Here is a 57,671-nt window from a genome sequence, read left to right on the forward strand (position 1 = left end):
GCGATTAGCTCCAGTGGCGGATCCAGCGCTTGAAACGGCTCGACCGGCGGGAGTTGACGGGACTACCGTTGAGGTGGAGGCACGGATGGACGAGTTCGAGGAGTTACTGTCCACGGCGCGGACGGCGTACGCCCGCGGGGACTGGTACGCCGCTCACCGGAATTTCACGCAGGCCAGGACATTCTCGGAACTGCAGACCGAGGATTTGAGCCTGCTGGGCAGCTCTGCCTGGTGGGTAGGACAGGTAAGGGAATCGTTGGAGATTTCCGAAGAGGTCTACCACCGGTTTAACGACGACGGCGATGACTTGGGTGCCGCCAAGAAGGCCTTGAACCTCGCGCTACTGTGGTTCATCCGGGGCGATCTGGTCATAGCCTCCGGGTGGGTCAACCGGGCCAGGAGAATCCTGTCGCAACTGCCCGAGGGCGTGGAGCACGGCTACCTTGTCTACTTGGATGCGACGGTGGCGTTGGACTTCGGGAACCTCCAGCCGGCGCGGGATGCGGCGGCGACGCTCCAGGACATGGGGCGCCGCCTACGGGCGCCAGCCCTGACATCGTTCGGCCTGGTACTCGCAGGACTGGCCGACGTGCGCAGTGGCAGTACAGCCGCAGGCTTCGCCCAGCTGGACGAAGCAATGTTGCCGGTGCTGGCAGGTCAGCTGCCGCCGGAATGGGCCGGAGATATTTACTGCACCGTGATCCACGCCTGCCATGCGCTGGCTGACTTGTCCCGGATGCGTGCCTGGACCCAGGCGACTGAGCAGTGGTGCGAGCAATTCCACGGCGAGGCGATTTACTCCGGCATCTGCCGGATCCATCGGCTTCAGCTGCAGAGCGCGGAAGGCGGGTGGGGCGCTGCTGAAGAGGCTATCGAACGGACCGGGTCGGAACTTGTGGGCCGGAACAACTGGGTAGCGGGGGAGGCCTACTACCAGCTGGGCGAGATCCGTCGCCTGCGCGGTGACCTAAGCGGTGCCCGTGAAGCCTACGCGCGGGCACAAGAGCTGGGCTGTGAGCCGCAGCCCGGCGAGTCCCTGCTGCAGCACGCTGCCGGAAAACAGGACGCCGCGTGGGCCGGCCTCTGTGCTGCATTGGCGGGTCGTGACCGGCTGGCCTGCGCCAGGCTGCTGGAATCCGCCGTCGAAATCGCCCTCACTCTCGGCCTCCAGGAGGAAGCAGAGCGGTTATGCGGGCAACTGGAAGAAACTGCGGCCGTGTTCGCTACGGCCGGTTTCCGCGCATGGGCCGGCCAGGCCAGAGCTGCTGTCCTGATCGCGCAGTCGCGGCACGAAGAGGCTCTGCCGGTGCTGCAGAGTGCCGCTCGTGAGTACCGCGGACTGCACGCGCGGTACGAAACGGCCAGAGTCTACGAACTGCTGGGGCGGGCCCACCGCGGGCTGGGAGAAACCGGCACTGCTGCCGCGGACACCGCTACAGCGTTGGCCATCTACCGGGAACTTGGCGCGCTGCCGGATGTCCAGCGGCTTGATGGCCGGCGCTTGCCCGGCGGGTTAACGGAACGGGAGGCCGATGTGCTTTCTTTTATCGCCGCCGGGGCCAGCAACAAGGATGCCGCGGATGCTTTGTTCATCAGCCAGAAGACGGTCAGCCGCCATCTAGCCAATATCTTCGCCAAGATCGGCGTGTCCACGCGGACGGCTGCTGCGGCATGGGCACATGAACATGGGTTGCCTTCGCGCCGGTAAGCACACCGGTAAGCAACGGCGCGAACCAACAACGCTGTCTGCATGACCTGCACCAGTGCACCCGGGAACAAGATGGGTAATTCGCCCGACGCGCAGATCACGTCCGCTTCGTAGCGTTGATAGTGAACTATTCGAACGGACGTCAAAGGAGAATCGGTCATGGAAATCGACCTGATGGTTCTGGCCGGCGGCGTTTCCACCATCATCTTTGCCGGCAGCGTCATGCCCATGATTGTGAAAGCCGTGCAGACCAGGGATCTGGCCTCGTACAGTTTGGGGAACCTCTTGCTGAGCAACATGGGCAATCTGGTTCATTCCGTTTACATCTACAGTCTGCCGGCGGGCCCCATCTGGGCATTGCACGCCTTCTACCTGGTCACGACCGGATTCATGCTGGCGATGTACCTACGGCACGAAGCGCTGGGCAGGAAGCGCTCGCAGGGTTCGACGCCCGCACCGGCGGGCACTCTGCAGGATTCGCCCGAGTCCGGGCCCTCATCCGAATTCCAACAGTCACCTCAAGTGGGCAGCAACAGTCCGTAGTAGCAGGAGAAAGAACAATGACAATTGATCAAAGTCAAGGCACATCACTGCAGGCTTCAGCTAAGCAGGAACTTGATACCGAAGCCGTTCAGGCGTTTGTCGGACGTTTCGTGGGCATCCTCAACGATGCTGCGATCGCGGTGCTGACCAGCGTTGGTCACCAGACGGGGCTGTTCGAGACCATGGCAGGGATGCCGGCCGCCACGAGCGAGCAGATCGCCGATGCGGCAGGCCTCAACGAACGCTACGTACGCGAATGGCTGGGCGGCATGACGACGGCGCGCGTTGTCGCCTACGACCCGGCGGCCAAAACATACCGGCTGCCGCGGGAACATGCTGCCGTGCTGACCAGCGCGGCGGGTCCGGACAATATGGCCATCCTGATGCAGCACATCTCGATGATGGGCGAGGTGGAACAGAAGATTATCGAGCGGTTCCGGGCCGGCGGAGGGCTATCGTACGAGGACTACCCGCAGTTTCATCAAAACATGGCAGAGACCAGTGCCGCGGTGAACGATGCGGCTCTGTTGGATGTGATCCTGCCGCTGGTTCCTGGACTGCCGGAAAGGTTGCGGGCCGGTCTTGACCTTGCCGATGTCGGCTGCGGCGCCGGACATGCGGTCAACCTGATGGCACAGGCTTTCCCCGCCAGCCGCTTCACCGGTTACGACTTTTCAGAGGAAGCCATCCAGAGCGCGCGGAGCGAGGCCGCACAGCTTGGGCTGGCCAACGCGGCCTTTGAGGTGCTCGATGTCGCCAAGCTCGACGTCGAGGCGGGCTTCGACGTCGTGACAGCATTCGATGCCATCCACGACCAGGCCCATCCCGGCACGGTGCTCCGCAATATCCGCCGCGCCCTGCGCCCGGACGGGGTCTTCCTCATGGTGGACATCAAGGCATCCAGCAAGGTGGAGGAGAACATGGACATGCCGTGGGCCAGCTACCTCTATGCCATCTCGACGTTCCACTGCATGAGCGTATCCTTGGGGCTCGACGGCGACGGGCTGGGTACCGCCTGGGGACAGCAGCTTGCGCTGTCCATGCTCGACGAGGCGGGCTTTGGCAGCGTTGAAGCCAAGGACGTCGAATCGGATCCGTTCAACACCTACTTCCTTGCCCGGACTTAGAGCCCGGCCAGCAGCCGCTTCACCTGCCGCTTGGGCACGGGCCGGAAGCCGGCGTCAAGATAGCGTTGCCGGACGCGCCGTTCGGCCCGGAAGAGCGCCCAGCCGCGCTTGAGCAGGAAAGGAACGGGTTTGCGGTGCTCCCGCAGGTCGCGCACGAGGCGGCGCACCGCCGTCGTAATCGGGGAAACCTGGATGAAGATGGGCTGCACAGAGACACCGAGGCCCAGCAACGGGGCCAGCACGGCGTCGGCGAAGATCCCTTCGGCAATGACCGGGCCCTCGGCCAGCCGGAGGGAGCGGTGGCCGGTGTAGCTGGAGGTGGCAATGGAGTACTTGGGCACCTGCGTACAGCCGGTCTGCAGCAGTTCCAGCATCGCGCGGGCGGCGGCACCGCTGTTCCAGGTGCCCGGATGGTCCCAGTCGATCTCCTCGTACGCCGTCTGGGGCAGCGGAGACTGCGGGGTGTGTTCGCTGATCTCCCGGTAGAAACTGTCCAGCTCCACGTGCGGGCGGCCGAAGCGAGCCGCGAGGTAGGACTTGCCGGAACCGGAGGCGCCGCCGAGCAGTACGAGCGGGATGTGGGGAGAAGGCACAGGCCCATTATTGCGTGCGTGAGCCGTACACGCCCGATACCTGCCAAATCCACGGCACGAGGGGAGTTCTTGTAGCGGCGGAATGATCCGGGGCACCGCTACTGTTGGATAGTGTGTCTGGCGCGTCGGCGCCGTAGAGCGCCGCACGCAGCCCGAAGGAAAGCAGGAGTGGACATGGTCAAGGCGACCTGGAATGGGGCCGTCATCGCCGAATCCGGCGAGACGGTCATGGTAGAGGGCAACCATTACTTTCCCCGCGGAAGCGTGAACGAGCAGTTCCTGCTTCCCAGCGACCGGACTACCGAATGCGCCTGGAAAGGAACCGCGCACTACTACAGCCTTGAGGTCGCGGGGGAGCGCAATGCCGACGCCGCCTGGTACTACCCGAATCCAACTCACGACGCCGGAAACATCCGTGGCCACGTGGCCTTCTGGAACGGAGTCACTGTTGGCGACTGAGCTGGCCGGAGAACCTCAGCTGGATCCGGCGCTGGCGCCTGCGCCTGATGCTGCCCGGCGGCTGGACTGGACGCGGCAGGAATCTTCCTTCGGTGCCAGGGAGGACCTGCTGTACGGGCTGGCCATGCTGGATGCCGTCAAGCAGGGCCGGCTGGGCCCTGCCCTGCGGCTGTACCGCCCCGTACCGACCGTTGCCTTCGGCCAGCGGGATGCGCACCTGCCCGGGTTCGACGAAGCCGCCGCGCGCTGCCGTGCCTTGGGTTTTGAGCCGCTCGTCCGTAAAGCCGGCGGACGCGCTGCCGCCTATCATCAGGGTTGCCTGGTACTGGATCATGTGGAGCCCGAACGCGATGCGATCGTCGGGGCGAAAAGCAGGTTCTCCCAGTTCGGTGAACTCCTGGCCAAGGGACTGCGGGATGCGGGCCTGATCGCGCGTGTCGGAGAGATCCCGGGGGAGTACTGCCCCGGGGAGTTCAGCATCCACGGGGAACATCCGGAGGACGCCACGGTCCAGATCAAGCTTGTGGGAACTGCGCAGCGGGTTGTTTCCGGAGCCTGGCTGTTTTCCTCCGTCGTCGTTGTTGAAAATTCCGCCCCGCTGCGCGAAGTTCTCCTCCAAAGCTACGATGCGCTCGGCCTGGACTGGGATCCGCGCACTGCCGGCGCGGCCGAGGACCTGGTGCCGGGACTGGATGTGGACAGGGTCGAGCAGGCGCTGCTCGGCGCGTTCGGCACCTATGCGAAGACGCGGGAAATACCGTTCGCCGACCTTGCGTCCGTGGCCGAGGTTCCCGGGTCCGCCCCGTAATCCACAAACGGCAAATAGCGGGTATTGCCGCAGGGCGGCAGCAGCCAGACTGGTCGCACATGACACTTTCAACAGGAGGCAAAATGTGCGACATATGCAACGGGATGACGCAGGACGAGGCTTTGGACAAGACTGTCCGCACGGTGGCCCGGTACGGCTGGCAGCTTGTCATGGTCTCAGGTACAGCGACGGAGCCGGCGTTCGGCTACACCGTCGGCCTGACCGAGCTGCAGCACCCCGAGATTCTGGTCACTGGCCGGTGCCAGGATGACACGGTAGCTATGATCAACGAACTCGTGGACATGGTCCGTGGCCATGGGCACACCCTGATGGCGGGCATGGTCCTTCCGCTGGAGTCACGCGATGTCTATCTGGCGCCGGTGGAGCGGCCGGAAGGTGTTGTCCTGACTGCCGTCTCGTTATACGGCCCGCGGGCAACTGCATTACAGGCCGTATGGGCGGACGACGACGGCTGCTTGCCTTGGGAGCAGGAGGTTCCGGACACGCTCACCCAGCCGCTGTACGGTACACCGCCCGGGCTATAACGGGCTGGGAACAGCAAACCCGGGGCACCCGCGAGTTTTCCTCGCAGGCACCCCGGGCAGCTTCCCGCAGTTGTCAGTGGCCGCGGGCGATCCACTCGTCCAGCTGCGGCGCCTCGGCTCCGATGCTGGTTGAGTCACCGTGTCCGGTGTTCACCTTCGTTTCCGCCGGCAGCGTCAGCAGTCGCGACTTGATGGATTCGATGATGGTCTCGAAGCTGGAGTAGCTCCGTCCGGTTGCGCCCGGGCCGCCGTTGAACATCGTGTCGCCGCTGAACAGTACGTTCTCCGACTCCAGATAGAAACAGACGGATCCGGGGGAGTGGCCCGGAGTGTGCAGCGCTCGCAGTTCCGCCCCGGCTACCTGGAAGGTGTCACCGTCATTGATCTCATGGTCCGGTGCGGAGTCGGGGAAGATGGCGTCCCAGAGCATGCGGTCCGCTGCATGCAGGTATACCGGTGCCTTCACCAGGTCCCGTACTTCGCCGACGGCACGGATGTGGTCGTCATGCCCGTGGGTCAGCAGGATGGCCTTGACCGTCCGGCCCTCCACGGCCTGGGCCACAGCCTCCGGGTTGTGTGCCGGATCAATGATGATGGCTTCTTCGGCATTGCCGACAATCCACACATTGTTGTCGACGTCCCAGGTGCCGCCGTCCAGCGAAAAGGTTCCGGAGGTGACGAGGTTTTCGATCTTCACGCTCATGCGATCTCGACCACCGAACGCAGTACTTTGCCCTCGTGCATCTTCTCGAAGGCTTCCTCCACCTGGTCCAGGCCGATGCGCTCCGTGACGAAGGCATCCAGATCCAGGTTGCCCTGCTTGTAGTGGCTGACCAGCATCGGGAAGTCGCGGCTGGGCAGGCAGTCGCCGTACCAGGAGGACTTCAGCGAACCGCCGCGGCCGAAGACGTCGAGCAACGGTAGCTCGATCTTCATGTCGGGAGTGGGAACGCCGACCAGCACCACGCGGCCAGCCAGATCGCGGGCGTAGAACGCCTGCTTGTAGGTCTCCGGGCGGCCAACAGCTTCAATAACGACGTCGGCGCCGTTGCCTCCGGTGAGGGCCTGGATCGCCTCGACCGGATCCTGCTCCTTCGAGTTGACGCCATGCGTGGCGCCCAGGGACTTGGCCAGTTCCACCTTGTTGTCGTCGATGTCGACGGCGATGATGGTCGTCGCGCCGGCCAGCTTGGCGCCGGCGATGGCTGCAATGCCCACGCCGCCGCAACCGATCACGGCCACGGACTCGCCGCGCTTGACCTCGCCGGTGTTGATCGCCGCGCCGATGCCGGCCATGACGCCGCAGCCCAACAGGCCTACAGCGGCGGGATCGACGTCGTCGTCCACCTTGGTGCACTGGCCCGCGGCGACCAGTGTCTTCTCGGCGAAGGCGCCGATACCCAGGGCGGGCGACAGCTCAGTGCCGTCTTCCAAGGTCATCTTCTGGGTGGCGTTGTGGGTGTTGAAGCAGTACTGCGGCTCCCCGCGCTTGCACGCCCGGCATTCGCCGCACACGGCGCGCCAGTTGAGGATGACACGGTCACCCGGCGCAATATCGGTGACATCGGGGCCGACAGCGCTGATTACACCCGTGGCCTCGTGTCCCAGCAGGAACGGGAAATCATCGTTGATGCCGCCCTGCTTGTAATGCAGGTCCGTGTGGCAGACGCCGCAGGTGAGGATGTCCACCAGCGCTTCCCCCGGACCCGGATCCGGTACCAGAATGGTCTCGATGGATACCGGGGCATTCTTTTCTTTGGCAATTACTGCCCGAACTTTATGAACCATGCCTGGGTCGTTCCTTTCCGCGGAGTCATCAGGTCGGCCGGTCGGCCGTATCACCATCATCTTAGGCAGCCATGTAGGGCCGATCACAATTACCAAAACGATTGTTATGGAAACTAGGGCCGCTGTCTACCTTCCACGCCCATGGCGGTCGGAATGCGGTCTTCGCCGCAGGCAGCCGTTAAGTAACAAACCGCGCCGGAGCGTCATCTGCGCTCCAGCGCGGTGTGCGGAAAGTTTTGCCGGATCAGGCCGCGAGGCGTTCCTGTACTTCGGCGAGCGAAGGATTGGTCGCGCTGCTGCCATCGGGAAAGAGCACGGTCGGCACAGTCTGGTTGCCTTCGTTGATCTGTTCCACCAGCTCCGCGGTGCCGGGCACGTTTTCGATGTTGATCTCCGTGTAGCCGATGCCCTTCGCATCCAGCTGTGTCTTTAACCGGCGGCAGTAGCCGCACCAGGACGTGGAGAACATGGTGATGGTGCCGGCTTCCGGGGTGTATTCCAAGGTGACTCCTTCGAAGAACTGTATTTAAAGGTGCAAACGGCAGCGGGGCCGCAAACATTCCCGCCTCCAGTGCGCACGATGGCAGACTGGGAACATGTGCGGACGATACGTCATGGCAAGGGCCGTCGGTGACCTCATGTCGGAATGCGGCGCCGAAGTTCCGGGGGACTTCGGCCTTAAGGAGTCCTACAACGTGGCGCCCACGGACGACGTGCCGATCGTCCTGGAGCGGCTGATCGACGGCGTCTTCCGCCGCCAGCTGCATATCGCCCGCTGGGGCCTGGTGCCGCGCTGGGCCAAGGAGATCTCCGTCGGCTCACGTTCCTTCAACGCCCGGATTGAATCCGCCGCGGAAAAACCGACCTTCCAGGATTCCGTCCATACCCGCCGCTGCGCGGTCCCGGTGGACGGCTACTACGAGTGGAAGAAGCTCGGCGCCAAGACCAAGCAGCCCTATTTCGTGCACCGCCGGGATAACGCGCCGATCTTCTTCGCAGGACTGTATGGCTGGTGGAAGGATCCGTCCAAGGCCCCGGACGCAGGGGACGCATGGCTGCTTTCCACGACGGTACTGACCGCACCGGCACCGCCGGCAGACAGCGGCTCGCCGGTCCTGCGGGAACTGTCCGGGCTGCATGACAGGTACCCGGTGCCGATGGACAAGGACACCATGGCGGCATGGCTGGATCCCGCCGTCAGGGATGGGATGCACCTGCTGGATATGCTCCGGAACAGGGCGTACGACGCCGCCACTGACTGGACGCTGGAACCGGTAGGTTCCGCTGTGGGCAACGTCCGCAACAACTCGCCGGAACTGATCCTCCCGCAACCTTCGCTGCTGGATGGTTAGCCTGCGGCACCCAGGTGGACGGCGCCGTCGTCGTCGACCCTGAATCCCGGGTTGTGGACGATGTCCCAGCGGTAGCCGTCAGGATCGGCGAAGCAGCCGCCGTAACCGCCCCACGGCTGGTTACGTGCCGCCGAAACAAGGGTGGCGCCGGCGGCGAGCGCCTGCGCGATGAGGTCATCCACTTCGCCGGGGCTGGTGACGTTCTGGCCCAGCGAGACCGGGATGGCCGGTCCGCCGTCGTGATGGCCGACGTCCCCGTATTCGCTGCGCATGCTCACCACGTTCCAGAGCCCCAGCATCTGGCCGTGGGCAATCTGGACGAAGAAGATTTCGCCTTCTTGTTCGAACAGCGGCTCCCAACCCAGGCCGTCGATGTAAAAGCGGCGGGAAACGGCAACGTCCCGCACTCCGAGGGTCAGGGCGGTGACGTGTGGTTCCATGCCTCAATAGTCTCCGGGCGAGAGGCGGACGGCAAGGAGCCCGGCCGGATCCGGCAACCGCTGCTGCGGTGCTCGGGACCCGGCCGGGCTCCTGTCCTTAGTTGCTCCTGTCCCTGGGTTACTGGGCGATCATGGTGAAGATGTTGAATCCATGCCCGATCTGGATACGTGAGCCCAGGCCGGTGCCGTTGCCCGGGTAGAGCCAGAGCCTGCCATCGTTGTGACGGGCGATCACGTCATGGTCGGCGCCGGTGTTGAACGCGCCGGGCCCAACCAGCGATGTCATGGAGTTCCAGCCGCTTGAGCCGATCATGCTGCGTGCGCTGAAGCCACCGGTGCCGGTGCCCTTGTACAGCCAGAGCCGGCCGTTGCTGTCCCGTGCGATCATGTCCGTCGTGGAGCCTGCGTCGAAGGTTCCGACGCCGGCGAGATCGGTCATGGCGTTCCAGCCGCTGGAACCGGCTACAGTCCTGGCCTTGAAGCGGCCGTTGCCATCGCTCGGGTAGAGCCACAGCTTGCCCGCCCTGTCGCGGGCCAGCAGGTCCGGATTAGTGTCACCGTTGAAGTCGCCCGGAGCGACGAGCTCCGACATGGAGTTCCAACCACTTGAACCGATCAGCGTGCGGCCCGAAAGCCGGCCGTTGCCCGCACCGGCGTAGAGCCAAAGCCTGCCGGAGTTGTCGCTGGCAATCAGGTCTGCCCTGGTGTCGCCATTGAAGTCACCGGGCATCAGCAGCGAAGTCATGACGTTCCAGCCGCTGTTTCCAATGTTGAGCCGCGGAGACAACGTGCCGTTACTTCTGCCGGCGTAGTACCAGAGTTTGCCGTCGCTGGTGCGGCCGATGTAGTCCGGGGTCCCGTTGCCGTCCATATCCTTCTGGACACCGGTTCCCGCTGGTCCCGCAACAGTACCGATTCCCCAGCCGTAAGCGGCTGGCGTACCGACGTTGCCGGCCGGGTCAACGGCGCGGACGTTGAAGGTGTATATGGCGTCGGCCTGGTCATCGTAGGTCTTGCCGGAAGCGCAGTTAGTCTCCCAGGCCGGACTGGACGGCAGCAGCTGGCAATCGTAGCTGCTGTTGGCCTCGTTGCTGCCGAAATTGAACGACGGCGTCCTGTCCAACGAAGGGTTGGATGGCATCGGTGCGGCAAGGGTGGCCGTTGGAGCAATGGTGTCTACCGTGATGCCGACCGGGGTCGACGTCAGGAACTCCGACGCTGCCGGATCCGTAGCGAAGTCGGGATTGGCGATCCTGGCCCGTATCTCGTGACGCCCGTCGGCGAGCGCCGCCGGCAAGGCGAGGCTGTAGCCGTTGCCGGTACTCGTTCCCGTCGCGGCAGGAGTGGCGGAAGTGCCGACAAGCAGACTGACTTCCGTACCGTCCGGGACGTCCACCGTGAAGGTAGGCGTCGCAACGTTGGTGATGTTGTCCGTGGCCGACCGCCCGCTGTCACTGGCGGCGGCCAGATCCGGAGTGCCCGGCGCCCCGTCCACGGCATCCGAGATGACGCCTTGGATGGTGAACTGGTTGACGGTCAGGGTGTTCACACCGGGCCCTCCGGCGTTAGGGCCGTCTACCCGCACGAAGTTGTTGCCGGAGGGTGCCCCGGTCACCGAGGCAGCGACTGCGGGATTACCCAGCGTACCGGCAGGTGCGTTCAGCTGGCGGAGGAAGGTCGCGGTGTTTACCTGGTAGTCGCCGAGGAAAGCAGCGCCTACACCCTCCCAGTCACATGCTCTCGTGTCGGTGGGGGCACACATGCCTTCATCGAAGGTTTGATCGATCTCGCCTGCGGCATCGGCAACTAGCCCTTCAGTGACGCCATAGGGATGCGTAACCGTGTAGCTGGCGTTAGGGACGAGGCCTTCCAACCGGAACCGCAGCCGGGCAAATCCGATCTGCTCGCCATCTACCACTGCGTCGTTCAGATGAGCACCTTCCAGGGCAGCCTCGTAAAGTCCGAGATTTCCGCCGCTGGCTTCGGCCGCGAACCAGAATGCCTCTTCGGGGAAGTTATCCGGGTAGGACGCCGGCGCCCCTGCGTTGGGCGGTGTGGACAGGCAACCGAGTTCCGCTGTGTAGCAGAACTGGAGCTTGACGGTGCCATCCGAGAACCACGTCGGGTAGCCGTTGTTGGGGTCCACCGGGCCAACTCCTGAGAGTCCCGCGTTGGCAGGTGAGATAGACAGTGGCGAAAACACAGCAGCGAGCATAGCGGCTGCGGTGATGGTTGTTGTTAGCCGTTTGACAGGAATATTTTTGGGGCGACTAGGTAACTCTGCCCTGGGTGCGAGTGACATGCTGGGCTCCTTGTGAGGTGTCCCCCTCGGACACCGCTACTTCTAGGTGTTACTGATAGCGCGGGATGCGCTGAGATAACTGTGGACTTCGGTTATTGGATAAATCTTGGGGTGCCGGACATTTTGTCGGTGGTGGTTTGTAAGCTCATCTTTGAATCGAATACGTATTCGAATACAATGATGAGGTCAACCATTTCAGCCGGTGTGTCGGCAGGAGCATGCTTTGAAATGTTTGGCCCGTATTTCAGAAGAAAGGTGACTGAAACATGGGTGTTTTCAGCGAAACAGTAGAAGTTGTTTGTTCTCCTGCCGGCCAGCCGATCAGATTGCGGTGGCAGAACCGGACCTGGCACATCGCCGCGGAACCAGTGCGTTGGTACGAACGCCGAAAATGGTGGGCCGAAGAGCTCCGTGCCGAACGCGGCAGGGGAGCGGGACTGGTGGACCATGAAATCTGGCGGGTGCAGGCAAGGTTGAACAGCCGTTCGGAGCTGCGCACACTCGATCTTTCCCATCAGGCAGATACCGGACGCTGGCGGCTGATCAGGGTCCATGAGGCCCTGCAGCGCCTGAGCGCTTAATACGTTCTTGTCTCGCTGTCCGCGGATGCGTCTGTCCCGGCTCTTTCCCGTTCATTGGATGATCATGAGCTTTACCCACTTGCATGTTTCATCGGCCTTCAGCGCCCACTATGGTGTGTCCTGGCCGGATGAACTGGTGGCAGCGGCGGCCGCCGACGGCGCGGATGCCTTGGCCTGCACCGACAGGGATGGGCTGTATGGAACGGTCAAGCATGTCAAAGCCTGTCTGGCTGCTGGGATCGATCCGATTGTGGGGGTGGACCTCGTGATCCGTGGTTCCCAAGGGCGAAGCACCGGCCGGGTGGTTGTCCTGGCCCACGGCCATAACAACGGGAGGGGCTATCACGCCTTATGCCGGTTGATCTCGGATGCGCATGAAGGTACAGCTTCCGGCCGCGGCGTCAAGGGCCGGGAGCCGGGTGTGGACATAGCGCAGATAGCACATCGCGCCGCTGGCTCACCGGAATCAGCAGAAGCAGGTTTCCCAGCGGTGCTCACAGTACTGCTGGGCCCGTATTCTGATGTTGGACAGGCATTGCGGCACCGCCGTTATTCGGAGGCCCGTCGGCTGGCGGGTCGTTGGCGCAGCATCATGCCAGCCGGTTCCCTGGTGTTGGAAGTGGTCAACCACCTCGGTCCGCCCGGAGGAAATCTCAGCACGGCCCATGCCGTAAGAATGTTAAAACTGGCCGCTGACCTGAAATTGCCGGCGGTGCTGACAAACGCGGCGAGGTACCGCCAAGTGGATGACGCAGCTACCGCAGACGTGCTGGACTCCGTCCGTGCTTTAACCGCGCTCGCAAAGCTGCCGGATCTGCAGCCCAATGGCCAAGGCTGGCTCAAAAGCTCCGCCCAGATGCAGGTCCTGGCTCATGAAATCGCGCAGGAGGCAGGTGCCGGCCGTGCCGGCGCCGGGGAACTGCTGGCGATGACGGAAACCGTTGCCGACCGCTGCCGGATGGATCCTTACCAGGACATGGGCTACAAGAACCCGGTGGTACCGGAAGCTTCGGTAATCGGGATTGGTCAGGATCCGGTGACAGAACTAATCCAACGTTGCGAAGCAGGGATCGGCGCCAGGTTCCGCGGTATTAGCGGCAAAGCCGAACATGAGCTGCGGGACCGCCTGGCCCATGAACTGGGGATTATCACCAGATTAGGTTTCGCCTCTTATTTCCTGACCGTGGCCGAGGTGTCAAAGATAATCACCGATATGGGTGTCAGGGCATCGGCCCGGGGATCAGGAGCTTCGAGCCTGGTGAACTATCTGCTCTTTATTAGCCATGTAAACCCGCTGGCCCACGGGCTGATTTTTGAACGGTTCCTCTCCCGCGACCGTTCAACCCTGCCGGATATCGACATTGACGTGGAAAGCGCCGAACGCCATAACGTCTACCGGCGGATCTTCGCACGGTTTGGGGACCGTCGGGTGACTTTGATGAGCATGCAGAACGGCTACCGTGCTCGCGGAGCCGTCCGTGATGCCGGGCTGGCTCTGGGGATGGAAGAGGAAGACATTTCCGGCATAGCCAAACAGCTTTGGCGTTTCTCGGCCCGGAAATTCCGGGAAGCGATGGAAGAGAAGCCCGAGCTTCGTGATTTCTCCGCGCAGGTGGAGCAGAACAAACAGTTGGATTTGCTGGTGGATGTGACGGAGCGGTTGGATAGGCTGCCACGGCATATTTCCATGCATCCCTGCGGCGTGATTCTGGGAGATGAAACCCTGCTGGACCGGACGCCGGTCCAGCCCAGTGGCCTCGGCCTGCCCATGAGCCAGTTCGACAAGCACGACATGGATCCGATGGGCATGCTCAAACTCGATGTGCTCGGAGTCCGGATGCAAAGTTCCATGGCCTATGCCGTGAACGAGGTTATCCGCATCCATTCGGGAAAGGCAGCAGTTACCGCTGCCGGGAACCATCCGGTTGACGCAGGCGGAAATGGTCCCGGCTATATCGCCGAGGACGGCCGGATCGATTTGGAAGCAGTTCCGCTCGATGATGAAGAAACCTTTGAACTGATCCGCAGCACCCATACCTTGGGATGTTTCCAGATCGAGTCCCCGGGCCAACGGGAACTGGTGGGCAAAATGGCCCCCCGCAATTTCAACGACCTAATCATAGATATCTCCCTCTTCCGGCCCGGCCCGATGAAATCGGACATGGTCCGCCCTTTCCTGGAACAACGCCATGGATGGGCGCCCGAAAACTACCCGCATCCGGATCTGGAAACCGTGCTGAAGGAAACGCACGGTGTCACGGTTTTTCACGAGCAGGTATTGCGGACCTTTGACGTTTTTACCGGCTGCGGTCTGGCCAGAGCAGACGAGTTCCGGCGTTTGCTGGGGGACGAGGCAGCAGAGCCAACTGTAGAGGAATATTTCCGCCGTCAAGCCATGGATCGCGGATACTCAGTGGACACCATCGACAAGATCTGGGACACGCTGAAAGCCTTCGGCAGCTTTGGGTTCTGCAAGGCCCACGGGGCTGCCTTTGCCGTGCCCACCTACCAGTCGGCCTGGTTGAAGGCGCACCATCCCGAAGCCTTCTTGGCCGGCCTCTGGGAGCATGACCCGGGAATGTACCCACGTAGATTGCTGGTGGCAGAAGCCCGCAGAATGGGAATCCCCATCCTGCCGCTGGATATCAACCGCAGTGCGGACATGTATCGGGTTGAGCGCATACCTGCTGACAAAGGTGAACCGGAAAAACTCGGAATCCGTTTGAGTCTTGCCGGTATCTACGGATTATCAGCCGCAGAGCTGAAGCGCATTGTGGCCGGCCAGCCCTATGATTCCCTGGCTGATTTGCGTGCCCGGGCCAAGGTCAGCAGGCCTACGTTGCAACGGCTGGCCAAACTGGGAGCCTTCGACGAACTTAACCAGCTGGTCGGACGCAAGGGGACAGCCACCCGCGCGGATCTTGTCCATCATCTGGATAAGCCTCCCGTCCGCCCGGTTCCGCGCCGCTACGAACCCATCGACGGCCAGCTCTCCTTCCCGCTGGGAGACTTGGAATTGAGCAACCTCAAAACCTGCCTGCCTGAACCGACGATGTTGGAAAAGGTCCGCACCGAACTGGATCTGCTGGCCGTGGATGTCAGCGCCCATCTGATGGACAGCTACGCGCCGCTGCTGAAAGAACTGAATGTCACCGCGGCCAAGGACTTGCTTTCTTTGCGCAACGGAACCGAAGTCCTGGTGGCAGGAATCCGGGTCGCCACCCAAACTCCGCCCATGCGGGGAGGCCGCCGTGTGGTGTTTATCAGCGTGGATGACGGCACCGGCTGCGTAGACTGCACTTTCTTCCATGAGGCGCAGGACAAGGCCGGGCCCCTGCTGTTCGGCACCAGGCTGCTGTTAATCCAAGGACTGACGAGGAGGACCGGACCGCGCGGGATGAGTTTGCAAGCCACCAACGCCTGGGATCTTTCCCACCCGGAGACGCTGCCCCTTGCCCATCCGGCAGAAACACCGGTGCCTGCCCGTGAGCAGCCACACCTCCAGCTCCCGGACCGTGCCATGTTGGTCGGGCTCAATATCAGCGGATAACATCAAAGAGGCTCGTGGCACCCAAAGTATGGTGGCGCGGTTCAGGCCTAAATCGAAACATAAGGAGACCTTCGTGTCAGCGCCCCAAAACATGACTCTCATCGTCGACGGCGAAGAGAAACAAGTGAACACGGGCACTACCGGGGCGGAGTTATTCTTCGAGCGCCGCGATGTCGTCGTTATGCGCGTCGACGGGGTGCTCAAGGACCTGGACCAGCCGCTGCCCGAAGACGCCAAGATCGAGTCTGTCACCATCGATTCGCCCGACGGGCTGAACGTCCTGCGGCATTCCACTGCCCATGTGATGGCACAGGCCGTGCAGCAACTCCGCCCGGACGCCAAACTCGGCATCGGTCCGTACATCACCGACGGCTTTTACTTCGATTTCGACGTCGAGGAACCTTTCACTCCTGACGATCTGAAGACCCTTGAGAAGATGATGCTCAAGATCGTCAACCAGAATCAGAAGTTCGCCCGCCGGGTGGTCACCGAGGATGAAGCCCGGGCCGCCATGGCGGATGAGCCCTACAAACTGATCCTGCTGGACAAGTCCGCAGAGGCAGATGAAGCCGGCGAGGGCGTAAACGTCGAGGTTGGCGCCGGCGAGATCACCATCTACGACAATGTGGACCGCAAGAGCGGCGACACCATCTGGTGCGATCTCTGCCGTGGCCCGCATCTCCCCAACACCAAGCTCATCTCGAACGCCTTCGCGCTGACCCGCTCGGCAGCTGCCTACTGGCTGGGCAACGAGAAGAACAAGCAACTGCAGCGCATCTACGGCACAGCCTGGCCCACCAAGGAAGCGCTGAAGGCCTACCAGGAGCGCCTCGCGGAGGCCGAGCGCCGGGACCACCGCAAGCTCGGCTCAGAGCTCGACCTGTTCTCCTTCCCCGATGAACTGGGCTCAGGGCTGCCAGTGTTCCATCCCAAGGGCGGCATTGTCCGCAAGGCGATGGAGGACTATTCACGCCAGCGGCACACCGAAGCAGGCTACGACTTCGTTTACACCCCGCACATCACCAAGGGACACCTCTACGAAGTGTCCGGCCACCTGGACTGGTACCGCGACGGGATGTTCCCGCCCATCCATGTGGACGAGACCCGCGATGCTGAAACCAATGAAGTGGTCAAGCCCGGCCAGGACTATTACCTGAAGCCGATGAACTGCCCGATGCACAACCTGATCTTCCGCTCACGCGGACGTTCCTACCGCGAGCTGCCCCTGCGTATGTTCGAATTCGGTTCCGTCTACCGGTACGAGAAATCAGGCGTGGTGCACGGACTGACCCGGGTCCGCGGCATGACCCAGGATGACGCCCACATCTACTGCACCCGCGAGCAGATGAAGGACGAACTGACCAGCACCCTGAACTTCGTGCTGGCGCTGCTCAAGGACTACGGGCTGGACGATTTCTACCTGGAACTCTCCACCAAGGACCCCGAGAAGTACGTCGGGGCAGACGAAGCCTGGGACGAAGCTACCCGTACGCTGGCCGAGGTCGCCGAAGCCTCCGGTCTGGAGCTGGTTCCGGATCCGGGCGGAGCCGCGTTCTACGGCCCGAAGATTTCCGTGCAGGCCCGCGACGCGATCGGCCGCACGTGGCAGATGTCCACCATCCAGCTGGACTTCAACCTGCCCGAACGCTTCGAGCTCGAGTATCAGGCCGCGGACGGTTCGCGCCAGCGTCCTGTCATGATCCACCGTGCGCTGTTCGGCTCGGTCGAACGTTTCATGGGCGTGCTTATCGAGCACTATGCCGGCGCCTTCCCGGCCTGGCTGGCACCGGTGCAGGTGGTCGGCATCCCCGTGGCGGAGGCATTTAACGACTACATGGGCGAGGTCATCGCCAAGCTCAAGGCAGCAGGCATCCGGGCCGAAGCAGATTTCGGTTCGGACCGGTTCCCGAAGAAGATCCGGACCGCCAGCAAGGACAAGATCCCGTTTGTCCTCATTGCCGGCGGTGAAGACGCCGAAGCCGGCGCGGTATCGTTCCGCTTCCGCGACGGCAGCCAGGACAACGGCGTACCTGTCGACGACGCCGTGGCCAGGATCGTTGAAGCCGTCCGTAACCGGGACCACCAGCTATGACGGATTCGCCGGGGGCACCTCACCAGCAGCCTGAAGGCCAGATGACCGACGAGTTCGAGCTAACCGGAGTCCCGGACGCCTTTCAGCGCCTCTGGACTCCGCACCGTATGGCCTATGTCAAGGGCGGACAGGACCAGTTCAAAGGCAAGGATGAATGCCCCTTCTGTGTGGCGCCGGGGCGTAGCGATGAAGACTCCTTGATCGTGTACCGGGGCAAGTTCAACTACGTTGTCCTGAATCTTTTCCCGTACAACCCGGGCCACCTGCTGATCTGCCCGTACCGCCACGTCCCGGACTACACCGACATCACCGTAGAAGAAACGGCCGAGTTCGCCGAGCTGACCCAGACAGCCATGCGCGTGCTGCGCAAGGTGGCGAATCCAACCGGCTTCAACCTGGGCATGAACCAGGGCGTCACCGGGGGAGCCGGCGTGGCGGCACACCTGCATCAGCACGTCGTGCCGCGCTGGGGCGGGGACGGGAACTTCCTGCCGATCATCGCCCAGACGAAGGCCATTACGCAGACCTTGGACGAGGTCCGTCAACAGGTGGCACAAGCCTGGCCGGCCGGGTAGCGGCTCGGATGCTCAATAAGTACGCACGTGGTTTCTTCGGGAAGCTGTTTTCCCCTTTGGCGCGGCTGCTGATCAAACTCGGTGTTTCACCAGACACGGTGACCATCATCGGCACTCTCGGCGTGTCCATCGGTGCCTTGGTCTTCTACCCCATGGGCGAACTGTTCTGGGGCACGGTCTTCATCACCGTGTTCGTTTTCTCGGACATGGTGGACGGGCTGATGGCCCGGATGCTTAACCGCAGCAGCAGCTGGGGGAGCTTCCTGGATTCAACCTTGGACCGTCTGGCTGACGCCGCGGTGTTCGCAGGGGTGACCATTTGGTTCTTCACGGGCGGAGCCAGTGTTCCCATCGCCGTCACGGCACTGATCTGCCTGGTTCTGGGCATGCTGGTTTCCTACGCTCGGGCGAAAGCCGAGTCCCTCGGCTGCAGCGCCGACGTCGGTATAGCGGAGCGTTCCGAGCGGCTTGTCGCGGTGCTGGTCTTCACCGGCTTCACCGGGCTCGGGCTGCCGCCGGTGGTGCTGCTCGTGGTGTTGATCCTGCTTGCGGCCGCTAGCCTGGTCACCGTCATCCAGCGCATCCTGGCCGTCTACCGGCAGACGCAAGTCGAAGCATGAAGCGGTTCTGACTTGGCTGTGCCGCATGCCGTCACGAGTGAGCTGAAACACGACGGCACGGCGTATCATGAAATGTACTCCTTCCCACCAACTCCTAGGGGCTTTTAGTGTCCAGCAGTAACGAAACTTCAACTCACGCACCGGTAACGGGCAGCAGCCGGGTTAAGCGCGGTATGGCTGAAATGTTGAAGGGCGGCGTCATCATGGACGTCGTAACCCCCGAGCAGGCCCGCATCGCCGAAGACGCCGGCGCGGTTGCCGTGATGGCTCTCGAGCGCGTACCCGCAGATATCCGGGCCCAGGGCGGCGTATCCCGCATGAGCGATCCGGACATGATCGACGGCATCATCGAGGCCGTCTCCATTCCCGTTATGGCCAAGGCGCGTATCGGCCATTTCGTCGAGGCCCAGGTCCTGCAGTCCCTCGGCGTGGACTACATTGACGAGTCCGAGGTCCTGACCCCGGCCGACTACACCAACCACATCGACAAGTGGAACTTCACGGTTCCGTTTGTCTGCGGTGCCACCAACCTTGGCGAGGCCCTCCGCCGCATCAACGAAGGTGCGGCCATGATCCGCTCCAAGGGCGAAGCGGGTACCGGCGATGTCTCCAACGCCACCGGGCACATGCGCCAGATCCGCGCGCAGATCGCCAAGCTTGCCGCTCTGCCGGAGGACGAGCTGTACGTCGCGGCCAAGGAACTGCAGGCCCCGTACGAACTGGTCAAGGAAATCGCCTCGACCGGCAAGCTTCCGGTGGTGCTCTTCACCGCAGGCGGTATCGCCACCCCGTCGGATGCGGCCATGATGATGCAGCTCGGGGCGGACGGCGTGTTCGTCGGGTCCGGTATCTTCAAGTCCGGCAACCCGGCCGAGCGTGCCGCTGCCATCGTCAAGGCCACCACGTTCTATGACGACCCGGACATGATCGCCAAGGTCTCCCGCGGACTGGGCGAAGCCATGGTCGGCATCAACGTGGACGAAATTCCGGAGCCGCACCGCCTCGCCGAGCGCGGCTGGTAGGAAACCCGGAACAAATAACGACGCCGGAAGTCCGGAATCGCTGTATCAGTGGTTCCGGGCTTCTTGCGTTAACACCCTCGGTGGGCCGGGTTGCGGCCGAAGCAGCGTTCCGTCCGGAAGACGCCGTTCCGTTCGACGTCAGTGGGCGTGCCCTTTGCCCCGCAGGTGGCTTGGGAGCAGATTGCCGGGGATCTGGCTCCGGATGCGGATGATCTCCCGGACGTGCTGTTCCAGCTCGCGGTCCTCATCGGAAACCGGATTCCACGGCGGGATCGGTACCGCAGTGCCCGTCTCGTCGCGCGCCACCATGACTGTCAAGCAATATGTGGTCAACTCAAGTTCGCCGGTTTTCGGGTCGCCCGAGCGCACATGTACCGAGACGTGCATTCCCTTGTTGCCGGTGTAGACCAGCCGGGCCTCGACTTCGACCACATTGCCGATCAGCAAGGGACGGTAGAACCGCACGCCGCCGGAGAAGACGGCGACAACGTCCTTGCCGCAGTACCGCGAGGCGCAAACGTAGGCGGCCTCGTCGATCCACTTCATCACGGTTCCGCCATGAACCTTCCCGCCCCAGTTCACGTCGCCAGGGGCGGCCAGGAAGCGCAGGACGGTACGGGGAGCTGTTCCTGCTTCGCTGTACACCTGCCGGGACATCGCCTTCTCTATGTCGGCGCGGATGTCCAGGCGCTTGATGGCCAGCTGCTCCTGTTCCTTTTCTTCCTCCGTCCGGGGAATCCAGGACTCTACCGGAACGGATTTGCCGTCTGTGCCCACAGCCACGAAGATCACCAGGCATTGGCTGCGCATCGTGGCGCCGCCGCCCTTGGGATCGCCGGAGCTGACGACGGTCTGGATGTGCATGCTGCTGCGCCCGGTGTAAATGATCGTGGATTCAACCTCGACCATGTCTCCGACGCGAACAGGATCGGCAAAGTGGATATTGCCCACATAGGCAGTCACACAATAGGACTTACTCCAGCCCACGGCACAGGCATAAGCAGCCTTGTCGATCCATTCAAGGACAGTTCCGGCGTCGACCGTCCCGCTGTAACCGACATCCGTGGGAGCGGCGAGGAACCGAAGGGTGATGGAATTCTTCGCGGTGGCCGGTTCAGGCATTGGTCTTATCTCCTTATTGGTCGTGAAATCAGCATCGCACTGTTCGTCGACGGTTCCGCTAGACACCGGGAACCGGATCACCTTGCCAAATGCAACCAGTAGGTCTGCCCGCGGCCGATGAGCTGGAATCCGCGGCGGGAATAGAGCCGCTCGCCCAAGGGAGTGGCATTCAGCGCCAGATGTTCGGCACCGGCGGCTCCTGCCGACCGCGCAACCCTGCTCAGGATGCCGGAACCGTAGCCACGACGGCGGTAATCCGTGCCCACGGCCATGTTGAAGATTCCAGCCAACGCAGGAATCCGGAGGTTGCCACCGCCATCGGGCAGGAATGAATATCCGTGCCCCACAAGCCGTCCCTCGGCGCGCGCCACGGCGTGCCAGGCCCGGCTTCCCTTTGCCTCCGGTACCGCCGGTGCGGGCACTGATCGTCGGACAACCCGAAGTTCTACACCGTCGGGCCCCGTGATCTCCGGACTGTCCGGTTCCAGACCGATTCCCACTGGTTCATCCAGCAGCACGCAGTCCAAATGTGCGGTCATCCACCACGGCTGCCAGCCCTGCTCGAACCCGAAACCAGGAAGCATTGACGTCTTGACGGTGCTGTTCATCCACACGCCGACGGTAGCCGCCCCGAGCCGGGCGCCCTCGGCGAGGCCGGGCCGGATGCCCGCGGGAGAAATCTCCTCGGGAAACATCAGCATGAGTTCCCGTCGGGCCGGGAGCCATACCCAGTGACTCTGGTGGGTATCGAAGGTTTTGCCTCCCGTTGCCGCAGCCAATGCCGTAAACCACGAGGACTGAAGCCGTTGGCAGTCTCCGAGAGTGACCACGATCAGCGCCCCTGGCTGACCGGATCGATGCCGTCGAGCCCGCGGCGAGCGAGCAGTGGACCAATTTCGGCGTCGCGGCCACGGAAGTTGCGGAAGGCCTGCAACGGATCGATGCTGTTGCCCCGGGAGAGCAATTCGGTACGGAAATGATCTCCGTTATCCCGGTTCAGGCCGCCGTTTTCGCGAAACCACAAGACAGAGTCCGCGTCCAGCACTTCGCTCCAGAGGTAGGAATAGTAGCCCGCCGCATAGCCTCCCGCGAAGATGTGCTTAAAATAGCCGCTGCGGTAGCGCGGCGGGATGAGGTCGAGGTCGAGCCCGGCGTCCTTAAGCGCCTCCTTCTCGAAGGAGAGCGGATCATCGATGCGCGTCCCGGCAGGTAAGCTGTGCCAGGCCAGATCCAGCAGGGTGGCCGCCAAATACTCGGTGGTGGCGAAGCCTTCGCCCCAGAGCCGCGCTGCTTCGATCTTGTCGACCGTCTCCGGCGGAAGGGCGGCTCCGGTGACGTGTTCGCTGGCATAGTCGGCGACGATCTGCGGCCACAGCATCCACATTTCGTTGACCTGCGATGGGTATTCGACGAAGTCCCGGGGAACGCTGGTTCCGGAGAACCGCGGATACCTGACCTGGGAGAACAACCCGTGCAGCGCATGGCCGAATTCGTGGAAGAGCGTCACAACCTGGTCAAAGGTGAGCAGGGTCGGCTCGCCTGGTGCAGGTTTGGTGATGTTGAGATTGTTAACAACTACCGCCTGCTGGCCCAGCAAGCCGGACTGTTCGACAAACGAATCCATCCACGCGCCCCCGTTTTTGGTGGGCCGCGCATAGTAGTCGCCCAGGAACAAGCCAAGCCCCATACCGCCATCGTTCTTTACTTCCCAAACCCGGATATCCGAGTGATAGCCCTGCAGGTCCGGACGTGCTTCGAAGCTCAGGCCGTACAGTTGTTCCGCCGCGTGGAAAACGCCGCCCTGGAGCACGCTCTCGAGTTCGAAGTAAGGGCGCAGCTTCGCCAGATCGACGTCATAATCACGGCGCCGCACCTGCTCGGAGTAGAAAGCCCAGTCCCAGGGTTCGATGTCGTGCCCTGCGGCGGCGGCCAGGACATGGGCCTCGGCACGCGCGTTGCCCACCGCCGCCGGCACCAGTTGCGCGAGCAGCTGCCGCACGGCTTCAAGCGAAGGCGCGGTTTGGGATTCCAAGGCATATTCGGCGTGGTTCGGGTAACCGAGCAGCGCGGCACGCTCGGCACGCAGTTCGGCCAGTCGCGCCGCGAGGAGCACCGTCCGGTTTCCTTTGCCGCCGCGGCCTACCGAGGCCTGAAAGAGGCGACGCCGGGTGTCCCGGTCCGTGAGCACTTCGAGGGCGGGCTGGGCGGTCGGCAGCACCAGTGTGAGCAGCCAGCCGGTGTCATATCCGGCTTCCCGGGCGGCCTGGGCCGCGGCGGTGATATCCTCCTCGGCCAGCCCGTCCAGAAGAGCGCGGTCGGCCACGTGCAGGGCGGCAGCGTTCCCCGCGGCCAGCAGCTCCTGCGAATATTCGGTGGACAGTTCCGACAAGCGCACGTTCATCTCGCGAAGCCGCTTCTGCCCGGCGGGCTCGAGCCCGGCTCCGGCGCGGCGGAACTGCTTGCGCAGCTCGGACACCAGGCGCAGGTCCTCGCCGGCGAGGCCCTCGGCGCCCTCATCCACCGCCATGACTCGCCCGTACAGCTCTGGATGCAGGTAAACGTTGTCCTGGTGCGCGGCCAGCCGCGGGGCAACTGCCTGTTCCAGCTGCAGGATCTCCTCCGTCGCGTCTGCGGAGGCGATGTTGCGCAGGACCGCCGCCACACGCTGAAGCGTCCGGCCGGACCGCTCGAAGGCAACCACGGTGTTGGCAAAGGACGCCGGTTCCGGATTCGCGGCGATGTCCTCGATTTCGGCCAGCTGCTGTGCGAATCCGGCCTCGAACGCGGGCAGGTAATCCTCTGCGCGGATGTCGGCGAAAGCCGGCAGCTCGTAGGGGAGCGTACTGGGAGTGAGGAACGGGTTTGCCATGGCACTACTTTGTCATGCCCCACCGGTTCTCCTGGGGTCATTTACTGGCTGCAAGGACGCGCCGTCGGCGACCCGGCCTCGCCGCGGCTTACACTGGCGGCATGCCAGAAAGCCGCGCAAGAACTCACCGAACGCGTCCGCGGCGACGGGCTGGTTTGGGCGGCTCCGGCAGGGGGCGGTCCAGGTTGGTGCTGCCCCTGGCCGCAGCAGTCCTGCTTGCCAGCTGCAGTGCCGCGGGCACAGGGCAAGGCGATGGAACGCCAGCTGACACTGCATCTTCCGCCGCAGCTGCTCCGTCTGCTCCGGCCCGCCCGGTACAGGAGGGGAGCGACGGCGGCAGCCAGGTGCCGTCGTCGTCGTTCGCAACGTCGTCCGCAACGGCCGGGGCCGGACCGGAATGCGCCGTCGTCCGCTGCACCTCTGTGGTGATGACCGGGGATTTGCTGCTGCACGAAGCCCTCTGGGAGCAGGCGGCGGAGGATGCGGAGGAAACGGGCCAGGGACCACTGGATTTTGGCCCGATCCTGTCGGCGCAGCAACCCTACGTGGACACCAGCGATCTTGCCCTCTGCCATGTGGAAACTCCGGTGGCCGAAGCGGGCGGCCCGTACGCGGCGTATCCGTCCTTCAACGCGCCCCCACAGATCCTGGATGCCATCGCGGAGCTCGGCTACGACGCCTGCACCACGGCCAGCAACCACACCATCGACCGCGGCACCGCTGGGCTGGAACGGACGCTGGACGCGCTGGATGAAGCAGGGCTCGAACATACGGGGTCCTACCGCACCCGCGCCGAAGCCGAGGAGGTGCTGATCATGGATACGCCTGCCGCCCGGGTCGCAGTCATCGAGGCAACGTACGCGCTCAACGGGCTGGTGCCGGACCAGCCGTGGCAGGTGGACATGCTGGACGCGGACGCCATGATCGCGAAGGCGAAGCAGGCCAGAGAGGAAGGCGCGGACATCGTCCTCGGCGCCGTCCACGCGGGGGATGAGTACACCAACCACGCGAACGCACAGCAGCAGGACGTGGCGCACAAGCTGGCGGACAGCGGCGAGTTCTCGCTGATCTACGGGCACCACAGCCACTCGGTGCAGCCCATCGAGAAGTACAAGGACACCTGGATTGTCTACGGGCTGGGCAATGCCATCGCGGCCCATGCCACGCCGAATATCCTCAACACCGAGGGGCTCATGGTGCGCGCGCAGTTCAGTCAGAACGACGACGGCGGCCCCTGGGATGTTTCCCGGCTCGCCTGGCTGCCGGTTACCTTTGATGGCCCCGAGCACCGCTGGTGTCCGGTCGCGGCGGACGCCCTGGAAGAGGAGCCGGCGTGCGTTTCAGCGGAGGCCGATGCCGCCAGCCGGGAACGGACCAAGGACACCGTGGAGTCGATGGGCGCAGCGGAGGACGGCGCCCAGGAATGGCTGCTCAGCGGCAAGTAGTGCCGGGCCGATGCCCAAACGGGTAGCGGTGCAGCGCGCTCAGCGCGGGCGCGCGGCGGCGTCTTGGCGGGCCTGCTCCTCGAACGGGATTTCCAGCGGCGCATCATCGAAGCTGCCATGGCGGCGCAGCGCGGCGTGCCGGACCAGGAAATCCGCCACCGCAGGGTTCTTGGGCAGCAGTGAACCGTGCAGGTAGCTGGCAACCACGTTGCGGTAGCGTGCGCCCTCGGTGGAGTCCTGGCCGTTGTTGCCTTCCCCCTTGGTGACGGTGCCCAACGGTTGGGTCCCGCCCTTGAGGTAAGTCTGGCCGCTGTGGTTTTCATAACCAATGACCGTGCCGAACTCTTCGCTCTCCAGGACGGTGTTGCCGATCAACCGCTTGGGCCCGCCGACGGTGTCTATATCGAGCAGTCCGATCCCCTTGATGACCTCGCCGGTGTGGGTCTTGAAGAAGTTTCCGAACAGCTGATACAGCCCGCAGATGGCGAGCATGGGCACACCGTCGTCCGCGAGTTCGCGCAACCGTCCGCCGAGCTGGAGCAGATCGGCCTGGATCTTGTTCTGGCCGGAATCCTGGCCGCCGCCGCCGACAATCAGATCCACCTGGTCCGGAAACGTGTCGCCCGGGTTGTATTCGTGCAGCCGGACATCGTAGCCGCGCAACTGCAGGCGCTTGCGCAGGACCAGGACATTTCCCCAGTCTCCGTAGATGTTCATGTCGCGCGGATACAACTGGAGCAGGTCAATCACGGGGGCATCCATCTAGGAAACCACCTCCACTTCGGTCAGCTTCCCCAGCTCCCGGCGCAGCGCGAGCATGGCGGTGTAAGTGCAGTAAATACGTTTGGGTGCATCCGGTTCCAGTTCGATGAACCGGTGCAGCGACGCCGATAGGTCCGTGTCCACGTGCCGTACGGGGACGTCCTCGTAGAACAGCCGCAGTGCCATGTCGTTGGCACGCACTCCGCTGACCTCCGCCACGCCGGCAGCGGCGAGCGAGTCGAAATCCACGTCCCACAGCCAGGACATGTCCCGGCCGTCCGCGTAATTGTCATTGATCGCGATCATGGTGCTGAAGCCTGCCGGCGGGAACGAGCGCAGCGCCAGGCGGAATCCTGCCGGGTTCTTCACCAGCACCAGGTCCAGCGGTTTGCCGTTGACGGTCAGGCTCTCGCCGCGGCCGAAGGCAGGAGTGACTGCCTCCAGCGAGTCCAGCAGGGCATCTTCATCCACGTCCGCGCCGACCACGGTTCGGGCCAGTGCCAAGGCGGCGGCGGCATTGTAGATGTTGTACACGCCGGTGAGTTTCAGCTCGGCGTCGATGGTGCGGCTGCCAACCGTAAAGGTAGCTGAAGCGCCTTCGCAGGCAGCGAGGACGACGTCGGCCGCCGGCAGGTCGGAGGCGTCGCCTGCGCCGCCCGAACGCATGTCATCGTCATTGGGGAACATGACACGCAGCTGCGGGGCCAAGCCAAAGTAGTGGACCCGCTCCGCAGTAACGGATTCGGCCAAGGTGGCAATGCGCGGATCTTCCCGGTTGAGCACCACAGCCTCGGTGGTGGCCGCAGCGATCTGCCGCAGGAAGCCTGCGGTCGTCTCGATCTCGCCGAACCTGTCCAGCTGGTCGCGCATGACATTGAGCAGCAGGCAGTAGCGCGGAGCGACGAGTTTGACGAAGTGCACCGCGTGGGCCTCATCGAGCTCCAGCACCGCAACGTCCGCGTCGAGTGTGCCGCCGATGGTGGTTTCGCCCAGCACGGCTGCCACCACGCCGCGGGTGAAATTGCTGCCGGTCCGGTTGGTGAAGACCTTCAACCCCTGGCCCTGCAGCAGTTCCACCACCATCTTGGTAGTGGTGGTCTTGCCGTTGGTACCGCTGATGACGACGACGCCCTGGGGCAGATTGCCCAGAGTGCGCGGCAGGAAGTTCGGATCGATCTTCTCCGCGACGAGGCCGGGGAGGGCGGAACCACCTCCGCGCAGTTTCGCCACCGTCTTAACGGCCTTTCCGGCAAGGGTCGCAAGGAGGTGTCGCATGAGTAGAAACTATACAAGAGGCCTATGACCGTTCGGGGACGATTGTGCGCCAGCCCATTTAACGCTGGACCAAGAGTTGGCGTTACTGTTTTTGCAGCGGCCGCTCAAGTTCCGGCCCCTGATGGAGAAACCCGAGGAATCAACCGTTGGTTAACATTGGTGTACTTGCCCTGCAGGGAGATGTCCGCGAACACATCGCGGCTCTGGAACACAGCGGCGCTTCCGCGGTCCCGGTCCGCCGCCCCGCCGAACTCGATGCGGTGGACGGCCTGGTGATCCCTGGCGGTGAATCCACGACCATTGACAAGCTCACCCGCATTTTCGAACTCGCCGTCCCGCTCCAGAAGCGGATTGCGGACGGTATGCCGGTGTACGGATCGTGCGCCGGAATGATCATGCTGGCCGATGAAATCGCCGATCCCTCCACTGATCTGAAGGGCAATCCCCAGCAAACCCTGGGCGGGCTCGATATTACGGTGCGCCGGAACGCCTTTGGCCGCCAGCGCGAGTCCTTCGAAACGGATCTGCGCTTCAGTGGACTCGAATTCAGCGCCGCCGTGCCCGGCGCCGAGCCCGCGCCGGTCCATGCCGTGTTCATCCGCGCGCCCTGGGTGGAACGAGTGGGGGAAGGCGTAGAGATCCTGGCCCAGGTCGAGCCGCAAGAAGCCTCCCATACGGACACATTGCACGGGACGGCTAGAATTGTCGCAGTGCGTTCGCGGCATTTGCTGGCGACATCCTTTCACCCGGAGGTTACGGGGGAGCGCCGCATCCACGAACTTTTTATCCGAATCGTTAGAGGAGAAGCGTAAGCATGTCGGGACACTCCAAATGGGCGACCACTAAGCATAAGAAAGCCATCATCGATGCCCGCCGTGCGAAGTCCTTCGCGAAGCTGATCAAGAATATTGAGGTTGCCGCCCGCGCTGGCGGAGCCGATATGGCCGGCAACCCTGGCTTGGAACTGGCCGTGCAGAAGGCCAAGAAGACCTCCGTGCCGAATGACAACATTGACCGTGCCATCAAGCGTGGTGCAGGCCTGACCGGCGAAGTAATCGACTACACCGAAATTATCTATGAAGCGCGGGGTCCGCAAGGATCGGCAGTGCTCATTGAGTGCCTGACCGACAACAAGAACCGCGCCGCCTCGGAAGTGCGCCTGGCCATCACGCGCAACGGCGGCACTATCGCCGATCCGGGATCGGTGGCGTACATGTTCGCGCGCAAGGGTGTTGTCGCTCTGCCCAAGAACGATCTGTCCGAGGACGACGTCCTGATGGCGGTGCTGGACGCAGGGGCCGAAGAGGTCAAGGAATCCGGCGACAACTTCGAAGTCCACTCCGATCCAACCGACCTGCGGGCCGTGGTCGCCGGGCTGGAGGAAGCCGGGATCGAATACGAGACCGACGAGGTCGAGTTTGTGCCGTCAATGGAGGTCGAACTGGAAGCAGACGCGGCGCGCAAATTCATGAAACTTGTGGATGCTCTCGAAGACCTCGACGACGTGCAGAACGTATATTCAAATGCCGACATCCCCGAAGAGGTCATGGCAACGCTGGAAGCCGAAGACGCGTAGTGCTGCAGTGACGTTGCGGGTGCTGGGAGTAGACCCGGGTCTGACCAGATGCGGTTTCGGCGTGGTGGACATTGAGCCCAACCGACGGGCGACCCTGGTCGGTGTCACGGTGGTAGGCACCCGTGCCGATGTCGCGCTGGAGCAGAGGCTCCTCGCCATTTCCAATTCAATCGATGAGTGGCTCGATAGATACACGCCGGACGTGCTGGCCGTCGAGCGGGTATTCAGCCAGCTCAATGTCAGTACCGTGATGGGCACGGCCCAGGCCTCCGGCGTCGTAATTGCTGCAGCTGCACGCCGCGGAATCACCGTCGCCTTGCACACCCCCACGGAGGTGAAGGCCGCGGTGACGGGTAATGGCCAGGCAGACAAGACCGCCGTGACCAAAATGGTCACGAGGATTCTGCGGCTGGACAGGCCGCCGACGCCTGCCGATGCCGCCGACGCCCTGGCCCTGGCCATCACCCATGCGTGGCGTGGAAGCACCGCGCCAGTGGCCGGATCGAGAGGCCAGCCCGGCTCCGGCCAGACTGCCGCCCAGCGACTGTGGGCAGAGGCTGAGGCAAAGGCGCGGCGCAAGATCCGCTGATCACCATCAGGCGTGGCGGTGCTGCGTTCAGCGGCTCGGCGTCGTAGGCTGTTCGTACGTATGTTCGGAAGAACGGATGCCGGCAAGTGGCTCCGATTTCCGCCGGAAGCTGTTTTGGAGCGGGTACATGATTAGTTCGTTGCGCGGAATCGTCAGCCATGTGGGCCTGAATTCCGCCGTCGTTGATGTCAATGGTTTCGGGATGCTGGTCCAAGCCACCCCGCAGACCCTGGCAACCCTGCACATCGGCCGCGAGGCGGAACTGTCCACCACGATGATTGTTCGCGAAGATTCCATGACGCTGTACGGCTTCGAGGATGCCTCCCAGCGGGAAGTTTTCGAGACCCTCATTTCCGTGAGCGGTGTTGGTCCCCGGCTGGGACTGGCCGCTCTGTCCGTCCATGCTCCCGAGATCCTGCGGATTGCCGCTGCTGAAGGCGACACCAAGACATTCAGCAAGGTTCCCGGCATCGGTCCCAAGCTTGCCAGCCGGATGGTGCTTGAACTTGCCGGCAAACTTGTTCCCCTTGGCGAGGCTTCCGCTCCCATAGCGAACGCCTGGGAGGACCAGGTCCTTGAGGCGCTCAAGGGCCTCGGCTGGACCGAAAAGGACGCCGGTGCGGCCCTGGACAACACCGCCGCAGAGCATCCGGAAGCGGCGGCCGCGGGTGATGTGGCCAACATGCTCCGGCTGACGCTGCGTAGCCTGGGCCAGGACGGTGTCCGCAGCGGCAGTGCGCGGCGGACTGCCGCGGGGGCCAGGTAATGGCTTCCGACGCAGACCGCGACTCCCTGGTGTCGGCGGCGGGGGAAGCGGAGGAGCGGGCCATAGAATCCGCGCTGCGTCCGAAGAACCTCTCCGATTTTGTGGGCCAGGTCCGGGTCCGCCAACAGCTCTCCCTGGTGCTCGAGGCCTCCCGGATCCGGGAACGGACTGCCGACCACGTATTGCTCTCCGGCCCGCCCGGCCTGGGAAAAACCACCCTGGCCATGATTATTGCTGCTGAGATGAATGCGCCGCTGCGCATCAGCTCGGGACCGGCGATCCAGCATGCCGGCGACCTGGCTGCCATTCTGTCCTCGCTGGCAGAGGGCGAGATCTTGTTTCTGGACGAAATCCACCGTATGTCCCGTCCCGCCGAAGAAATGCTCTATATGGCCATGGAGGATTTCCGCGTGGACATTATCGTCGGCAAGGGAGCGGGGGCGACGGCGATTCCGCTGGACCTGCCGCCGTTCACCTTGGTCGGCGCTACCACCAGGGCGGGACTGCTGCCCGGACCGCTGCGCGACCGTTTTGGATTTACCGGGCACCTGGAGTTCTATTCAACCCAGGAGCTCGAACTGGTGCTTCGCCGTTCTGCAATGCTGCTGGATCTGAAGATCAATTCTGCCGGTTTCGCGGAAATTGCCGGTCGCTCCCGCGGGACGCCGCGTATTGCCAACAGGCTGTTGCGCCGCGTCCGGGACTGGGCACTGGTCCACGGCGTGGACGAAATCGATGTCCGGACAGCGGCCGCGGCACTGGACATGTACGAAGTTGATGCCCGCGGACTGGATCGTCTGGACCGCTCGGTTCTCAGCGCGTTGATCACCAAGTTCGGGGGCGGCCCTGTTGGGCTTTCTACGCTGGCGATCGCCGTGGGGGAGGAGACCGAGACCGTCGAAACGGTGGCGGAACCGTACCTGGTCCGTGAAGGGCTGCTGGGCCGGACTCCGAGAGGGCGCGTAGCCACTGCGGCCGCCTGGGCCCATCTGGGGATCGAGATGCCGGAATCGGCGGTGCGGACGGGTGCAGACCTGTTCACGGTACTCGCCGAAGACGAACCGGATTTCTCCGACAACTGAGGATGCGCGCCGGTTTGCCACGACGCGTAGAATAGTGGAGATGCCGGGCACATCCTGGGGCCGTTCAGGCCGCAGTGATGCCGGCGCAGACCGCTGGGCCCGGCCACCTCGGGCTCAACCCAGAACAAGGAACGGAACAACTCTGTGTTCGAAAACGTCTTGACCGCCAGCAACGCGCAGCCGCAGGGCGGTGGCATCGACTTCATGACCATCGCGTTGTTCGTGATTTTCGGCCTGCTCATCTTCATGATGTTCCGCAAGCAGAAGAAGGCCCAGGCCCAGATGCGGGAAAAGGCTGAAGCGCTGCAGGAAAAAATGCATCCGGGCGCCCAGGTGATGACCGCGTTCGGGCTGTACGGCACCGTTGTCTCCGTTGACCGGGACGAGAACAAGGTTGTCATCGAGCTGTCGCCGGGCAATACGGCCACCGTCCATACGCAGGCTGTCAACGAAGTAGTCGACACCGAAAGTCCTGCTGTACCGGACGATGCCTCGGCGTTGACGGGCGAGAGCAGCGGCAGCACTGCCGCTTCGGAGCCGGCAGAGGACCCGTTGAACCGTCTCAACGAAGAAAACAACAAAGACAACAAGTAGGCCGATAACGGCTTTGTCGACGCGGCACTGGGTGGGGCAGGGCCCCGCCTGGTTGTCTCGATGGTGCACTAGCACCGCCGGCCAAAGCTGATGAGAGAAAGATCATCAATGGCACGATCCGGTCACACCACCGCAGCCAAACGGACCTTGGTCTGGCTGGGTGTCCTATTTGCCGTCCTCACCGCCGCTCTCGCCGGCGGAGTTATGTCCAGCCAGGCTACCTGGGCGCCGAAGCTGGCGCTGGACCTTGAGGGCGGAACGCAGATGATTCTGGCTCCGCAGGTCCAGGGCGGCGGTGATCAAATTTCCGCCGAACAGCTGACGCAAGCCGTGGAAATCATCCGTCAGCGTGTCGACGGTTCCGGTGTAGCCGAGGCTGAAATCAGCACACAATCCGGCCGCAACGTCGTAGTCAGCCTGCCCGGTGTTCCCGATGCAAAGACCAGGGAACTCATTCAGGCCTCCGCCGCGATGGAGTTCCGGCCGGTCCTGGCGGGAAGCCAGGGAGCAGCAGTTCCGGAAGAAAGCCGCACACCGGAAGAGGAACTGCCGGAGCCAACGGCTGAACCGACGAACGCCAGCGATCTGAACTGGATTACGCCGGAGCTCTATCAGAAGTTCGAAGCCTTGGACTGCACCGATTCGGCGGCCGTTGCTGCTGCCACGGAAGAGCGTGCACCGGCGGACCAACCCATGGTGGCGTGCGAGCCGGACACCGGGATGAAGTACATTCTGGGCCCGGTTGAGGTTCCCGGTACCAATATCGCGACCGCCAGTTTCGGGCAGGTCCGCGGTACTCAGGGCCAGTCGCTGAACCAATGGGCTGTCAACATCGAATTCAACGAAGAGGGCACCCAGACCTTCAAGGAGGTCACTGAGCGCCTCTTCGGAATGTCCGGTGTGCAGAACCAGTTCGCCATTGTCCTCGACGGCACCGTCATTTCGGCTCCGACAACCAACGCTGTGATTCCCGATGGCAAGCCGCAGATTACGGGTAACTTCACGGAAGAATCCGCCCGCGCGCTGTCCGAGCAGCTCAAGTACGGTGCCCTGCCGATCAGTTTCGAGATCCAGAGCGAAATGCAGATTTCCGCCACCTTGGGTGACGAACAGCTCCGCATGGGCATCATCGCGGGCCTGATTGGTCTGGTCCTGGTGGCCGTCTACTCGCTGTTCCAGTACCGCATGCTCGGGTTTGTCACCATCGCCTCACTGGTTGTGGCAGGGTTCTTGACCTACCTGGCGATTGCGCTGCTTGGGTGGACCGAGAACTACCGGCTGTCGCTCGCAGGTGTTGCGGGTCTGATTGTCGCCATCGGCCAGACGGCTGACTCGTTCATCGTCTACTTCGAACGTATCCGTGACGAGCTTCGCGACGGACGCGGCCTGGTGTCCGCCGTCGACAATGGCTGGAAGCGGGCACAACGGACCGTGCTGGCTTCGAAGGCGGTCAACCTGCTTGCGGCCCTCGTACTCTACTTCGTCGCCGTCGGCAACGTCCGCGGTTTCGCATTCACCTTGGGCCTGACAGCACTAGCCGACCTCGCCGTCGTCTACCTCTTCACGCACCCGGTCATGCAGCTGCTGGCGCGTACCAAGTTCTTCGGTGAAGGCCACCGGTTCTCCGGGCTGGATCCGAAGCTGCTGGGAGCCGTTCCGCTGTACCGCGGTGCCGGCAGGATCCGCCAGCCGGGCGAGGCCCAGCCAAAGGTCCGGACCAAGAACGCCAAGGCCGCAGCTGAAGCCAGCAGACGCCAGACCATTGCCGAACGGAGGGCCGCAGCAGAGAAGGAACGCTCGGCTTCTGTTCCGGGACGTGGCTCGGATAAGGAGAGCAACTAATGCCCAGCTTGGCAACATTCGGTAATGACCTCTACACCGGCAAGCGCTCCTACCCATTTGTGCAGAAGTACAAGCTGTGGTTCCTGATCGCGGCGATAGCCATCCTGATTTCGATCATCGTGCCGGTGGTGAAGGGTGGCTTCAACCTCGGCATCGACTTCCGCGGCGGTTCCGAATTCACCGTCTCGGCAACGGAAAACACCGATATCTCCCGGGGCGAAGAGGCCGTCACCTCGGTTGAGCCGGGACTGGTGCCGCAGGTAACGAACATCGCGCCCAACACGATGCGGATCCAGACAGAACAGCTCTCGGACGACCAGACCCTGGCCGTCCGTGACGCCTTGATCGAGGCGTACGAGGTGGAAGCGGACCAGGTCACGTCGACGTTCGTGGGGCCCACCTGGGGCCAGGACGTGACCCGTCAGGCAATCTGGGGACTGGTGGTATTTGTCGCCCTGGCGGCGGTGATGATGGCCATCTACTTCCGTACCTGGAAGATGTCGGTGGCCGCCCTGTCCGGCATGACGGTGGTCCTTATTGTGACCGCAGGGCTCTATTCCTTGAGTGACTTCGAAGTGACGCCGTCCGCCATCATCGGCTTCCTGACGGTCCTGAGTTACTCGCTGTATGACACGGTGGTGGTCTTCGACAAGGTCCGGGAGAATACCGAGAACATCGACAAGTCCACCAAACGGACGTTCTCGGAGGAGGTCAACCTCGCCGTCAACCAGACCTTGGTCAGGTCGATCAATACGTCCGTTGTGGGCGTCCTGCCGGTCGCGTCGATCCTCTTTATCGGGGCGATGCTGCTCGGTGCAGGTACGCTGCGGGACCTGTCTCTGTCCCTCTTCATCGGCATCATTATCGGCACAGTGACAACGGTCTTCATTGCCGCCCCGATGTATGCGTGGCTGCGCGCGAAGGAACCTGCCTTGGTACGGCAAGCCAAACGCGTTGAAGCGCGCCGGCGTCATGAGTCGGCCGAAAGCGACGAGATTACCGTTTAGCAGGCCCTCATGAAAGGCCGGTTGCCACTCATCGGTGGCAACCGGCCTTTCTGCTCTCCATGGGGGTGTGAAGGCCATGCCTCGTGGGGCATAGACTAGAACGGTCGCATGATGTATCTGTTGTCAGGTACAACGCGGGCTGGAACATTCCTCCCTCGTTGCCGGCAGGAAAGCGGGGCAGGATTTGGCTGAGAACGGCAGGCCTACGGACCAGGGTCCCAATTCGGCGGTAAAGCCGGGGCCCGGTTCTGTTGTTGTGCCCTCCCCACAACAGGCCGTTCCGGACCAGGCACCGGTCCGGAATTCGTTCCCCGGGCGGCGTGAACGCACTATGTCCCGCCTTGCGCGGCTGACCGGACGCGGCTCCGCCGGCTACTCGCCGATCCTTGAACCATTGCTGCGCACGGTGCGGGCGAACAACCCGCGCGAGGACTTCGACCTGATCCACCGCGCGTTCGTGGTTGCCGAGCGCAGCCACCGGGGCCAAAAGCGCAAGAGCGGCGACCCCTACATCACCCACCCGGTGGCCGTGGCCACCATCCTGGCCGAACTGGGCATGACCGGGACGACCTTGGCCGCCGCACTGCTGCATGACACGGTCGAGGATACCGAATACACCCTTGACCAGTTACGGGCCGAGTTCGGGTCCGAGGTGGCCATGTTGGTCGACGGCGTGACCAAGCTGGACAAGGTCCAGTTCGGCGACGCCGCGCAGTCGGAGACCGTGCGGAAAATGGTTGTGGCAATGGCCAAGGACATCCGTGTCCTGGTCATCAAGCTTGCGGACCGCCTGCACAACGCCCGGACCTGGCGGTTCGTCTCGCCGGAATCATCCGCCAAGAAAGCCCGGGAGACGCTGGAAATATTCGCCCCGCTGGCGCACCGGCTGGGCATGAACACCATCAAATGGGAGCTCGAGGACCTGTCCTTCGCGGCGCTGCACCCCAAGGTGTACGAGGAGATCGTGCGCATGGTGGGGGAACGCACGCCCGAGCGCGAGAAGTACCTGACCATGCTCCGCACCAACATCGGCGACGATCTGCGCGCCGTGAAGATCAAGGCGACGATCACCGGGCGCCCCAAGCACTACTACTCCATCTACCAGAAGATGATCGTTCGAGGTAAGGACTTCGACGACATCCATGACCTGATGGGGATCCGTGTCCTGGTGGACAGCGTGCGCGATTGCTACGCCACACTCGGCGCGCTGCATGCGCGGTGGAACCCGCTGCCCGGGCGGTTCAAAGACTACATCGCCATGCCGAAGTTCAACATGTACCAGTCCCTGCACACCACAGTGATCGGCCCGGGCGGCAAACCGGTGGAAATCCAGATCCGGACCTACGAGATGCACCGCCGGGCCGAATACGGCGTGGCCGCGCACTGGAAGTACAAGGACGCGGCGAAAAACTCCGGCACAGCGGCGGACGGCGGCGACATGGGCTGGCTTCGCAGCCTGGTGGACTGGCAACAGGAAACCTCCGACCCGGCAGAGTTCCTCGATTCGCTGCGCTTTGAAATCAACGCCCGCGAGGTGTTCGTCTTCACACCTAAGGGCGAGGTCATGGCCTTGCCGGCAGGATCAACGCCGGTGGATTTCGCGTACGCCGTCCATACCGAGGTAGGACACCGGACCATTGGCGCCCGCGTCAACGGGAAACTTGTCCCGCTGAACAGCGAGCTCAACCATGGCGACTGGGTGGAAATCTTCACCTCGAAGGCCGAGGGTGCGGGGCCGAGCCAGGACTGGCAGGGCTTTGTTAAGAGTCCCCGGGCGCGTAACAAGATCAGGCAGTGGTTCACGAAGGAACGCCGTGAAGAGGCGATCGAAAAGGGCAAGGACCAGCTCACCAAGGCCATGCGGAAGCAGAACCTGCCGCTGCAGAAGATGATGACGCATGACGCTCTGATGGCCGTGGCGCAGGAAATGCACCATCAGGACATCGCTGCGCTCTATGCTGCGGTCGGGGACGGTCATTCTTCTGCCCAGAACGTCATCGAACACCTGGTGGCGTTGCTCGGCGGCTCGGAGGCGGCCGAGGAGATGGAAGCCCCGATCTCCACCGCCCCCAAACGGCCGAAGACCTCGGACTCCGGCGTGACCGTGGTCGGGGTGGGCGATGTCTGGGTGAAGCTGGCGCGCTGCTGTACGCCGGTGCCGCCGGATCCGATTATCGGGTTTGTGACGCGGGGATCCGGCGTGTCCGTCCACCGCTCCGACTGCCGGAATGTTTCCGACCTGAGGGACCAGCCCGGGCGGATCGTCGATGTTGAGTGGGCACCGACCAAGTCCAGTGTGTTCCTCGTGGAGATCCAGGTCGAGGCGCTGGACCGCAAGAGCCTGCTCTCCGATGTGACGCGCGTGCTGGCCGAGAACCACGTCAACATCCTCTCCGCCACCGTACACACCTCGAGCGACCGTCTGGCGATCTCACGGTTCTCCTTCGAGATGGGGGATCCGAAGTATCTGAGTCATGTCCTCAGCGCGGTCCGCCGCATCGACGGAGTGTTCGACGTGTACCGCACGACGGACGCGCGTCGCCGTATCTAAGCGTTTCCTCCGGCTTGCTGCTTGCGCAGATCGAGTGCGGCTGCCAGGCGCCGGAGGGCCACGTTCTTGCCCGGCATCCTCTCCCGGATCTGCAGGGCCTGCCGGATGTAGCCCAGGGGGCACTTCAGCCTGGGGTCGGATGATAAGGCGAGCAGGACCCGGACCGCGTCTTCGTCCCGGGCGTAGACGGCGATGTCGAGCGCCGTCCTCAGGGGAGAAGTGATCCGGACACCCGAGATATTCAACGTATCCAGCGGCCCCAGTGCGACTTCGTGCAGGTGGATGCTTCGGTGCCGCCCCTGCGAGGTTGCCCGGTAGCGGTGGTCGAGCAGGACAGTGATCTTGTTGCCCGGCGGCGAGCAGCCGTAGACCCAGGCTGCCGTGAGCCGGCCGAGCACCACCTTGTGCCGGATAGGCTGCGGCAGGGCAGCATGTGCAGCCAAGGCACGGTGCACGGAGGTGACGGGTTCGCCGGTGCTGACGTAGGCAGGACCGTAAATGTTGACCACCAGGCCATCGATTGCCATGGCCTGCAGTTCGGCCAGGCTGAACGGCCGCCCGGCATAGAGCACGCCTCCCTGGGAGCCGGGGGCGGTGATGGTTGTCGATGGCTGCTGCCGTTGCTCTCCCATGGTCATGATGCCAGCTTGTCAAAGCCTGCTGACCAACGAGAGAGGGCGGAACCTCTTTGTGGAAAAGCGGTTCCGCCCTCAGACGGTGTGTAGATCGGGTGGTTATTCCGCCCGGTCAGTTATTCGGCTGGATCGCTCAGGAGAAGTCCTGCGCCGATTTCTGCAAGGTGTCCAGCCACTGCCGACGGGCCTCGAGAGCCTCGCGGGCGTCGGCGATTTTCCGCTCATCGCCTTGGCGTTCAGCCTTGGAAAGATCCTCTTCGAGACCGGCAATGGTCGTCTCCAACTGGCTCAACGCACTGTTGGTACGGGCCTTGGTCTCCGGATTGCTGCGCCGCCACTGGTCGTCTTCGGCTGCCTTGACAGCGTCTTCGACCTTGCGCAGGCCTCCGTCGATCCGCTGCATGTCCCCGCGCGGTACCTTGCCGGCTTCTTCCCAGCGGTCCCTGATGGACTGGAGGGCCTTCTTGGCGGCGCCGAGATCCGTAATCGGGAGCAGCGCCTGCGCCTCGGCCACGAGAGCTTCCTTGACCACCAGGTTCGCGGCATACTCCTGATCGATGGCTTGGTTGGCGGCCTGGCGTGCGGCAAAGAATTTGTCCTGGGCGGCACGGAAACGGGCCCAGAGCGCGTCATCGTCCTTCCGGCTGGCACGCTTGGAAGACTTCCATTCGTCCATCAGATGGCGGTACTCGCCGGCGGTTGGGCCCCAGTCGGTGGAGTTCGAAAGCTCCTCGGCACGCGCGATCAATGCTTCTTTAGCCGACTTGGCTGCAGCATTGTCGCTGTCCAACTGGCTGAAATAGGCACGGCGGTGGCGGTCAAAGACGGTGCGTGCGGACCTGAAGCGTTTCCACAACGCATCCTCAGTGCCGCGGCCCAGCCGGATGCCGTTCTTCTGCGCGGTCTTCCAGGTTTCGAATAGCTCGTTCATTCGGGCACTGCTGGTCTTCCACTGCACCGTGGCAGGGTCTTTGCCGGCGATTGATTCCGCTTCAGCGACAATGGCTTCACGTGCAGCCAGTTCGGCGGAGCGCTGCGCTTCCTGTGCATCCTTTTCACTGCGCTGCAGCGCTGCGATCGCGGTGTCGAGGCTGTCGAGGCGTGCCTCCAGAGCCGGAATATCCCCGACCATGTGGCGCTCGGCGACCTGTGCCCTCAGATGCTCAAGGGTTTTGTGCATATCGGTGGACGGCGCCTTCGCCTCCACCCGCTGCTCCAGGAGCGCTGCCTGCGCGGCGGCGTCGTCATACTTGCGCACAAAGTAGGCCAGCGCTTCGTCGGCCGGGGCGTCCGGATACTGCCCGACGGGGTGCTCTTCGCCGTCGAGAATCAGGAAGACGTGCCCGTCCTCGGCAACCCGGCCCCATTTGGCGGCTTCCGAAAGCGGCGTACTGTGCACCGGTGGCGCGGCGACAACGGTCTGCACCGTGGAGGCTGCAGCGTGCTTCGGTGCCATTGCTGCCGGTGTTGGGCGCGGCCGCGCGGATGGTTTCATGCTGGCTGGCGTCGGCGGCTTTGGCGTTTCGGAGGCCGTGCCGTCAACTGTTTCGTCGGATTTCTGACTGTCTGTCACCGCTAAAACTCTTTCACTCGTTGTTCGGTGCACCCACCGCAGGCGCGCGCACCAGGTACTTCACTAGATCAATCTAGAGTAAACGCATCAATCGTTACTGGTATTTTAGGTTGTCCGTCCTGGCTGCCGGCTTCTTCGACGCCGCCGTCGGCAATCTCCTGGATCACGTCGAGGCCTGTGGTTACCTTACCCATAATCGTGTAGCCACCGGTATCTTGCGGAATCCTGCTGTCTTTGTAGGCAATGAAGAACTGGCTGCCGTTGCTGAACGTGCTTTGCCCGCGGGCGACGGCAATAGTGCCCGCAGGGTATAGGCCGGATTCCGGCGAGTTTTCGACCGGACCCCACTGGAACTCCGGGTCGCCGCCGCCTTGGCCGTCCACGGAGCCGCACTGAAGCACGCCCATGGAAGCGGCAGTAGTGAGGCGGTGGCACGTCTTGCCCGCGAAAAAGCCTTCGTCGGCCAAGGACTTGAACACCGAAACGGCCTGCGGCGCAGCCTCGCCGTCGAGCTCCATGCCGATGTCGCCGGCGCTGGTGGACAGCGTGCCGGTGAGCACCTGGCCACGCGCCAGATCCGCGGAAGGGATATGGGCGGCGTTCGTTTGTGCGCCGGCGGGATCAGGGGAAGCGGATCCGCCGGGTATCGGTTCTTCGATACCCTCGCGTACCTGGTCAACCTCGCCCGCCGTGGGGTTGGTGCCGAACACGGTCAGCTGGAGCAGCACACCCAGGATGACCAGGACAGCGATCACGACGGCACCAATAACGTTGTCGCGCTTGCGCCGCTTGATTTGATATGCACGCAGGGCGCGTTTGGCCTCCATCTGCGCAATGCGACGCTTTGTTTCGCGGTCCTGGCTCTTGGCGGCCACCGGGCCCTTCCTTTCCCCTCAGGTCCCACCTCGGCGGATGGGATGTTCAATTCTTTGGGCCGGGACTGCTGCCTGCCCGTAAAATGGTCCGGCAGCCAGTTTAGGCATTCACAGGCCAAAGGGCCCGTTATCCTGAGTAGTCAGCCCCCATGAGTCTTTCGACCCACAATTTAGGAGATATCCCCGCATGGCACGTAAGGCCTCCCTGTCAGGTTTCCCGGAATGGCTTCCGCAGGAGAGGCTCGTGGAGCAGCATGTGCTGGACAGCCTGCGGCGGACCTTTGAGCTGCACGGGTTCTCCTCCATTGAGACCCGCGCCGTGGAGACGGTGGAGCAACTGCTGCGCAAGGGCGAGATCGACAAAGAGGTCTACGGCCTGCACCGGCTCCAGGCGGACGAAGCCGAGGGCGGCAAGGCTGAGGACAAGCTGGCGCTCCACTTCGACCTGACGGTGCCGTTTGCCCGGTACGTCGTCGAGAACGCCGGACACCTCGCCTTCCCGTTCCGCCGCTACCAGATCCAGAAAGTCTGGCGCGGGGAACGCCCGCAGGAGGGCCGCGCGCGCGAATTTACACAGGCCGATATCGACGTCGTGGGTGACGGTGAACTGCCGTTCCGCTACGACGTGGAACTGGCCCTGGTCATCGTAGAAGCCCTGGGCGCGCTGCCCATCCCCGAATTCAAGCTGCGCGTGAACAATCGCAAGCTGGCCGAGGGCTTCTACCGTGGCATCGGGCTGGATGATACCGCCGGTGTCCTGCGCAGCATCGACAAGCTTGAGAAGGTCGGGCCGCAGAAAGTTGCCGAACTGCTGCAGCAAGAGCTCGGTGCCACCGCGGAGCAGGCCGAGGCCGCGCTGAAGCTGGCCTCCATCCGTAGCGAGGACACCTCCTTTGCACAGGAGGTGCGTGCCCTCGGCGTGAGCAACGAACTTCTGGACGAGGGCCTGGCCGAGCTTGAACAGGTCATCGGTGAAGCTTCACACCGCGCGCCGGGACGGGTCCTGGCGGACCTGAGCATCGCCCGCGGACTCGATTACTACACCGGAACCGTCTACGAAACCGTCCTGGTCGGACACGAACAGCTCGGCTCGATCTGCTCCGGCGGCCGGTACGACGCCCTCGCCGCCAAGGGAAACCGCAAGTTCCCCGGCGTGGGCCTGTCCATTGGCGTGACCCGGCTGGTGATGCGGATCCTGAGCCAGGAGTTCGCCTCGGCCTCCCGGCACGTGCCCACCGCTGTGCTGGTCACGCTGGCCGACGACGGCAGCTGGTCCCAGGCTCAGGACATTGCTGCGCAGTTGCGCGGGCGCGGCATCAGCGTGGAAGTCGCGGCCAAGGCCGAGAAGTTCGGTAAACAGATCAAGTACGCGGACCGCCGCGGAATCCCCTTTGTCTGGTTCAGCACCGACGAAGACGGCAACCTCAACCACGAGGTCAAGGACATCCGCTCCGGCGAACAGGTTGCCGCCGATCCCAAGACCTGGACGCCGCCGGCAGAGGACCTGATCCCGCAGATCACTTCCGCACAGTAACGGCCGCGGCCCGGCCGGTTAGGCGTGGGGCCTGCGCCGCCTGCCGGGTTTGAGCACGGCGCGGCCCAGCAGCCCCACAGCCAGCACTGCCGTCATGGTCAGCACAGAGGACAGCGGCAGGGTGAACGCCAGGACCAGGCAGCCGGCCAGACCCAACCAATTCAGAAACTTGGGTGCTTGCCACGGCCGCTCCGTGAGGGTCAGCGCGGCCGCGTTCGTGACCGCGTAATAGATCAGCACGCCGAAGCTGGAAAAGCCCACCACGGCCAGGACATCCTGGGTGAGCAGCAGGAAAATAACGACGGCGGCGACGGCCAGGTCGGCGAGGTAGGGAACCTTGAAGCGCTCCCAGACCGAGGCAAAGGCACGCGGCAGGTCTCCCTCGCGGGCCATGGCGAACATGGTGCGGCTGACGCCGGCAATCAGCGCGAGCAGGGCGCCCAGGCAGGCCAGTGTTGCCGCAATCGTTACGGCGGTGGTGCCCACGCCGCCGCCGACAGCTTCGCCGACCGCCAGCAACGGGGCGGGTGTGGCGGCCAGCAGGCCGGCACCCATGAAGTCCAGCAGCGCCAGGCCCAGCACGGCGTAGAGGGCCAGCGTGACAACCAGGGCCGCGAGGATGGCGCGGGGAATCAGCTTCTTCGGGTCGCGGATTTCCTCGCCCATGGTGGCAATCCGGGCGTAGCCGGCGAAGGCGAAGAAAAACAGCCCCGCGGCCTGCAGGATGCCGTACGGCGAGGCACCGTCAACCGGCAGGTTCTGGCCGATGGGCTCGGCGTCGAAGGCCACCACGATCACGAAGACCAGGATGGCCACCACAATGGACACGATCCAGCGCGTGGCCCAGGCCGTGCGGGTGATCCCCATCAGGTTCACGCCGGTGAGCAGTACGACGGCGGCTACGGCGGCCGCCGTCGCAAATTCAGGGGCGGCGTAGAGGCCGAAGGCCAGTGCCATGGCGGCACAGGAAGCTACCTTCCCGGTGATGAAGCCCCAGCCGGCCAGGAAGCCCGGCCATTCGCCGAGCTGGCGGCGCCCGTAGATGTAGGTGCCTCCGCTGGTGGGATGGACCGCGGCCAGCTGGGCCGAGGCCATCGCATTGCAGTAAGCCACAACACCGGCGATCGCCAGCGCCAGCGGCAGCCAGTTGCCGGCTATCGCGGCGGCGGGGGAGAAGACCACGAAGACCCCGGCGCCCACCATGGAACCGATGCCCACCGTTGTGGCGTCAACACCGCCCAGCCTGCGTTCGAGGGCTGATTCGCTGCTCAAAGTTTGCCTCCGTCTGTTCCTGATTCCGCCAGGCATCGGCGCTGCGGGTCGATCCTGCGGCCGCCGGCCCGGTGTCGGGACCCAAGCCCGATCAACGGTAAACTCGTTCAAGACCCATTTAAGAACACTCTAGTCACATCACAGCCGGCCCGGGGCGGAAGCCTCCGCGATAGCGCCGGTGAAGTTTTACTGAAAGGAATGCTGTGCTGCGCACACATGACCTCGGCTCGCTGAGGGCTGAGCACATTGGACAGACCGTAACCCTCGCCGGCTGGGTGGCCCGCCGGCGTGATCACGGCGGCGTGGCATTCCTGGATCTGCGTGATGCCTCCGGCATTGCCCAGGTTGTGGTGCGCGAAGAGGACGTCTTCCACGCCCTGCGCAACGAATACGTGCTGCAGATCAAGGGCACGGTGGAGAAGCGGCCCGAAGGCAATGAAAACCCGGCCCTTGCTACCGGTGAGATCGAAGTCATAGCCGATTCCGTCGTCGTACTCAGTACTTCGGATCCGCTGCCGTTCCAGATCGACGAGCACGTCGAGGTGGGCGAGGAAGCACGCCTGAAGCACCGTTACCTGGACCTGCGCCGTCCGGGCCCCGCCGCCGCCATGCGGCTGCGCTCGGAGGCCAACCGGGTGGCGCGCGAACTGCTGCACCAGGACGGTTTTGTGGAGATCGAGACCCCCACGCTGACCCGTTCCACCCCCGAGGGCGCCCGCGACTTCCTGGTGCCGGCGCGCCTGGACCCGGGCTCCTGGTACGCCCTGCCGCAGTCGCCGCAGCTGTTCAAGCAGCTGCTGCAGGTGGGCGGGTTCGAAAAGTACTACCAGATTGCCCGCTGCTACCGGGACGAAGACTTCCGTGCCGACCGCCAGCCGGAATTCACCCAGCTGGACATCGAGGCCAGCTTTGTCGAGCAGGATGACATCATCGCGCTGGGCGAGAGCATCGTGAAGGCGCTGTGGCAGCTGATCGACGTCGAGATCCCCACGCCGATCCGCCGCATGACTTACGCCGACGCCATGGCGAAGTACGGTTCCGACAAGCCCGACCTGCGGTTCGGCCTGGAGCTGACCGAGCTGACGGAGTTCTTCAAGGACACCACCTTCCGCGTCTTCCAGGCCCCGTACGTCGGTGCCGTGGTCATGCCCGGCGGCGCCTCCCAGGCCCGCCGGACGCTGGACGCGTGGCAGGAATGGGCCAAGCAGCGCGGCGCCAAGGGCCTGGCGTACGTCCTGATCCAGGAAGACGGCACGCTGAGCGGTCCGGTGGCCAAGAACCTCACCGACACCGAGCGCGCCGGCCTCGCGGATGCCGTGGGCGCCAAGCCCGGCGACTGCGTCTTCTTCGCCGCCGGCGACAAGTCCGCGGCGCGTGCGCTGCTGGGTGCCGCCCGCGTGGAGATCGGCCACCGCACCGGTTTGATTAACGACGGCGACTGGGCCTTCGTGTGGATCGTCGACGCACCGCTGTTCGAACCTGCCGCGGCAGCAGTCGAATCGGGCGACGTGGCCGTCGGCGCCGGCGCCTGGACCGCCGTGCACCACGCCTTCACCTCGCCGAAGCCCGAGTTTATGGACACGTTCGATGAGGACCCGGCGAACGCCTTGTCCTACGCCTACGACATTGTCTGCAACGGCAACGAACTCGGCGGCGGCTCCATCCGTATCCACCAGCGGGACGTGCAGGAGCGCGTCCTGGCCGTCATGGGGATCGACCAGGAGCAGGCCCAGAGCAAGTTCGGCTTCCTGCTTGAGGGCTTCAAGTACGGTGCGCCCCCGCACGGCGGCATCGCCTTCGGCTGGGACCGCGTTGTCCAGCTGCTGACCGGCTCGGATTCCATCCGCGACGTCATCGCCTTCCCGAAGACCGGCGGCGGGCACGACCCGCTGACCGACGCTCCCGCACCGATCACCCCGCAGCAGCGCAAGGAAGCCGGCATCGACTTCAAGCCCAAGCCGAAGGAGGCCACCAAGGAGGCCAACAAGGCCCCGGAAGCGTCCAAAGACGGCCAGAAGGACGCTGCCCAGCACTCTGAAAAGGACAGCGTCCAAAGCTGACCTGCGTAACGGAGCGCGCCGTCCGGCCGGCCCCCAGGGGCCAGTCCGGGCGGCGCAGTCCGTTAACCGGGCGCCTCGTTATACCGGCCGGGCACCGGCCCGCCTCAAGCGGAGCCGTTGCGGCCGGGCGCCGGCCACGTGATCACTGCCTTGATGCCCGCCAGCTCCCGCGCGATCTCGATGAGCTGCCGCTGCCGCGGATCAGCATTCAGCTCGATGCGCGTCTCCGGCAGCGCCGCGAGACCGGCCAGCCGTTCATCGGCCAGCAGCTGGCGCAGCATGTCCCTGTCTCCACCAGTGGCCAGGCACGCCGGTTTGGCTGCGGGGAAGTGGCCGACCACGTACCCGGTTGCGGTCAGCACCAGCGCGTCTGCCTGGTTGGAGCGCCTGCGGGCGTAACGCTGCTGCGACCAGCCCCCGGCGGCAGTGCGCGACTGTACGTACCGGGTGCCGGATTTGGACCAGGTCAGCTCGCCCTGCAGGGATGTGCCGACGCTGTAGCCGCCGCGGCGCAGCAGGATCAGCCCGCAGGTTCCGATGTCCGCCGCAGCGGCGGCAAGCTGCTCCGGCCACGCGTCCGCGCTCAGCTCCGGGGTCAGCTGGTCCCACGGCAGGCAGAGCCGGACACTAAAGCCGTCAGGACACGAAAGAACGACGCCGGGACCCAGCCAGACGCTGTTGACCTCACACAGGGGATCGCCGTGGTCCGCGGCGAATCTGTCCGCCCAGGCCTGGAGGCGGCCCGGCGGCAGGTAGATGGTCTTGGTCCGTGCCATAAGCGATAGCCTAGGCAGTGTGAGTGATTTGTTCAGTGCCGGCAGCGACACGGAAGATGATCGGGACGAAGAAACCGGTCCCGGCGGTAGCTCCGGACGTGGTGCCGGCAGCATCGAGCGCCCCCGCAGCCCGCTCGCGGTGCGCATGCGTCCCCGGACCGTGGACGAGGTGGTGGGCCAGCAGCACCTGCTCCAGCCGGGCTCGCCGCTGCGGCTGCTGGCTGCTGGTGGACAAGCAACCGGCCCTGCGGGACCCTCTTCGCTGATGCTCTGGGGGCCTCCCGGCACCGGCAAGACCACGCTGGCGCATGTCATTGCCAGGGGGCCGGGCCGGAAGTTCGTGGAACTCTCCGCCATCACCGCCGGCGTCAAGGATGTCCGCCGGGTGATGGACGAGGCGCTGACGGCCCGCGACCTGCACCGGACCACCACCGTGCTGTTCCTGGACGAGATCCACCGTTTCAACAAGGCCCAGCAGGATGCGCTGCTGCCCGGCGTCGAGAACCGCTGGGTGGTGCTGGTTGCCGCCACCACCGAAAACCCGTCCTTCTCCGTTGTCTCGCCGCTGCTGTCCCGGTCGCTGCTGCTGACGCTCAAACCGCTGACCACCGATGACATCGCGGGGCTGCTCCAGCGGGCCGTAACGGACGAGCGCGGTCTGGCGGGCCGGGTAGAGGTCAGCGACGAGGCCCTGGAACACCTGGTCAGGCTGGCCGCCGGAGACGCACGCCGCGGCCTGACGGCCCTGGAGGCGGCCGCGGGCGTGGCCTGGGGCGAGGCGGAAAACCCCGGCGAGGACGGCCCCGTCCGCGTAGAGCTGTCGCACGCCGAGCGGGCCATGGACCGCGCTGCGCTGCGCTATGACCGTGCCGGGGACCAGCATTACGACATTGCCAGCGCCTTTATCAAGTCGATGCGCGGCTCCGATGTGGACGCGGCGCTCCACTATATGGCGCGGATGCTCGAGGCGGGGGAGGATCCCCGCTTTGTCGCCCGCCGGATCGTGATCGCCGCCTCCGAGGATGTGGGGATGGCGGATCCGTCCGCGCTGCAGACGGCGGTGGCGGCAGCCCAGGCGGTGCAGCTGATCGGCATGCCTGAAGCCCAGCTGGTCCTTGCGCAGGCCGTGGTACACATCGCCACCGCGCCGAAGTCACCCGCCTCGCACGATGCGATCAACGCTGCCGTCGCGGATGTCCGGGCCGGCCGCGGGCAGGGCGTTCCAGCCCACCTGCGGGACGCGCACTACCGCGGCGCACAGCAGCTGGGCCACGGCAAGGGTTACCTCTATTCACACGATGCCCCGCATGGAATTGCCCAGCAGCAGTATCCGCCGGACGATCTGGTCGGCAGGAATTACTACCAGCCCACCGGCAACGGCGTCGAACGCGAGATTTCGGCACGCTTGGAACGGCTGCGCAAAATCATCCGCGGCGAATAACGACGGCGGATGCCGGCTTCCGTACGCAGTTCAGCCGCGGCGCGGCTTGGCAAAGTCCTCGGTGTCCAGGCTGATGGTGAAGGGCCCGTCGTTAACCAGCGAAACTTCCATCATTGCGCCAAAGACTCCCGTTTCCACGGTGGCGCCGAGTCCGCGCAGCTGTTCGACCAGGCTCTCAAGCAGCGGCTCGCTGACATCTCCGGGCGCCGCTGCGGACCAGGAGGGCCGGCGGCCCCGGCGGGTATCGGCGTACAGCGTGAACTGGCTGATCACCAACAGCGGCGCGTTGACGTCGGCACAGGACTTTTCGCCGTCGAGAATCCTCAGCCGCCACATCTTCTCGGCCAGCACCCCGGCGTCGGCGGCAGTATCGGTGTGGGTCGCGCCGGCGAGCACCAGCAGGCCCGGACCATCGATGGCTCCGACTATCTGTCCGTCAACGCTGACGCTGGCCCGGCTGACCCGCTGAAGAATGGCTCGCATCCGATAACTCTAATCTGAGCCCGGACAGGTGCTAGAATTGTGCGCTGACTGGCAAGCCGACTCTTCGGTGCCGCAATCCACTCCTGTAGATGCACGGTTTCTTAGCGGAAACCCGTGTGTTCGCGGGGGTGCACGTGTGCATGGGAGCAAGCCGGACTGTAGCTGAAGGCAGCGGTTGACCAACGCTCTCCACACATGGAGGCCAGCAACATCACCTCACCGCATGAATTGGAAGGACATCGTGGCTAACAACACACGAGCCCGCCGCAAGGTCCGCATTTCGCGTGCCCTTGGTATTGCCCTGACCCCCAAGGCCGAAAAGTACATGGAGCGCCGTCCGTACGGTCCCGGCCAGCACGGCCGTGCCCGTCGCAAGCAGGACAGCGACTACGCCGTACGTCTGCGCGAAAAGCAGCGTCTGCGTGCCCAGTACGGCATCCGCGAAGCACAGATGACCCGTGTCTTCGAAGAGGCCCGAAACACCGCCGGTCTGACCGGTGAAAACCTGATCGAGCTGCTGGAAATGCGTCTTGACGCCCTGGTCCTGCGTGCAGGCTTCGCCCGCACCATCGCCCAGGCCCGCCAGCTGGTTGTGCACCGCCACATCATGGTTGACGGCAAGCGCGTGGACCGTCCGTCCTTCCGCGTTTCCGAGGGCCAGCTGGTGCACGTCCACGAGCGCTCCGAGAAGATGCCGCCGTTCCAGGTTGCAGCAGCCGGCGCACACCGCGACGTTCTGCCGAACGTTCCGGCCTACCTTGACGTTACGTTGGAGAAGCTCCAGGCCCGCCTGGTCCGCCGCCCCAAGCGTTCCGAGGTTCCCGTAACCTGTGAAGAGCAGCTGGTGGTTGAATACTACGCACGCTAAACCTTTCCGGGAGCTAATCCTCCCTGGAAGCCGGGCAGCGTAAAACTGCATACCGCTCTTGGGCGGAAACCTCACTGAACAGCCCGTGGCACGCGCCACGGGCTGTTCAGTAGGTAATGTACTTACAGGTGCGCCGAAAGCAACGAGTGCCAGGCGCCGTCGTCGTTAGCTGGATCCGCCCGCGGGTGGGTTTGAAAATATGCCAAACAAAGGAGTTCCCTCCCATGTCAGGTGGAGATATCGCCGGTCTCATCGCTGCGGGCGTTTTCGCGGTGCTGGTGGCCCTGCTGGCCATACCGGTATGGAAGCTGGGGAAAGTCTTTGACGAACTTCGCGTAGCCATCCGCTCGATCAGCGATGGCACCACGCCGCTGATCGATGAAGTGACCACCACGGTGACCACCACCAACGAGCAGTTGCGGAAGGTGGACGGCATCTCGTCCAACGTTTCGGACGCCTCGGCCAATGTCTCCGCGCTGTCCTCGCTGGTCGCCGCGACGATCGGCTCGCCGCTGATCAAGGTGGCCGCCTTTTCCTACGGCGTGCGCACCGCATTCAACTCACGCGGCCAGTCCGGCAGAACTACCGAGGGCAAAGGCCGTCGCAGCCGCTAAGGCTGAGGGAGGAAACAGATGAAACGGCTTATTTGGATGGGCGCCGGAATCGCCATCGGCGTCCTGGCGGTCCGCAAGATCTCCGCGACCAAGCAGACCTTCGGCCCCGAAGGGCTCAACCGCGCGGTAGCGTCCCTGGCGGACAGCGTTGCGGATTTCACCCACACATTCCGCACCGGCATGACCGAACGTGAAGCGGATCTGCGCGCCGCCCTGGGAATCGATTCCGCAGATCACGTCAACACCCGCTAGATTTTCCTAGGCGCATTCCCGCTTTCGGGAAGCAGCGCCGCATTTTTTGTTTCACCGGAAGGGTATTTAGGCACCATGAAGTCCCATGAGATCGTTCGCCGCTGGCTCGACTTCTTCGAGAAAAAGGGACATACCGTGGTGCCCTCGGCGTCGCTGGTGTCGCCGGACCCCTCGCTGCTGTTCACCGTAGCGGGCATGGTGCCGTTCATTCCGTACCTCACCGCCCGTGAGACCCCGCCGTTCAACCGCGCCACGAGCGTCCAGAAGTGTATCCGCACCGCCGACATCGAAGAGGTCGGCAAGACGGTCCGGCACGGCACCTTCTTCCAGATGTGCGGCAACTTTTCCTTCGGCGACTACTTCAAGGAAGGCGCCATCACGATGGCGTGGGAGCTGCTGACCTCCCCTGTGGAGGACGGCGGATACGGCCTGCCCCCGGAGCGGCTCTGGATCACCGTCTACCAGGACGATGACGAGGCGCTGCAGATCTGGCGCGACAAGATCGGCGTGCCCGTCGAGCGCATCCAGAAGTCCGGCAAGAAGGACAACTACTGGTCCACCGGCCAGCCCGGCCCGGCCGGCCCCTGCTCCGAAATCTTCTACGACCGCGGCCCCGAATACGGGATCGAGGGCGGACCCATCGCCGACGAGACGCGCTACATCGAGATCTGGAACCTGGTCTTCATGCAGTACCAGCGCGGCGAAGGCATCGGCAAGGAAGACTTCGAGATCCTTGGCGAGCTGCCGAAGAAGAACATCGACACCGGGCTGGGCATGGAGCGCCTTGCCATGATCCTCCAGGGCGTGGAGAACATGTACGAGACGGACCAGGTCCGCCCCGTACTGGACAAGGCCGCCGAGCTCGCCGGCAAGGAATACACCAGCGCCGAGACCGATGAGGACCCGCACCACACCGACGACGTTCGGCTCCGCGTGGTGGCCGACCACATCCGCTCGGCCCTGATGCTGATTTCCGACGGCGTGACCCCCTCCAACGAAGGCCGCGGCTACGTACTGCGCCGCCTGATCCGCCGTGCCGTCCGCGCCATGCGCCTGCTGGGCGTCGAGCAGGCCTGCCTGCCGGAGCTGCTGCCCGTCTCCCGGGACGCGATGAAGGGGACGTACCCCGTTGTCGACACCGACTTCGAGCGGATCAGCCGCATCGCGTACGCCGAGGAGAAGGCCTTCCTGCGCACCATCGCCTCCGGCACCGCACGCCTTGAGGAAGCAGTTAAGGAGTCAAAGGCCGCCGGCAAGCCGCTCTCGGGCGAAGACGCTTTCAGCCTGCACGACACCTACGGTTTCCCGATCGATCTGACGCTGGAAATGGCCGAGGAAGCCGGGCTGAAGGTTGACGAGGCCGGCTTCCGCAGCCTGATGACCGAACAGCGCGAGCGTGCCCAGGCCGACGCCCGGGGCAAGAAGCTCGGCCATGCCGATGTCCGCGTCTTCAACGAAATGCTGGCCGCAGGCGAGACCGTGTTCACCGGCTACGAAGAGCTGACCACCGAGTCCGCCGTGCGCGGCATCGTCAGCGGCGGAGCCACAGTCGGTTTCGCCAGCCAGGGCGAGGAAATCGAACTGGTCCTGAACGAGACGCCGTTCTATGCCGAAGCGGGCGGCCAGGCCGCCGACGTCGGCCTCATCACCGGCGACGGTTTTGTGGTTGAGGTGCTTGACGTCCAGCGCCCGGTCAAGGGACTCAGCGTCCACAAGGCCATTGTCCGCGAGGGCGAGATCCCTTCGGATGCGAAGGTACTGGCCGCTGTGGACCAGCAGCGCAGGCAGGCGGGCGAACAGGCCCACTCCGGCACGCACATCATCCACGCCGCCCTGCACCAGATCCTCGGGCCGGAGGCGCTGCAGCGAGGCTCCTTCAACAAGGCAGGCTACCTGCGCTTCGACTTCTCCTGGGGCGAAGGCATCAGTGCCGCGGCCAAGTCGGAAATCGAGGAAGTCTCCAACCTGGCCATCCGTAACAATTACCAGGTTGAGACGAAGATCATGAGCCTGGCCGATGCCAAGTCGCTCGGCGCAACGGCGTTGTTCGGCGAAGCCTACGGGGACAAGGTCCGCGTAGTGGAGATCGACGGCGCGTGGTCGCGTGAGCTGTGCGGCGGTACCCATGTGGATGCCACCGCGGAGGTCGGCAGCCTGACGCTGCTCGGCGAGCAGTCGGTGGGGTCCGGCAACCGCCGTGTGGAGGCGTTCGTGGGCATGGAGGCCTTCCGCCACCTGGCTGCCGAGCGCGCCCTGGTCACCGAACTTTCGGAGATGCTCAAGGTGCCGGGTCCGCAACTGCCGGACCGTATCGCTGCCACCCTGGCCAAGCTCAAGGCTGCCGAGAAGGAACTGGACCGGCTGCGCAAGGAACAACTGGCGGCCTCGGCTGCCTCCCTGGTGGAAAAGGCCAAGGATGTTGCCGGCGTACGCCTGCTGGCACACAATGCCGGCGAGTTAGGCGGAGCGGATGATCTGCGGTCCCTGGCTCTGGACCTGCGTGCACGGCTCGGCTCGGACCCGGCGGCCGTCGCCATGACGGGCGTGGCGAACGGACGTCCGCTGATTCTCGTGGCAACCAACGACGCAGCCCGCGCCGCAGGCGTCAAGGCCGGTGCGCTGGTCAAGACTGCTGCCGGTGTACTCGGCGGCGGCGGCGGTGGCAAGGACGATGTCGCCCAAGGCGGCGGCACGGACGTAACGAAAATTGATGAGGCGATCACCGCCGTCGTCAATGCCGTGGCTAACCGGGGCTAAGGACCGCAAGTGTCCAATGCAGCGGCGCCAGCCGGAACAAAACTCGGGGTCGATGTCGGACTGGCTCGGGTCGGTTTGGCCGGCTCCGATCCCGGTGGCATCCTGGCGACCCCGATCCGGACTTTGAAGCGCGATGCCAAGAAGAACAGCGACATCCGCGTGCTGGTGAGAGAGGCCGCCGAGCGTTCCGCGGTGCAGGTCTTCGTCGGCCTCCCGCGCACTTTGAAGGGCGGAGAATCTGCTTCCACCCAGATGGCGCGGGAGTACGCGGACGTGCTGGCACAGGCACTGGCCGATGCGGGCCTGGCGGTTTCGGTCAACCTGATCGACGAGCGTTTGACTACGGTCTCGGCGCATCGTACTCTTCACAGCGCTGGCATGAGCAGCCGTGAACATCGTAAAGTTGTTGATCAGGTTGCAGCAGTCGAAATACTCCAGCAGGCGCTGGACATGCAACGCGCGCTTGGACGGGACGTGGGGAGTCCTGTGGCCGTTCCGGATTCAGTCCGCAGGGGAGTCCAGGCATTGGAAGAGGAGACGAAGATTCCACACGTACATGACAGCGATGGTGAGAGCAGACGGTGAGCAATACTTATCCGGAGCATCCTCCGTATCCGGAACAACAGCCCGCTGACGAGTTGGTCGATGAGGCCGATCACCAGACCCATGGGCATGACGATGATCATGAGGTCTTCTACGACGAGGCGCCGGTCCTCAAGCGGAGCCGTCGCAACAAGATCAAGCGGCAGCGTCGGCGCCGGCGCAACGTCATCATGCTGGTGGTCTTTGGCGTCTTCGCCGCTGGCCTGATCGGCGTGGTGTTGCTCTTGCAGAACCTGTTGGGCATGAACGAGCTCAAAGACTATGAAGGTCCCGGCGAAGGCCAGGTAACGTTCACGGTTGAACAGGGCGCCGGTCCTCTGGCCATCGCCTCTTCCCTGGTGAATCAGGACATTATTGCTTCCACCGATACCTTCGTCGACGAGGTTGCCAACCAGGCTGAGGGACGGGTGATCCAGCCGGGGCAGTACCCGCTGAAGTACCGCATGCCGGCTGCGGCAGCGGCGTCAATCCTGCTGGAGGAAAGCAACGAAGGCGTGCATTACGCGGCCATCAACCGGACCTGGCGGCAGGAAGAAGTGTTCAAGGCCCTGTCCGAGGGCACCAGGATCCCCGTTGCCGAATTCGCCAAGCTCGCGGAGGATCCGCAGGCACTGGGTCTGCCAGAGCAGGCACGGAACCTGGAAGGCTATCTCTTCCCTGCCGAATACCGGTTCCCGCTGGACATCACCGCAGAGGAAATCCTGCGCGAAATGATCGGCAACACGATCGAGCATCTGGAATCGGACGGAATTACCGACGTCGACCAGCAGTTCCGTGTGCTGACCGTCGCCAGCATCATCGAGGCCGAGGCAGGCGAAGCCGATTACGGCGCGGTTGCCGGTGCCATCGAGAACCGCCTACAGCCGGACAACACGGAGACGAACGGCCTGATCCAATCAGACGCCACGGTCACCTATGGGCTGGGTCGCAAGGGCTATGACATCACGCCTGAAGAAAAGGCCGACAAGTCCAACCCGTACAACACCTACGCCCACACCGGTCTGCCCGTGGGCCCGATTAATTCCCCGGGCGGCCCGGCCATCGATGCCGCGGCCAATCCGGATGACGTGCCCTACTACTACTGGGTAACGGTGAATCTGGACACCGGGGAGACCAAGTTCTCCGAGACGCTGGCCGAACACAATGCCTACACGAAGGAATATCTGAACTGGTGCAGCGAGCAGGAGGAAGGCCGTTGCAGCTAGGAAATTCCGTTCCCACGGTCATCCGCCGTGGGTGAGCCGGTGCCTGCCCGCCGGGCCGCGGTCCTGGGCCATCCGATCAGCCATTCGCGGTCCCCGCTGCTGCATGGGGCTGCCTACGGACTGCTTGGCTTCGACTGTGCGTATGAGGCCATTGACCTGACCCCGGAGCAGCTGCCGGCCTTCATGGCAGGTGTGCGGGAGAACAGCTGCTGGGCCGGGCTGTCCGTCACGATGCCGCTCAAGGCAGCCATGGTGCCGCTGATGGACGAGACAAGCGACCTCGTCCGCTCCCTGGGTGTTCTCAACACAGTGGTGGTGCGCAGGCGCCCGGACGGTACGGTTCAGCTGGCCGGGCAGAACACCGACGTGGCCGGCATCATCGAGGCGCTGCGGCATGCCGGCGCTACCCCGGGCGGCCACGCGGCCATTCTCGGCGGTGGCGGCACTGCCGCGGCTGCGGCTGCCGCCCTTGCGGGACTGCAGGTGGACAGCCTCAGCGTTTGTCTGCGCGACCCGGCGAAGGCTGGCCCCATCCTGGCCGTGGCACGCAACGCAGGTCTGGAGTGCCGCGTGGCCAGTTGGGATGACGCGGCGGCTGAGCTGGCTTCGGCACAAGTGGTGGTCTCCACCTTGCCCCCGCGTGCAGCCGACCCCATTGCTGAAACGCTGGCTGGTTCGAGCGTCCGGCTGGATTCCCAAGTGCTGCTGGACGTCACCTACGATCCGTGGCCCAGCCGCATCGCCGCTGTCTGGGCGGAGCGTGGTGGCGCAATCGTTCCCGGGTTGGAAATGCTGATCTACCAAGCGGTCGAGCAGGTACGCCTGTTCACGGGCATGGAGCTGCCCAAACCGGAGCAAGTCATAAATGTGATGTGTGACGCTGTGGGCGCGCCCCGGCGTTAAAGGGATGCCGTGGTCATGGCAGTATTGTTTCCATGCTGCGTTGGTTAACTGCCGGTGAATCCCATGGTCCGGCCCTGGTTGGAATTATTGAAGGCGTCCCTGCCGGAGTGGAGCTCAACAGCTCCGACATCCAGGCTGCCCTGGCTCGACGCCGGCTTGGCTACGGCCGCGGCGCACGCATGAAGTTTGAGCAAGACGCCGTCACCATCACCGGTGGCGTCCGGCACGGGCGTACCCAGGGCGGGCCGGTGGCCATCCAGGTGGGCAACACCGAGTGGCCCAAGTGGGAAAAGATCATGTCTGCGGATCCGGTTGACCCGGACGAACTGGCCGAACTGGCCCGCAACGCACCGCTGACGCGCCCACGTCCCGGCCACGCCGATTTCACCGGAATGCAGAAATACGGGTTCGATGAAGCCCGTCCGGTACTGGAACGCGCCAGCGCCCGCGAGACCGCTGCCCGAGTGGCCCTTGGCACCGTAGCTGCCAATTTCCTGAAGGCCTTGGGCATCGAGCTGGTCAGCCACACTGTTTCGATTGCACGGGTTGCCGTTCCTGACGAAAGTCCGGTGCCGCTTCCCTCCGACGTCATTGCGCTGGACGAAGATCCGTTGCGCTGCTTCGACGCCGAGACCTCGCTGGCCATGGTCCAGGAGGTCGACGCCGCCCACAAAGAGGGCGAGACCCTGGGTGGGGTTGTCGAGGTCCTGGCCTACGGCCTGCCGCCGGGACTGGGCAGCTATGTGCATTGGGACCGCCGGCTCGACGCCCGGCTCGCCGCGGCGCTGATGGGCATCCAGGCGATCAAGGGCGTTGAAGTCGGAGATGGCTTCCAGACCGCCGGCCGCCGGGGTTCGGCTGCCCATGACGAGATTGTCCGTGACTCCAGCGGCACCATCGTGCGTTCGACCAACCGCGCCGGTGGAATCGAGGGCGGCATGAGCATCGGCGATACGCTGCGCGTGCGCGCGGCCATGAAGCCCATCGCCACAGTTCCCCGCGCCCTGAAGACCATCGATATCAGCACCGGAGAAGACGCCAAGGCCCATCACCAGCGGTCCGACGTGTGCGCCGTTCCGGCGGCCGGCGTCGTCGCCGAGGCCATGGTGGCACTGGTGCTCGCGCAGGCGGTTACGGAGAAGTTCGGCGGCGATTCGGTAGCCGAGACGGCACGCAACATGCGCAGCTTCATTGAGGCTATTCCGGAATCGCTGGATTCGATCGGCAGCTAGTGCCCGAGTCCATGGCTATGGCGTTAGACCGCCATCTGGTGCTGATCGGCCCGATGGCATCAGGCAAATCCACGGTGGGCCAGTTGTTTGCAGCCCGTCATGGTCTTCAGTTTGTCGACAGCGACAAGAAAATCGTGGCCAAACACGGCAGCATTCCCTCGATCTTCAGTGCCCAAGGCGAACGCGGCTTCCGCGAGATCGAGGCGCGTGAAGTTGCCACGCTACTCACGGCTCCGGGCGATCCCTGCGTGATTTCGCTGGGCGGGGGAGCGATACTCGACACCGGCACCCAGCAGCTACTGGCCAACTGCCGTGTGGTGTTTCTGGATGCCGACCTGGACACTGTGCTTCCACGGATTCGGCGCGACACCGGCCGCCCGCTGCTGGCGGGGGATGCCGCGGCCCGTTGGGTCGAGATGGCCGAACGCCGCCGTCCAACGTATCTGAAGCTGGCGGACCTGGTCCTGACCACGCGGAACAAATCACAAGCAGAGCTGGTCGAAGAACTTTCCACGCTGCTCAACGAAAGGCAAAACAGTTGACGAACCCGATCAGCGAGCCAAAGGTTATTAAGGTCACCGGCAGCTCCCCGAACGAAAACTACGATGTCGTTGTCGGCAATGGCCTGCTCGATCGGCTGCCCGGCATTCTGGGTGAGCGTGTGCGCAGGGTGCTGGTCATCCATCCGCGTGCGCTTCGCGCCACCGGCGACGCCGTGCGCCAGGATCTCGATGCGGCCGGATTCACCGCGCTGACCGCTGAAATTCCCGATGCCGAAGAGGGCAAGCACATCCAGGTGGCATCTTTCTGCTGGCAGGTGCTGGGGCAGAACGATTTCACCCGGTCCGACGCCATCGTCACGGTCGGCGGAGGAGCGGTCACCGACGTCGGCGGCTTTGTCGCCGCTACCTGGCTGCGGGGCGTCAGGGTGGTCCACATCCCCACGAGCCTGCTTGGCATGGTCGACGCAGCGGTCGGCGGGAAGACCGGGATCAACACGTCC

General features: G+C 64.0%; 53 protein-coding genes (1 of these 53 only partly in view). 36 read left to right on the plus strand and 17 right to left on the minus strand.

Going from position 1 to position 57,671, the window contains the following annotated elements; all coding sequences use genetic code 11:
* Positions 1 to 85 precede the first annotated feature (85 nt).
* From B0G38_RS05445 to B0G38_RS05455, 3 genes are all read left to right on the plus strand, one after another.
* On the plus strand, positions 86 to 1,708 hold the full coding sequence (locus tag B0G38_RS05445; protein ID WP_264668492.1) for a LuxR family transcriptional regulator: 1,623 nt from the start codon (positions 86 to 88) through the stop codon (positions 1,706 to 1,708).
* Positions 1,709 to 1,867: 159 nt separating this feature from the next.
* The gene (locus tag B0G38_RS05450) at positions 1,868 to 2,251 is read left to right on the plus strand and encodes a hypothetical protein (RefSeq protein ID WP_264668493.1); all 384 of its coding nucleotides are present in this window, start codon (positions 1,868 to 1,870) and stop codon (positions 2,249 to 2,251) included.
* A 17-nt stretch (positions 2,252 to 2,268) separates the two neighbouring features.
* Positions 2,269 to 3,378: a class I SAM-dependent methyltransferase gene (locus B0G38_RS05455; RefSeq protein WP_264668494.1), complete on the plus strand. Its 1,110-nt coding sequence runs from the start codon at positions 2,269 to 2,271 to the stop codon at positions 3,376 to 3,378.
* On the opposite strand, the gene B0G38_RS05460 is transcribed toward B0G38_RS05455, so the two are convergent.
* The gene (locus B0G38_RS05460; protein WP_264668495.1) at positions 3,375 to 3,971 is read right to left on the minus strand and encodes a uridine kinase family protein; all 597 of its coding nucleotides are present in this window, start codon (positions 3,969 to 3,971) and stop codon (positions 3,375 to 3,377) included. The two genes, B0G38_RS05455 and B0G38_RS05460, sit on opposite strands and share 4 nt — an antisense overlap.
* Before the next feature lie 174 nt (positions 3,972 to 4,145).
* On the opposite strand from B0G38_RS05460, the gene B0G38_RS05465 reads away from it, so the two are divergent.
* The 3 genes from B0G38_RS05465 to B0G38_RS05475 all read left to right on the plus strand — a co-directional run bounded on the left by B0G38_RS05465 (position 4,146) and on the right by B0G38_RS05475 (position 5,783).
* Positions 4,146 to 4,430, plus strand: a complete 285-nt coding sequence (locus B0G38_RS05465; protein ID WP_264668496.1) for a DUF427 domain-containing protein — start codon at positions 4,146 to 4,148, stop codon at positions 4,428 to 4,430.
* Between the two features lie 31 nt (positions 4,431 to 4,461).
* Entirely contained in the window at positions 4,462 to 5,238 is a 777-nt protein-coding gene (locus B0G38_RS05470; RefSeq protein WP_264668563.1) for a lipoate--protein ligase family protein, read from the plus strand.
* An 83-nt stretch (positions 5,239 to 5,321) separates the two neighbouring features.
* Entirely contained in the window at positions 5,322 to 5,783 is a 462-nt protein-coding gene (locus tag B0G38_RS05475) for a DUF4262 domain-containing protein (RefSeq protein WP_264668497.1), read from the plus strand.
* A 73-nt stretch (positions 5,784 to 5,856) separates the two neighbouring features.
* Here B0G38_RS05475 and B0G38_RS05480 read toward each other — a convergent pair whose 3' ends face one another.
* From B0G38_RS05480 to B0G38_RS05490, 3 genes are all read right to left on the minus strand, one after another.
* Positions 5,857 to 6,486, minus strand: a complete 630-nt coding sequence (locus B0G38_RS05480) for an MBL fold metallo-hydrolase (RefSeq protein ID WP_264668498.1) — start codon at positions 6,484 to 6,486, stop codon at positions 5,857 to 5,859.
* Entirely contained in the window at positions 6,483 to 7,571 is a 1,089-nt protein-coding gene (locus B0G38_RS05485; RefSeq protein ID WP_264668499.1) for an S-(hydroxymethyl)mycothiol dehydrogenase, read from the minus strand. Before B0G38_RS05485 ends, B0G38_RS05480 begins: the two co-directional genes overlap by 4 nt.
* A gap of 244 nt (positions 7,572 to 7,815) precedes the next feature.
* Complete coding sequence (locus B0G38_RS05490) at positions 7,816 to 8,073, minus strand: mycoredoxin (protein ID WP_074703397.1); 258 nt, start codon at positions 8,071 to 8,073, stop codon at positions 7,816 to 7,818.
* 94 nt (positions 8,074 to 8,167) lie between these two features.
* On the opposite strand from B0G38_RS05490, the gene B0G38_RS05495 reads away from it, so the two are divergent.
* On the plus strand, positions 8,168 to 8,923 hold the full coding sequence (locus B0G38_RS05495; protein ID WP_264668500.1) for an SOS response-associated peptidase: 756 nt from the start codon (positions 8,168 to 8,170) through the stop codon (positions 8,921 to 8,923).
* On the opposite strand, the gene B0G38_RS05500 is transcribed toward B0G38_RS05495, so the two are convergent.
* Positions 8,920 to 9,363 carry a VOC family protein gene (locus tag B0G38_RS05500; RefSeq protein WP_264668501.1) on the minus strand — a complete coding sequence of 148 codons (444 nt, stop codon included), beginning with the start codon at positions 9,361 to 9,363 and terminating at the stop codon, positions 8,920 to 8,922. The two genes, B0G38_RS05495 and B0G38_RS05500, sit on opposite strands and share 4 nt — an antisense overlap.
* A 118-nt stretch (positions 9,364 to 9,481) precedes the next feature.
* Entirely contained in the window at positions 9,482 to 11,509 is a 2,028-nt protein-coding gene (locus B0G38_RS05505; protein ID WP_264668502.1) for an FG-GAP-like repeat-containing protein, read from the minus strand.
* A 422-nt stretch (positions 11,510 to 11,931) separates the two neighbouring features.
* Between B0G38_RS05505 and B0G38_RS05510 the strand changes: the two genes are divergently transcribed.
* The 6 genes from B0G38_RS05510 (at position 11,932) to pdxS (ending at position 20,105) form a co-directional block, all read left to right on the plus strand.
* Positions 11,932 to 12,246 carry a DUF6504 family protein gene (locus tag B0G38_RS05510; protein WP_264668503.1) on the plus strand — a complete coding sequence of 105 codons (315 nt, stop codon included), beginning with the start codon at positions 11,932 to 11,934 and terminating at the stop codon, positions 12,244 to 12,246.
* A 64-nt stretch (positions 12,247 to 12,310) separates the two neighbouring features.
* Positions 12,311 to 15,796 carry a DNA polymerase III subunit alpha gene (locus B0G38_RS05515; protein WP_264668504.1) on the plus strand — a complete coding sequence of 1,162 codons (3,486 nt, stop codon included), beginning with the start codon at positions 12,311 to 12,313 and terminating at the stop codon, positions 15,794 to 15,796.
* Positions 15,797 to 15,869: 73 nt separating this feature from the next.
* Positions 15,870 to 17,888: a threonine--tRNA ligase gene (thrS, locus tag B0G38_RS05520; RefSeq protein ID WP_264668505.1), complete on the plus strand. Its 2,019-nt coding sequence runs from the start codon at positions 15,870 to 15,872 to the stop codon at positions 17,886 to 17,888.
* Positions 17,885 to 18,463, plus strand: a complete 579-nt coding sequence (locus B0G38_RS05525) for an HIT family protein (protein WP_264668506.1) — start codon at positions 17,885 to 17,887, stop codon at positions 18,461 to 18,463. Before thrS ends, B0G38_RS05525 begins: the two co-directional genes overlap by 4 nt.
* 8 nt (positions 18,464 to 18,471) lie before the next feature.
* Positions 18,472 to 19,083, plus strand: a complete 612-nt coding sequence (gene pgsA / locus B0G38_RS05530; RefSeq protein ID WP_264668507.1) for a phosphatidylinositol phosphate synthase — start codon at positions 18,472 to 18,474, stop codon at positions 19,081 to 19,083.
* A gap of 107 nt (positions 19,084 to 19,190) precedes the next feature.
* Positions 19,191 to 20,105 (plus strand): pyridoxal 5'-phosphate synthase lyase subunit PdxS, encoded by a 915-nt coding sequence (gene pdxS, locus B0G38_RS05535; RefSeq protein WP_074702214.1) that lies wholly within the window; start codon positions 19,191 to 19,193, stop codon positions 20,103 to 20,105.
* Between the two features lie 138 nt (positions 20,106 to 20,243).
* On the opposite strand, the gene B0G38_RS05540 is transcribed toward pdxS, so the two are convergent.
* The 3 genes from B0G38_RS05540 to B0G38_RS05550 all read right to left on the minus strand — a co-directional run bounded on the left by B0G38_RS05540 (position 20,244) and on the right by B0G38_RS05550 (position 24,096).
* The gene (locus tag B0G38_RS05540; protein ID WP_264668508.1) at positions 20,244 to 21,227 is read right to left on the minus strand and encodes an acyl-CoA thioesterase; all 984 of its coding nucleotides are present in this window, start codon (positions 21,225 to 21,227) and stop codon (positions 20,244 to 20,246) included.
* A gap of 77 nt (positions 21,228 to 21,304) precedes the next feature.
* Positions 21,305 to 22,057, minus strand: a complete 753-nt coding sequence (locus B0G38_RS05545; RefSeq protein ID WP_264668509.1) for a GNAT family N-acetyltransferase — start codon at positions 22,055 to 22,057, stop codon at positions 21,305 to 21,307.
* Positions 22,058 to 22,059: 2 nt separating this feature from the next.
* A complete protein-coding gene (locus tag B0G38_RS05550; RefSeq protein ID WP_264668510.1) occupies positions 22,060 to 24,096 on the minus strand; it encodes a M3 family metallopeptidase in 2,037 nt (678 codons plus the stop codon).
* 188 nt (positions 24,097 to 24,284) lie between these two features.
* On the opposite strand from B0G38_RS05550, the gene B0G38_RS05555 reads away from it, so the two are divergent.
* On the plus strand, positions 24,285 to 25,541 hold the full coding sequence (locus tag B0G38_RS05555; protein ID WP_264668564.1) for a CapA family protein: 1,257 nt from the start codon (positions 24,285 to 24,287) through the stop codon (positions 25,539 to 25,541).
* A gap of 39 nt (positions 25,542 to 25,580) precedes the next feature.
* Here the strand turns inward: B0G38_RS05555 and B0G38_RS05560 are convergent, their stop codons facing one another.
* Both B0G38_RS05560 and B0G38_RS05565 read right to left on the minus strand, forming a co-directional pair.
* On the minus strand, positions 25,581 to 26,303 hold the full coding sequence (locus B0G38_RS05560; protein WP_264668511.1) for a type 1 glutamine amidotransferase: 723 nt from the start codon (positions 26,301 to 26,303) through the stop codon (positions 25,581 to 25,583).
* Entirely contained in the window at positions 26,304 to 27,578 is a 1,275-nt protein-coding gene (locus B0G38_RS05565) for a Mur ligase family protein (RefSeq protein WP_264668512.1), read from the minus strand.
* 146 nt (positions 27,579 to 27,724) lie between these two features.
* On the opposite strand from B0G38_RS05565, the gene pdxT reads away from it, so the two are divergent.
* The 9 genes from pdxT (at position 27,725) to B0G38_RS05610 (ending at position 37,585) form a co-directional block, all read left to right on the plus strand.
* The gene (gene pdxT / locus B0G38_RS05570; RefSeq protein WP_264668513.1) at positions 27,725 to 28,390 is read left to right on the plus strand and encodes a pyridoxal 5'-phosphate synthase glutaminase subunit PdxT; all 666 of its coding nucleotides are present in this window, start codon (positions 27,725 to 27,727) and stop codon (positions 28,388 to 28,390) included.
* Positions 28,391 to 28,392: 2 nt separating this feature from the next.
* Positions 28,393 to 29,154 (plus strand): YebC/PmpR family DNA-binding transcriptional regulator, encoded by a 762-nt coding sequence (locus tag B0G38_RS05575; protein WP_264668514.1) that lies wholly within the window; start codon positions 28,393 to 28,395, stop codon positions 29,152 to 29,154.
* A 7-nt stretch (positions 29,155 to 29,161) separates the two neighbouring features.
* Entirely contained in the window at positions 29,162 to 29,743 is a 582-nt protein-coding gene (gene ruvC / locus B0G38_RS05580) for a crossover junction endodeoxyribonuclease RuvC (protein ID WP_264668515.1), read from the plus strand.
* A gap of 127 nt (positions 29,744 to 29,870) precedes the next feature.
* Complete coding sequence (ruvA, locus tag B0G38_RS05585; protein ID WP_264668516.1) at positions 29,871 to 30,509, plus strand: Holliday junction branch migration protein RuvA; 639 nt, start codon at positions 29,871 to 29,873, stop codon at positions 30,507 to 30,509.
* Positions 30,509 to 31,591 carry a Holliday junction branch migration DNA helicase RuvB gene (ruvB, locus tag B0G38_RS05590; protein WP_264668517.1) on the plus strand — a complete coding sequence of 361 codons (1,083 nt, stop codon included), beginning with the start codon at positions 30,509 to 30,511 and terminating at the stop codon, positions 31,589 to 31,591. The genes ruvA and ruvB overlap by 1 nt, the downstream gene beginning before the upstream one ends.
* A gap of 144 nt (positions 31,592 to 31,735) precedes the next feature.
* Entirely contained in the window at positions 31,736 to 32,185 is a 450-nt protein-coding gene (gene yajC / locus B0G38_RS05595; protein WP_413542030.1) for a preprotein translocase subunit YajC, read from the plus strand.
* Between the two features lie 108 nt (positions 32,186 to 32,293).
* Positions 32,294 to 34,027 carry a protein translocase subunit SecD gene (secD, locus tag B0G38_RS05600; protein ID WP_264668518.1) on the plus strand — a complete coding sequence of 578 codons (1,734 nt, stop codon included), beginning with the start codon at positions 32,294 to 32,296 and terminating at the stop codon, positions 34,025 to 34,027.
* Entirely contained in the window at positions 34,027 to 35,034 is a 1,008-nt protein-coding gene (gene secF / locus B0G38_RS05605) for a protein translocase subunit SecF (protein ID WP_264668519.1), read from the plus strand. The genes secD and secF overlap by 1 nt, the downstream gene beginning before the upstream one ends.
* A gap of 331 nt (positions 35,035 to 35,365) precedes the next feature.
* Complete coding sequence (locus B0G38_RS05610) at positions 35,366 to 37,585, plus strand: RelA/SpoT family protein (RefSeq protein WP_169997854.1); 2,220 nt, start codon at positions 35,366 to 35,368, stop codon at positions 37,583 to 37,585.
* Here the strand turns inward: B0G38_RS05610 and B0G38_RS05615 are convergent.
* The 3 genes from B0G38_RS05615 to B0G38_RS05625 all read right to left on the minus strand — a co-directional run bounded on the left by B0G38_RS05615 (position 37,582) and on the right by B0G38_RS05625 (position 40,668).
* Positions 37,582 to 38,223 (minus strand): type IV toxin-antitoxin system AbiEi family antitoxin, encoded by a 642-nt coding sequence (locus B0G38_RS05615; RefSeq protein ID WP_264668520.1) that lies wholly within the window; start codon positions 38,221 to 38,223, stop codon positions 37,582 to 37,584. The genes B0G38_RS05610 and B0G38_RS05615 overlap by 4 nt on opposite strands.
* Positions 38,224 to 38,353: 130 nt before the next feature.
* Positions 38,354 to 39,793, minus strand: a complete 1,440-nt coding sequence (locus B0G38_RS05620; protein WP_264668521.1) for a DUF349 domain-containing protein — start codon at positions 39,791 to 39,793, stop codon at positions 38,354 to 38,356.
* Positions 39,794 to 39,861: 68 nt separating this feature from the next.
* Positions 39,862 to 40,668, minus strand: a complete 807-nt coding sequence (locus tag B0G38_RS05625; RefSeq protein WP_264668522.1) for a peptidylprolyl isomerase — start codon at positions 40,666 to 40,668, stop codon at positions 39,862 to 39,864.
* 187 nt (positions 40,669 to 40,855) lie between these two features.
* Here B0G38_RS05625 and hisS point away from each other — a divergent pair, with 187 nt between their 5' ends.
* Entirely contained in the window at positions 40,856 to 42,202 is a 1,347-nt protein-coding gene (gene hisS, locus B0G38_RS05630; RefSeq protein WP_264668523.1) for a histidine--tRNA ligase, read from the plus strand.
* An 18-nt stretch (positions 42,203 to 42,220) separates the two neighbouring features.
* Here the strand turns inward: hisS and B0G38_RS05635 are convergent, their stop codons facing one another.
* Positions 42,221 to 43,474 carry an APC family permease gene (locus B0G38_RS05635; protein ID WP_264668524.1) on the minus strand — a complete coding sequence of 418 codons (1,254 nt, stop codon included), beginning with the start codon at positions 43,472 to 43,474 and terminating at the stop codon, positions 42,221 to 42,223.
* A 203-nt stretch (positions 43,475 to 43,677) separates the two neighbouring features.
* Here B0G38_RS05635 and aspS point away from each other — a divergent pair, with 203 nt between their 5' ends.
* A complete protein-coding gene (gene aspS / locus B0G38_RS05640; RefSeq protein WP_264668525.1) occupies positions 43,678 to 45,534 on the plus strand; it encodes an aspartate--tRNA ligase in 1,857 nt (618 codons plus the stop codon).
* A gap of 104 nt (positions 45,535 to 45,638) precedes the next feature.
* Here the strand turns inward: aspS and B0G38_RS05645 are convergent, their stop codons facing one another.
* The gene (locus B0G38_RS05645; RefSeq protein ID WP_264668526.1) at positions 45,639 to 46,310 is read right to left on the minus strand and encodes an acVLRF1 family peptidyl-tRNA hydrolase; all 672 of its coding nucleotides are present in this window, start codon (positions 46,308 to 46,310) and stop codon (positions 45,639 to 45,641) included.
* Positions 46,311 to 46,329: 19 nt separating this feature from the next.
* Here B0G38_RS05645 and B0G38_RS05650 point away from each other — a divergent pair, with 19 nt between their 5' ends.
* Positions 46,330 to 47,751 carry a replication-associated recombination protein A gene (locus B0G38_RS05650; RefSeq protein ID WP_264668527.1) on the plus strand — a complete coding sequence of 474 codons (1,422 nt, stop codon included), beginning with the start codon at positions 46,330 to 46,332 and terminating at the stop codon, positions 47,749 to 47,751.
* A 30-nt stretch (positions 47,752 to 47,781) separates the two neighbouring features.
* Here the strand turns inward: B0G38_RS05650 and dtd are convergent, their stop codons facing one another.
* A complete protein-coding gene (dtd, locus tag B0G38_RS05655; protein ID WP_264668528.1) occupies positions 47,782 to 48,234 on the minus strand; it encodes a D-aminoacyl-tRNA deacylase in 453 nt (150 codons plus the stop codon).
* Between the two features lie 241 nt (positions 48,235 to 48,475).
* Between dtd and rpsD the strand changes: the two genes are divergently transcribed.
* The 10 genes from rpsD to aroB all read left to right on the plus strand — a co-directional run.
* A complete protein-coding gene (gene rpsD / locus B0G38_RS05660; RefSeq protein ID WP_074703404.1) occupies positions 48,476 to 49,102 on the plus strand; it encodes a 30S ribosomal protein S4 in 627 nt (208 codons plus the stop codon).
* Positions 49,103 to 49,326: 224 nt separating this feature from the next.
* The gene (locus B0G38_RS05665) at positions 49,327 to 49,716 is read left to right on the plus strand and encodes a DUF948 domain-containing protein (protein WP_139003451.1); all 390 of its coding nucleotides are present in this window, start codon (positions 49,327 to 49,329) and stop codon (positions 49,714 to 49,716) included.
* An 18-nt stretch (positions 49,717 to 49,734) separates the two neighbouring features.
* Complete coding sequence (locus B0G38_RS05670) at positions 49,735 to 49,968, plus strand: hypothetical protein (RefSeq protein WP_205834691.1); 234 nt, start codon at positions 49,735 to 49,737, stop codon at positions 49,966 to 49,968.
* A gap of 75 nt (positions 49,969 to 50,043) precedes the next feature.
* Positions 50,044 to 52,725 (plus strand): alanine--tRNA ligase, encoded by a 2,682-nt coding sequence (gene alaS, locus B0G38_RS05675; RefSeq protein WP_264668529.1) that lies wholly within the window; start codon positions 50,044 to 50,046, stop codon positions 52,723 to 52,725.
* A 9-nt stretch (positions 52,726 to 52,734) separates the two neighbouring features.
* On the plus strand, positions 52,735 to 53,310 hold the full coding sequence (gene ruvX, locus B0G38_RS05680) for a Holliday junction resolvase RuvX (RefSeq protein WP_264668530.1): 576 nt from the start codon (positions 52,735 to 52,737) through the stop codon (positions 53,308 to 53,310).
* Positions 53,307 to 54,533, plus strand: coding sequence for an endolytic transglycosylase MltG (mltG, locus tag B0G38_RS05685; protein WP_264668531.1), 1,227 nt, complete (start codon positions 53,307 to 53,309; stop codon positions 54,531 to 54,533). Before ruvX ends, mltG begins: the two co-directional genes overlap by 4 nt.
* Before the next feature lie 27 nt (positions 54,534 to 54,560).
* Positions 54,561 to 55,436 (plus strand): shikimate dehydrogenase, encoded by an 876-nt coding sequence (locus B0G38_RS05690; RefSeq protein WP_264668532.1) that lies wholly within the window; start codon positions 54,561 to 54,563, stop codon positions 55,434 to 55,436.
* Between the two features lie 32 nt (positions 55,437 to 55,468).
* The gene (gene aroC, locus B0G38_RS05695; RefSeq protein WP_264668533.1) at positions 55,469 to 56,668 is read left to right on the plus strand and encodes a chorismate synthase; all 1,200 of its coding nucleotides are present in this window, start codon (positions 55,469 to 55,471) and stop codon (positions 56,666 to 56,668) included.
* 38 nt (positions 56,669 to 56,706) lie between these two features.
* Positions 56,707 to 57,210: a shikimate kinase gene (locus tag B0G38_RS05700; protein ID WP_264668534.1), complete on the plus strand. Its 504-nt coding sequence runs from the start codon at positions 56,707 to 56,709 to the stop codon at positions 57,208 to 57,210.
* A gap of 8 nt (positions 57,211 to 57,218) precedes the next feature.
* Positions 57,219 to 57,671, plus strand: the 5' end (the start) of a protein-coding gene (aroB, locus tag B0G38_RS05705; protein ID WP_169997549.1) for a 3-dehydroquinate synthase. 636 nt of this gene lie beyond the right edge of the window; 453 of the gene's 1,089 nt are visible here — the first part of the coding sequence; its start codon is at positions 57,219 to 57,221; its stop codon lies beyond the right edge, outside the window.

The sequence above is a fragment of the Crystallibacter permensis genome (genome assembly GCF_025960875.1).
Classification (GTDB): Bacteria; Actinomycetota; Actinomycetes; order Actinomycetales; family Micrococcaceae; genus Crystallibacter; species Crystallibacter permensis.

Coding starts and splice junctions, on each gene's coding strand:
- dtd (WP_264668528.1), bottom strand. CDS start 48,234: ATGCGAGCCATTCTTCAGCGGGTCAGCCGGGCCAGCGTCAGCGTTGAC.
- hisS (WP_264668523.1), top strand. CDS start 40,856: ATGGCACGTAAGGCCTCCCTGTCAGGTTTCCCGGAATGGCTTCCGCAG.
- B0G38_RS05525 (WP_264668506.1), top strand. CDS start 17,885: ATGACGGATTCGCCGGGGGCACCTCACCAGCAGCCTGAAGGCCAGATG.
- pgsA (WP_264668507.1), top strand. CDS start 18,472: ATGCTCAATAAGTACGCACGTGGTTTCTTCGGGAAGCTGTTTTCCCCT.
- B0G38_RS05610 (WP_169997854.1), top strand. CDS start 35,366: ATGTCCCGCCTTGCGCGGCTGACCGGACGCGGCTCCGCCGGCTACTCG.
- B0G38_RS05450 (WP_264668493.1), top strand. CDS start 1,868: ATGGAAATCGACCTGATGGTTCTGGCCGGCGGCGTTTCCACCATCATC.
- ruvB (WP_264668517.1), top strand. CDS start 30,509: ATGGCTTCCGACGCAGACCGCGACTCCCTGGTGTCGGCGGCGGGGGAA.
- B0G38_RS05665 (WP_139003451.1), top strand. CDS start 49,327: ATGTCAGGTGGAGATATCGCCGGTCTCATCGCTGCGGGCGTTTTCGCG.
- secD (WP_264668518.1), top strand. CDS start 32,294: ATGGCACGATCCGGTCACACCACCGCAGCCAAACGGACCTTGGTCTGG.
- B0G38_RS05565 (WP_264668512.1), bottom strand. CDS start 27,578: ATGCGACACCTCCTTGCGACCCTTGCCGGAAAGGCCGTTAAGACGGTG.
- B0G38_RS05495 (WP_264668500.1), top strand. CDS start 8,168: ATGTGCGGACGATACGTCATGGCAAGGGCCGTCGGTGACCTCATGTCG.
- B0G38_RS05485 (WP_264668499.1), bottom strand. CDS start 7,571: ATGGTTCATAAAGTTCGGGCAGTAATTGCCAAAGAAAAGAATGCCCCG.
- B0G38_RS05465 (WP_264668496.1), top strand. CDS start 4,146: ATGGTCAAGGCGACCTGGAATGGGGCCGTCATCGCCGAATCCGGCGAG.
- alaS (WP_264668529.1), top strand. CDS start 50,044: ATGAAGTCCCATGAGATCGTTCGCCGCTGGCTCGACTTCTTCGAGAAA.
- B0G38_RS05645 (WP_264668526.1), bottom strand. CDS start 46,310: ATGGCACGGACCAAGACCATCTACCTGCCGCCGGGCCGCCTCCAGGCC.
- B0G38_RS05615 (WP_264668520.1), bottom strand. CDS start 38,223: ATGACCATGGGAGAGCAACGGCAGCAGCCATCGACAACCATCACCGCC.
- B0G38_RS05475 (WP_264668497.1), top strand. CDS start 5,322: ATGTGCGACATATGCAACGGGATGACGCAGGACGAGGCTTTGGACAAG.
- B0G38_RS05480 (WP_264668498.1), bottom strand. CDS start 6,486: ATGAGCGTGAAGATCGAAAACCTCGTCACCTCCGGAACCTTTTCGCTG.
- aroC (WP_264668533.1), top strand. CDS start 55,469: ATGCTGCGTTGGTTAACTGCCGGTGAATCCCATGGTCCGGCCCTGGTT.
- B0G38_RS05500 (WP_264668501.1), bottom strand. CDS start 9,363: ATGGAACCACACGTCACCGCCCTGACCCTCGGAGTGCGGGACGTTGCC.
- B0G38_RS05550 (WP_264668510.1), bottom strand. CDS start 24,096: ATGGCAAACCCGTTCCTCACTCCCAGTACGCTCCCCTACGAGCTGCCG.
- B0G38_RS05510 (WP_264668503.1), top strand. CDS start 11,932: ATGGGTGTTTTCAGCGAAACAGTAGAAGTTGTTTGTTCTCCTGCCGGC.
- ruvA (WP_264668516.1), top strand. CDS start 29,871: ATGATTAGTTCGTTGCGCGGAATCGTCAGCCATGTGGGCCTGAATTCC.
- secF (WP_264668519.1), top strand. CDS start 34,027: ATGCCCAGCTTGGCAACATTCGGTAATGACCTCTACACCGGCAAGCGC.
- B0G38_RS05575 (WP_264668514.1), top strand. CDS start 28,393: ATGTCGGGACACTCCAAATGGGCGACCACTAAGCATAAGAAAGCCATC.
- B0G38_RS05515 (WP_264668504.1), top strand. CDS start 12,311: ATGAGCTTTACCCACTTGCATGTTTCATCGGCCTTCAGCGCCCACTAT.
- B0G38_RS05540 (WP_264668508.1), bottom strand. CDS start 21,227: ATGCCTGAACCGGCCACCGCGAAGAATTCCATCACCCTTCGGTTCCTC.
- B0G38_RS05445 (WP_264668492.1), top strand. CDS start 86: ATGGACGAGTTCGAGGAGTTACTGTCCACGGCGCGGACGGCGTACGCC.
- B0G38_RS05560 (WP_264668511.1), bottom strand. CDS start 26,303: ATGGATGCCCCCGTGATTGACCTGCTCCAGTTGTATCCGCGCGACATG.
- B0G38_RS05670 (WP_205834691.1), top strand. CDS start 49,735: ATGAAACGGCTTATTTGGATGGGCGCCGGAATCGCCATCGGCGTCCTG.
- B0G38_RS05455 (WP_264668494.1), top strand. CDS start 2,269: ATGACAATTGATCAAAGTCAAGGCACATCACTGCAGGCTTCAGCTAAG.